The sequence below is a fragment of the Acidobacteriota bacterium genome (assembly GCA_026393755.1).
Taxonomy (GTDB): domain Bacteria; phylum Acidobacteriota; class Vicinamibacteria; order Vicinamibacterales; family JAKQTR01; genus JBAXOX01.
Genome location: JAPKZO010000035.1, coordinates 1 through 48,041, shown reverse-complemented (window position 1 = coordinate 48,041; position 48,041 = coordinate 1). Strand labels below are relative to the sequence as shown.

Below are 48,041 nucleotides of genomic sequence, written 5' to 3'. Positions count from 1 at the left end.
TTGGGCGGCCTGGTCCGCCCGAGCCGGGCCACGGGCCGGCTCATCTTCGGGGGTCGCTCCCTCCCTCGCCCCACCCGTCAGGCGTCAGATTCTGCTTGCCCAATCCACGAACTGCTCCGCTGCGGCGTCCCGGATTCGTGCAAGCAAGTTAGACATCCTCATGCCGCTCATCGCACGGCAACCCAAGCATGCTCGCGAAGCCGTCAACATCCGGCTGGACGCACCCATCTTTTGCTTACAGAAGGGCAAGACGGAATTCATGTCCCAGGCTGCGATGGAGAACTGGATGGGTACGGCACGGTAACGCTGATCCGTCGCGGCGATTCCGAGCAGAGGGCCATCGTCGTTGCTACCGATCGCAGCCCGTGGCGGGGAGCGGGGTCGGTTCCACTCGAAGACGATCGCTGGTCGCGGCGGCGCGGTGCTGAGGGCCACATGATCACGAGCGTCAACGGCCTGTGGAAGCTGCCAGAACTGTGGAAGCCGACAGGAACAGTGGTACTCGGCTCCCACAAGTTCTTTGCAAGGCGCGCGACCCCGAAACGTCTTGCACGAGCTTCCACAGGCCATCATCAACGACTTGTCGACCTGGGTGATTCGGAAGACCCCACCCACCGGCGGAATCGGGTGCGACGATGTCAGAATCGGAACGCACACAGCCACACTCCGGCGTCCGCGATCCTCAGCCGGGGCGCCGCTCACTTTCTGCCCGTGCCTCTCTCATCCGAACCGACCGGAATCTTGGCGGAAACTTGCGGTGCGTCGCTGCCCACGACGGCGGCGGTCGGTCAGAAGCAACGCCCCTGCTCGGGTATGCCGGTCCTGCTGTTTGCGGAACGGCGTTCGGCCGCCTGGACTTCGCTGTGCCACGTCCGTCGCTCGGGCTCGGCGGCGGCTTCACATGAGCCGAGCATCTGCCGGAAGGATCCCAACATGGCCACTCGAGTCGTTCGGTTGGCAAGTCCAGAAGGCGAACGTCGGCGCACGGTGCCGCGAGATGAGCATGCACCGCGCGACGAGGGCGAGCGGATGAAAGCGATCTCAAGAGAAGTGCGTGTGATGTCCTGGCTCAGGGTCGCTCAAGCTGCCGAATACGGCGGCGTCATTCGCGACCTGATGCTGCAGGCGTACGCGTGCTACGAACAGCAGGTGGCCGAGGAGCGCGCGCCGTAGTCGCGCGTCGGCAGATATCCGGACGCCGCCATGGGGCGGCGTCCGGCCTCGTCGAACGCTGCCCGAGTCGCTACAAGCAAGAGGATCGGTCCCATGAAAACGCCATGGCCGGAGGTCACATTATGAGTCTCGTTCCGACCGCCACTGGAGCCACAGCACGCGGGGAGCGTGTGTCCGGCCGCCCGCCCGCACCGATTGGCGGGCTACCCGTCCTTCTCACCGTCGACGAGGCCGCAACGCTTCTCCGCACAACGCGACGTGCCATCTACGCGATGACCGAACGGCGGCAGTTGCCGGGGGTTCTTCACATCCGCCGGCGAGTGCTGCTGCGTGCCGACGACCTGCTAAACTGGCTGGACCAGAAGCGCGCGTCATCGCCAGGGGAGTAATTGGCGATGAGCGTGAAGATCCGACCGTATCGAAGTGGCGGCTGGGAACTGGACATCACCGTCCGGCTGCCGAACGGGTCGCGACGACGAGAGCGGGCCAAGGCCCCGGTCTCGTCAAGGTCGGCGGCCGTCCGATGGGGCGAAGACCGCGAGCGGCATCTGCTGCAACACGGCGTGCCCCAATCGCGGAAGGAGGTGCCCACACTTGATGAATTCGCGCCACGTTTCTTGGACGGATACGCACGCGCGAATCGACAGAAGGCCAGTGGAGTCGCGGCGAAAGAGATGATCGTCAGGGTCCATCTCTCGCCGTCACTCGGTGCGAAGTCGCTGAACACGATTCTCAACGAGGACGTGCAGCGATTGAAACATCGCTTGCTGAAGAAGGCCCCGAAAACGGTCAACAACATTCTGACGGTGCTGAACGTGATGCTGAAGAAGTCGGTGGAGTGGGACGTCATCGAGAGGATGGCGTGCTCCGTCAAATTGCTTCCGGTGTCGAAGGGGTCGACTCGATTCTATGACTTCGATGAATTCGAGCGACTCGTCGCAGCCGCGAAGGTAACGGACCCTCGCGCCTATCTGCTGGTGTTGTTGTCGGGCGAGGCGGGATTGCGACTGGGTGAGATGGTCGCGCTCGAGTGGACCGACATCGACTTCGCCAAGCGGCAGGTGTGCGTGCAGCGGTCAGCCTGGAAGGGGCAAGTCGCGTCACCGAAAGGCGGCCGGCTTCGGTACGTTCCGCTGACCAACCGTCTCGCGACGGCACTGAAGGATAATCGGCACCTTCGCGGATCGTTGGTGCTGTATCAGGACGATGGGACTCCACTGACCGAAGGTCTGGTTCAAGGGTTCGTCCGTCGGGCAGCGCGGAAAGCGGGCCTCGTCAACAATGGTCCGCACATGCTGCGCCACTCGTTCTGTTCGCACCTGGCGATGCTCGGAGCACCCGCCCGGGCGATCCAGGAACTGGCCGGGCACCAGGACTTGATCACGACGCAGCGGTACATGCACCTGAGTCCCGCGGCGCTCGGAACGGCCGTTCAGTTGCTCGATTTCCGCCGAGAACGTGGAGACATGTTGGAGACGGCGAAAGGCGAAGCCGTTAAGTTGCTTCGGTAGAACAGGTTAGTTGGCGGAGAGAGAGGGATTCGAACCCTCGGTAGAGTTTCCCCTACACACGCTTTCCAAGCGTGCTCCTTCAGCCACTCGGACATCTCTCCGTTCGACTCGCTCTGCTCGCTCACGGCAGGCCGCGAGAGGCTGTGAGGCTTTTGATCTTAGCACGAGCGTTCGGCCCCGCCGCGGGCTGCGCGGAGCACGCCCGAGGTTGCGTGTCAGCACCAGCGAGGGCAGTCGCTTACCGGATTGGCGCGGGTTCGCCGATCTTCACGATCTTCAGCCCCCGCCCCTTCTCGCCGGCCTTGAGGCACAGCCTGCCGCCCTCAAGCGCCACGCCATCGGCGCTCACCGCCAGCGACGAGACGCGCGCCTCGGCAATCGATCGGCGGAGCGAGGCATCGAAGATCTGACGGTACCGCGCGAGCAGGTCAGAATCGTTTCTGATCTTGACGGTCTGGCCGTCGGCCCACGCGTCGAGCGGATACTTTATGAGTGAGGCCACCTTCAAGTGGTTCTCCATGGCCAGTGCGTCCTGCAACGTGGCAAGAAACGCCTGGACCCTGGCGGCATCGGTTCCGGCGGCTTCAAACTGGGTGTTCGACGTTGTCTGCGCCGAGGTCGAGGGAACGAATCCGCACAGCAGAATCAGGGCGCCAAGTATAAGGACGGTTGAACGGGAACGCATGATGACCTCGCTATCCGGGGACTGAAGCCCATCGGGAGAGACGTGCTTCCAAAAGGCATTCTATCATACTTACCGAACGTTCGTATGGTTTTGCTTTCGGCGAAATTCCACGAGAATGTCCTCGTTGCCGAATTTCCGGGACTTTGCAGGGGATGTCGTTGTCCGTCGAAATGACCAGCCGAAGAGACTCTTCGGACGCCAGTCGCCCTTAGCAGCCCGTGGTGCAAGTCAGTCTGCATTCGACCGACGCTGCATCCCGCCTCGCCGCGTTGCTCAACGCTCAAATATTCCCGATATTCTCGCGTCTCGCGCCTTGCGATCCGGGCGCATCGTCGGTCTCGGTGCGACGACCGACTTCCACCACGGGCTGTTAGGTCGCCACAGCCCAGAAGCGAAGACGAAGATGAGAGCGCTCGGCGACCCGAAACGACGCGTCGCTGGAAGGTGTCACTCGAGGATCCGCGTCATCCAAGCGAACCCAGATCTTCCCGATGATCAGGATCGTCGTCTGCGTCGAGATTTCCCTCCCGCAGCAGGGACGCCGCGTCGTGCGGGTTGTCCACGGACTCTCCGCTGACCACCTTGGGAGCGCCTCGGTGCCAGTGGAGGCTGGCGACCTTCAGGAGTGCATCGACGACGATCGGATCGAACTGCGTGCCTCGGCAACGCTGAATCTCAAACAGCGCCTCCGGCAATGCGCGGGCGTCTCGGTGGAGCCTCTGGTGCGTCATCGCGTCAAACGCATCCGCGGCGGCAATGATGCGAGCCCCAAGGGGAATCTCTTCGCCCTTGAGCCCCCATGGATAGCCTGTCCCGTCGAAGCGTTCATACGCCGATCGGACGAGATCTGCGGCAGGCTCCAGAAACGGGCAGGTCTTGATGATTTCGTGGACCAGTTTCGGCTGCAGCCGGATCACCGCGTGCTCCTCCTCGGTCAGCGAGGCCGGCTTGCTCAAGATCGTCTTGGGCAGCGACAATCTCCCGACATCGTGCAGCAGCGCAGCCCGCTCGATATCAGCCAGTTCCGGGCTTCTGAGTCCTAGGGCCAGGGAGAGATTGACCGAGATCATCGACACGCGCTGGCTGTGCTCGAGCGTGACGCGGTCCAGGCCGAGCGACTCCAGCATCTGGTTGAGCGCCCCATTCGACGTCACCGGGATCCGGTTCAGGTAGTCCGCCAGCGGTGCCAGCCGCTCTCTCAGCTCGACTTCCAGCGTGGCAGCCCGCTGCCGGGCCCTGATGGCGTTCCGATGCCACTTCATCCCCAGCCGCATCGAATCGCGCAGTTGCTCTCGCGTGAATGGCTTGGCCAGATAATCAACCGCCCCCGCGTGAAGGCTCGTGAGCGCCGCATCGACTTCCTGCGTGCCGGTCACCATGATGACGGCCGTGTCCGGATAGAGCGCTCGCAGACGTTCGGCAAGCCAGAGCCCATCGTGGCCGGGCATCGCGATGTCGCAGAAGGCCACAGCGGCGGGACGCTTCGCCATCACCTCGAGCGCTTCCTCGGCGCTGGCCGCCTCTGCCGGTTCGTAACCCAGAGTCTCGAGCCACCGCCTCATCACGTCGCGAATCAGATGTTCATCATCAACGAGCAGCACTGGCCACATCACCGGATCTCCTGAGGTCCACCGCGTACCCCGCCGTGTGCCTGCTCAGCATACTCACTTCTGGCGCGCCGGCGCCACTACTGCAATCAGGTCATCGCCTCCCGCAAAAATGGCCGCTCCCTGGAACGCTGTCTCAATCTGGCCGTTGGGCCCCGCCGACACGACCACTGTGCGGCTCGCCCCGCTCGAGAGCGCGCTGATGTTGATCGCGTACCGGTGTCCCCACGGATCGGGCCGGATGCCGGCATCGAGGTACGGGCCCCGCCATCCCCGGCTCGATCCGGTTCCAGCCCGAGCGAGCACGCTGTATCCGGCAGCATTGGTCACGAGCTGATCGTCGAATGCCCCGATTCCCGACGCGCCAAGTGGCGCGACCCATGCGGCATCGCCTCCGACACCGACCGATGGGGCCGCACCCGGGCCAGCCAGTACGTCGAACGTCGCCCAGCCGCGCGCCACGTTCGACTGATCCCGCATGTCTCCGTCGAAACGCGACACCGCCGCCGCGATCGCGCGCGTATCGCGAATCGCGCGCTGGTATCTGGTCTCGGAGATGTAGTCCTGGACCGAGGGGGCCACCGCGCCTGCCACAACGGTCGTCACAGTGAGGATTACGGCCATCTCCGCGATCGTGAAGCCTCTTACCGATGCCAGCAGATGCCTTGCCTTCAGCCTCATGGTCGCGTTCCTCTCGTTGGCCTCGTCCCGACAACCGCATCCGGGGCTCCATCGCCTCATCGCCCGAATGCCGGCCCGACGTGCTTTCAATCAGAGAGAACCGGAGAGCGTCGCGCGCATCTGTGTGTGCCGTCATCGCCGCCGGCCTGGTTCTCTATGGCCGAGAGAAGCAAGCACAGGGCCAGGTGGATCAGGTTTGTTAACCCTATTATTGTCAATGAGTTCCAGAAAATGGATGAATTCGGACGGGGTTGGGTGCGAGCGTGCCCGCACCAGTACTGTGCACCCCCCGCACACAATGCGTGCGGCCGGAGCGGTCCGATCGACCGGCGCGGACCCGGGAGGAAGGAATCAAGAATGGCGGCGCGTGGTGCGCCGGCGGCTACAGCAATGCGGAGTCGGTGTGCTGCTGCGCCTTGTGCGGGATGTGCAGGTGGTACTCCTCGAGATAGCGATACAGCTTCCGCCGGCTGATGCCGAGCAGCTCCGCGGCTGCTTTTTTGTTGCCCCGTGAGCGCTCGAGCACGCGGACGATGTGGTCGCGCTCGACTCTCTTGAGACCGAGTTCGTCCCGGTCTTGCCCCTGAGGCTCTCGCGCGATGACCGGAACAGTTTCGGTGGCCGGCGCAGGCGTGGTGGCCGCGCCAACCCTTCCCCATTCCGGCGTCAAGAGACCCTCGGCGAGCAGGCTGGCAGGTTCGGCCCGATTGCGCAGCTCCCGCAGGTGGCCTTCCCAGTGAGCATTGAACAACGTCCGTTCCGCGTCGGTGCTGATGGCCAGCAGGCTCCTGCGGCGGGTGGCCTCCTCACGCACGATGACGAGCAGCCGGCCGAGCCGGTCGAAATCAAGCGGCTTGCTGAGGTAGTCGAGGGCGCCGAGCTGCAGCGCCTCCACGGCTTGCTTGATGGTCGCTTCGCTGCTGGTGAGCACGATCTCGCATGCGGGAACCCGCTCGCGAACCGCCCGCAGGACGTGCAGACCCGGGACACCCGGCATCTGAAGATCGACCAGCACGAGGGCCGGCTGGCGCTGAAGTTGATCGAGCAACTGCGCGCCGCCCACCGACGACACGACGTCATATCCCGCACGAGCCCCGAATCGACCGACCATCTGCCGCACCAGCGGGTCGTCATCGACCAGAACCAATACGGGATTCTGCGGTGTCATCGAGCGGATCCTTTCAAGAAACGGCGGTTCATATCCTCGGCATCGGTTGCGGCACCGAGCTTCCCGTCCTGCTGAAGCCCGGTCAACAGGTCGATCAGTTCCATTCGATGGAGACCGTTGGCCGCTTCTCGTCTCAGCAGGTCGAACGCATCGGGCGAAGCCATAGCCTCCTTGTACGGACGCGAGGTCGTCATCGCGTCGTACACGTCCACGACGCCGGCAATCTGGGCCAGCAGGGGAACTTGATCACCGACCAGACCGTCGGGATAGCCGCTCCCGTTCTGCCGTTCGTGATGATGCCTGACAATGGGACGCACGGGCCGCAGCAGTCTGAAGTCGGCGCAAATCTGATCACCGACGATCGCGTGCCGCTTGACGATCTCGAACTCCTCGGGCGACAGGGCCCCGGGTTTCAGCAGGATCCTGTCGGGCGTGGCGATCTTGCCGATGTCGTGGAGATACCCGCCCCGGTACAGCGCCGCGAGTTCGTCTTCGGGCAGGCCCATCGCCTCGGCCATCCTGACGGCGTACCTCGCCAGCCGTTCGCAATGTCCTTCGGTGTATGGATCGCGTGCCTCGATGGTTCGCGCCATCCCCAGGATCACGGCCTCGGCCGAATCGAGTTCGTCGGTGAACCGCTTCAACCGGAGCAGAGCCCGGACTCTGGCCCGCAGTTCCATGCCGTCGACCGGCTTGGTCAGGAAGTCGTCCGCGCCCGCATCCATCCCCCGTATGCGATCGTCCCGGCCGTCGAGCGTGGTCACCAGGACGACCGGCGTGAGGCGAGTGGCCGGGTCAGACTTGATCCGTCTGCAAACCTCGAACCCGTTGATTCCCGGCATCATCACGTCGAGCAGGACCAGGTCCGGAATCGACCGGCGCACCGCCTCCAGGCCACTCTCCCCGTCGTGTGCCACCTCGACGGTGTGGCCGTCTCGGAGCAGGAGGCGCTTCAGTACCTCCGCACTGACGTCAGTGTCGTCGATGACGATGATGCTTGCCGCCTGCTGGATAGCCTCTGACATCGGAAACCCGCCTTCGCGACGACCCGCCGGACTCGCGCTGTATTCCCGGACAGTGCAAGAAGGCGTCCAGATATCCACACGTGGCCGGCCACCGCCATGTCGGTGCCGCAAACACGTGGCGATTCGCGTGTTCGCGCGAGAATGCCAGCCTATTCACCGGTTCAGATCGCGGCCTGTTGCCGTGCACGACCGCACATCGAGTGTGCATGGGCTGCACACTCGGCTCGCACAGGGTCTGGCCGCGGACGTCCCCGAGTACGGTAGACGGTACACGAAGGACGGAAACAAATGGCAAGAAATAGTTCCTAGTGTCTGCCTGGCTCGGGCTTGAGCACGACGCAGGCGAGCGGCGGGATCGTGAGACTGAGCGAGTGGGGATACCCGTGGGCGGGGATCGGCTCGGTCGTCGCCAGTCCGGCGTTGCCGACATTGGATCCGCCATAGGCGGTCGAATCGGTGTTCAGCAGTTCCCGGTACGTGCCGGCGGCTGGCACGCCCACGCGGTATGCACGACGCGGAACGGGCGTGAAATTCAGGACGAAGGCGGTAAAGTCCTCCGGGGCCCTCGCGCGCCTCAAGAACGACACCACCGAGTTGTCGTGGTCGTTGCAATCGATCCAGCTGAAGCCCTCGGGCGTGACGTCCATCTCGTGCAGCGACGCCTCCTCGCGATAGACGCGGTTCAGATCGGCCACGAGCCGCTGCAGGCCCTGGTGCAGCGGCTGCCTCACGAGATCCCAGTCGAGGCTGACGTCGTGATCCCACTCGCGGGTCTGCCCGAACTCGCCGCCCATAAACAGCAGCTTCTTGCCCGGGTGGCCGAACATGAAGCCGTAGAGGGCCCGCAGGTTGGCGAAGCGCTGCCACTCGTCCCCGGGCATCTTGGCCAGCATCGAGCGCTTGCCGTGCACGACTTCGTCATGGGAGAACGGCAGCACAAAGTTCTCCGTGAAGGCGTACAGCATCGAGAACGTGATGTCGTTGTGCGCCCATTTACGGTGCACCGGGTCCTGCGACATGTAGCCCAGCATGTCGTGCATCCAGCCCATGTTCCACTTGAAGGTGAACCCCAGGCCGCCGGCATACACAGGCCGGCTCACGGCCGGCCACGCGGTGGATTCCTCGGCGATGGTCACGGCCCCCGGATGCCGCTCGTGCACGATCGTGTTCAGTTGCCGCAGAAAATCGATGGCCTCAAGGTTCTCGCGCCCGCCGAATTTGTTGGGCAGCCACTGCCCTTCCTGTCTGGAGTAGTCGAGGTAGAGCATCGAGGCCACCGCGTCGACGCGCAGGCCGTCGACGTGATACTCGTCAAGCCAGAAGAGCGCGTTGGCCAGCAGGAAATTGCGCACTTCGTGGCGACCGTAGTTGAACGCCAGCGTGCCCCACTCCAGGTGCTCGCCAATTCGGGGATCGGCGTGCTCGTAGAGCGCCGTGCCGTCAAACCGGATCAGGCCGTACCCGTCCTTTGGGAAGTGCCCCGGCACCCAGTCGAGGATGACGCCAATTCCGGCCGCGTGACACCGATCGACCAGATACTTGAAGTCCTCTGGCAATCCAAACCGGCTCGAGGGCGCGAAGAACCCGGTGACCTGATATCCCCACGAGCCGGTGAACGGATGCTCCATGACGGGCATCAGCTCCACGTGCGTGAAGCCCATTTCCGTCACGTACGCCACCAGTTGGTCGGCGATGTCGCGGTAGGACAGCAACTGGTTGTCCAATGTCCGGCGCCAGGATCCCAGGTGCACCTCGTAGGCGGATACCGGGCGGCTGAGCAGATGGCCATTTCGAGCGCGGCTTTCCATCCACGCATCGTCATGCCACTGGAAACCCGATAACTCCCACGCGATCGTCGCCGATCGGGGCGGCACTTCGAACCGGGTGGCGTACGGATCGGCCTTCAGCGTGACGGCCCCATCGGACCCGCGCACCTCGAATTTGTACTTCTCACCCATCGACAGCCCTGGCACAAACAGGGCCCAGATCCCCGAGTTGCCCACCGGCTGCATCGCGTGCGCGGCGCTGTGCCATCGGTTGAAATCGCCGACAACCCTCACGCCACGGGCATTCGGCGCCCACACCGCAAAGTGCAGCCCCTGCACGCCGTCGAAGGTCGCCGTGTGCGCGCCGAGCTTCTCGTGAATGCGGTGGTGCGTGCCCTCGTTGAACAGGTGGAGATCGAGGTCAGAGAGCAGCGTCTTCATCAGCGTGTGGCCTGACACGGGTGGCCTCGGGTCATACTGTATCGACATTCCCCATACACGCCACATGCTATACGATTGTTGGAGAAACCATGGACATCGGGACGGGACCACGGCCGGACAGGTCGTCACCGTCAACGGGAGGCTACGTTGAAAACAGGTGTCTCGGCAAAGTTCGTCACCACCGAAGGCCCGTTCACGATTCGGCTGTTCGATGAAGATGCGCCGCTGACGGTCGCGAACTTCATTGGATTGGCGGAAGGGTCCAAGGAGTGGACCGATCCGCGAACAGGCAGGAAATCGAATCAGCCCTACTACGACGGCATCGTCTTCCATCGCGTCATCAGCGGCTTCATGATCCAGGGCGGCGACCCGCTGGGCCGGGGAACCGGCGGCCCGGGCTACACCTTCAAGGACGAGTTCAGCCCGAAGCGCAGGCACAGCAAGCCCGGCATCCTGTCGATGGCCAACTCTGGCCCCAACACGAACGGCGGGCAATTCTTCATTACGCTGGCGCCGACACCGTGGCTCGACGGAAAGCACTCGGTCTTCGGAGAGGTTGTCGACGGCATGGACGTCGTCGAGAAGATCGGCAACGCCAGGACGAAGCCAGGCGACCGGCCGGCCACCGACATTGTCATCACCAGCGTCACCATCGACCGGTCATAGGGGTCGGGACGAATTACAAACAAGGTCTCTCGAACATTACGATTCTGTACTTCGTGAGAGACGATGACAATTGTGTCGCTCAGAACGCCCACTGTCGATAATTCGTCCCGACCCCGGCTTCGGGTGCTTCTCGGTCTTCTGGTTGCGGCAAGCATGGGTGCGTCCGCGGTCGCGGGTCCGTTGCCCGACAAGTCCGATCATGTCGTCCAGTACGCCATCAAGGTCAAGCTGGACGCCTCGTCGAAGCAGCTCGCCGGCACCGAGCGCCTGACGTGGACGAACCCTTCGTCAGACGCCGTCGGCGAGTTGTGGTTCCATCTCTATCTGAACGCCTTCAAGAACACCCGAACCACGTTCGTCAAAGAGTCGGGCGGGCAACTCCGTGGCGATGCGATGGCGCGCGACTCCTGGGGCTGGATCGATGTCACGTCGATTCGGACGGCGTCGGGCACTGATCTGACGACGCGGCTGGCGTTCGCGCAGCCAGACGATGGGAATCGCGACGACCAGACCGTGGCGAGACTGGCGTTGCCGGAACCAGTGCCGCCGGGCGGGTCGATCACGCTGGATATCGGGTTCACCGCCCAGCTTCCGCGTGTGTTCGCGCGCACGGGATTCAAGGGCGACTTTTATCTGGTCGGTCAGTGGTTCCCGAAGCTTGGCGTCTACGAGCCGGCCGGCATGCGCGGCCGAGCGACGGGCGGATGGAACTGCCATCAGTTCCACGCCAATTCCGAGTTCTACGCGGACTACGGCACCTATCGCGTCGAGATCACCGCGCCTTCGACGTTTGTCGTCGGTGCGACAGGCGAGAGAACGCACGAGCACACAAACGGCGACGGCACCACCACCTCCACGTACGAGCAGGCTGATGTTCACGATTTCGCCTGGACCGCCGACCCGAGGTTTGTCGCGGTGGCGGCGACGTTTTCGGCGACCAGGGATGTGACACCGTCGGAGTATCAGCGCGCCGCTCAACTCCTGGGCCGGACCCTCGACGAGGTGCGGCTCTCGGACGTCGCCATCACCGTGTTGATGCAGCCTGAGCACCTGGCACAGTCGGCGCGGCACGTGCAGGCCGCCAAGGACGGCCTGAAGTGGTTCGGCCTGTGGTACGGGCGGTATCCCTATCGAACGTTGACGGTGGTGGATCCCGCGTACGGCGCGGGCGGCGCCGGCGGGATGGAGTATCCGACGTTCATTACGGCGGGCACGTCGATCCTGTTCAACCGATGGCCCTTCGATCGGATTCGCGCCCCTGAAGAAGTGACGGTCCACGAGTTTGGCCATCAGTTCTGGTACGCGATGGTTGGCAACAACGAGTTCGAGGAAGCCTGGCTGGACGAAGGCATCAATTCGTACTCGACCGGCAAGGTGATGGAAGCGGTCTACGGCCCGGTGTCAACGGTGGTCGAGTTTCTTGGACTGCGAATCGGCGAGGTCGACACGCTGCGGATGGGCAACAGCCCCAACGCGAAGTTCAACCGGATCATCGCCAACTCCTGGGACTACACGCCGGCGGACTCCTACGGTTTCTATTCGTACCAGAAGCCGGAGATTGCCCTCCGCACGCTCGAGAACCTCGTCGGCGAGCAGACCATGGCGCGCGTCATGCGCACGTTCCACGAACGGTGGAGATTCAAGCATCCGCAGAGCCAGGATTTCTTCGACGTGGTCAACGAGGTCACCGGCCGCGACTTCGCGTGGTACTTCGACCAGGTGATGCGGGGCACCGATGTCGTCGACTACGAGATCGGGTCGGCCGCGTCGGTGCGAGTCGCCGAGGAGAGGGGCGTTGTCGATGACGCGAAAGGCCGCCGGGTGGTAACCGATGAGGAAGCGGCCAGGCGCGACCAGCGGGCCGAGGATCAGAACGCCGGGCCGTACGAAACGACTGTGGTGGCGCGGCGCCGCGGAGAGGCGTACTTCCCGGTCGAGGTCGCGTTCAAGTTCGCGGGGAAGCCGGTTGAACGTCTCACGTGGGACGGGCGGGACCGGACCAGGACGTTCACGTTCGTGCGAGGAGAGAAACTCGAATGGGTCGATATCGACCCGGAGCGCAAAGTCCTGCTCGACGTGAATTGGCTCAACAACGGCCGGCGTCTCGACGGCGACAGCCGTCCGGCGGCAGGCTGGACTGCGCGCTGGATGTTTCTGGTTCAGGTGCTGATCTCGACGCTGGGATTGCTGTAGGCGCAGGTGGGGACGGGTTGGCGTGAACTGCCACGCGCGGAGATCGCGACATGCTGACCGATGTTCTGTTGGGCCTGAGAGCGACCGTCCGAGACTACCGGCTGGTGCTCTTGATCTGGGCCGGGTACGCGGGGCTCGCCGCCGTGGCGGTCGCCCCGGCGCTGACCTGGTGGCGCCGGGCGTTCGACCACGCCACGGAAGCCTCGACTCTGCTCAGGGGATTCAACTTCGCGGTCCTCGGAGACCTCACGAAGTACGACTATGTGGGCGCCTTCGGACTGTTGAACAGCACCATCGCAGGCGTGGCGCTTCTGGCGATCGCGGCCAGCAGTTTCATGATGGGCGGGATGCTCAACGTGATCTCCGGTACGGGCACGTCTCGGGGCTTGATGCATCGGTTCTTTGGCGGGGGGGCTGCTTCTTCTGGCGGTTCTTCCGGCTGCTGCTCGTCGGTGGTGCGTGTGCGGTGATCGTCGTCGCCGGTCTGATGTCCGCGCTGGCGGCTGTCGAACGGCCGCTTCTCGAGAACGCGTCAGAGGCCGGCTCCTATCTGTGGCTTCTCTTCAACCTGCCCGTAGTGGCGATCACGTGCGGCCTGTTCCTGCTTGCGCTCGACTACGCCCGCATCCATGTGGTCATCGGTGATTCACGCGGTATGGTCAGGACGTACTTCCGCGCACTGCTGTTCGTCCTGAGGCACCCCGTCACCACGTACGGGATGGCCATCCTGGTTCTCATTCCCGCCGCCATGCTGATGCTCGGGTATGTCGCGTACGAAACGATGTCGCCCGTCGCGGCCTCTTGGGGAACTATTGCCCTGCTCTTCGGCATTCAGCAGGCAATCGTGGTGACGCGCGTCGGGCTACGGGTGTCGCTGGTTCATGCCGAGTTCCGCTACGCGGTGCGCCTTGCGTCTCGCCCCGGCGTCGAGGTCGCTCCAATTGCCGTACTAATGGCGCCTGACGCGAACGAACGCGGGGATGCGGGGGCCGGGCCGAATCGTCCCGACCCTACGCCAGCGGCAGAGTGACCTTCACGCGGCAGCCGTGGCCGGGGTCGCTTTCGACCGCGATGCCGGCGCCGTGCTGCTCGGCTATCCACTTCGCGATCGACAGCCCGAGGCCGCCGCCACCCGAATCACGCGAGCGCGCCTTGTCGGCGCGATAAAACCGATCGAACACGCGGGGCAGATCGTCGGCGCTGATGCCGATACCCGTGTCGGCCACCTCGATGATCGCGCCATCGGAGGTGGCCCTCAGCGACACGGTGACCCGGCCCGGCGCGGGCGTGTACTTGACGGCGTTATCCACCAGGATGCGCACGAGGCGGCCGAGCGCCGCCGCGTCGCCGCTGGCGGGAACGGGCTGCTCTGGCAGTTCGACGTTCAGATCGAGGCTGGCATGCGCGCAGAGCGTCGACAGCGAGCCATGCAGGTCGTCGAGCAGCACTCGCAGATCGAGAGGCGTCCGCTGGAGGATGTCCACGCCGGCGTCCGCCCGGGTTAACGTCAGCAGATCCTGCACCAGCACGGAGGTGCGCTCTGATTCGTGCAGGATGCCCGAGAGCGCCTCGCGATATTCCGCGACGGATCGCTCGCGCCGAAGCGCGATCTCGGCCGATGTGCGGATCACGGAGATCGGGCTCCTCAACTCGTGCGACGCGTCTGCGGTGAACCGCGTGGTCTCGCGAAAGGCGGCCTCCAGCCGGTCCAGCATCGCATTGAGCGTTTCGGTGAGCCGCTGCAGTTCGTCTCCGGTGGCTGGCACGTCGAGCCGGCGTCCGAGGTCTTGAGGAGTGATGGAACGGGCCGTGCTGGCAATCCTGTCCACCGGCGCAAGAGCGCGACGGCTGATCCAGTAGCCTCCCAGCGCGGCAGCCAGGATGCCACACGGCACGAGGATCAGGACGGCCCACTTGAACTGATCGAGCGCCTCCTGCAGCTCCCCGAGCGGTAAGGCGACATCAACGGTGTACGTCTGGTGCCGTGCCACCAATCGCGCGGTGATCATCCGAAGCGGGCGCCCTTTCATCTGCACGTCGTGAAAGACCCGTCCGCCTGCCGCCAATTCCGGCCCGGCAGGCGGCAGGGCCGCGTCATCGAAGGCGGGCGACTTGTAGAGTACGGCTATGCCTAGGCCGGTGATGCGAACCAGATTCCAACCCGGATCGAGCGTCACGTACTCGCGCAGATCGTCTTCCATCTCCTGCATCGACGCCGGTCCGGTCTGCTGATCGAGGAATCGCCCAATGGCGGTAACCCTCGCAACCAGCCCCTTGTCGATGGCTTCGGCAAAGCTCTCCTGAAGGGTCCACCACGTCGAGGCCGCCAGGACGACGAGCACGAGGCCGAGCACCGTCGCGACCCACACCGTCAACCGCGCGCGAATCGACCAGCGCGTCATGCGAGCGGCTCCTCGCGCACGCAGTACCCGACGCCGCGAACGGTGTGAATCAGCCGGGGTCGGTCGCCGCCGTCGACCTTCTGGCGCAGCAGTCGCACGAACGCGTCGAGCGTGTTGGCTTCGATCTCCCGGTCGTAGCCCCACACGCCATCGATCAGGGCGTCTCTCGCCACGACGTGGCCGGCGCGCCGCATGAGGAACTCGAGCAGGCTGTACTCCGTGCGCGTCAGCGTCAGGGGTTCGCCCTCGCGGACGACGTCACGCGTGGAAGGATCGAGCGTGAGATCGCCCACGCGGAGGCTGACGCCCTGGACGATCGGGCCGCGCCTGGCAACGGCTCGGACGCGGGCCAGCAGTTCGTCGAACGAGAATGGCTTCGTCAGATAGTCGTCGGCGCCCGCATCAAGCCCTTTCACGACGTCCGAGGTGGCGTCGCGCGCCGTCAACATCAGGATCGGCGTGCGGTTACGGGCGCTGCGCAGCCGTCGCGCGACCTCGTAGCCATCAATCCCCGGCAACATCACGTCCAGAACGATGACGTCGAACGATCCGCTCTCGGCCAGAGCCAGTCCCTCGGGACCCGTCCTGCCGAGGGCCACCGTATGGCCCTCTTCGGTGAGCCCCTTCTGGAGCAGCCCCGCCATGTGCCGGTCGTCTTCGATCGTCAGTATTCGCATGCGCCGCCGTATCTATTCTGCACTGCCGTCCCTGAAAGCCGGCTGAAGAATCCAATTCAGCGGATCTTCAGACTTCTCTGGTCTACTGTCAGGAGCACGACCCATTTCTCAACCCTGGAGGTCAACCGTGAAGATTGTCCGTGTGTCAGCGCTCGCTGTTGCCTGCTCATTCACCATCGCCGCCCTCGCTACGGCGCAGACAGCCACCAAGCCCGTCCCGAACCCGGCGCCGGCCGCCAAAGCCGCGCCCGTCATGAAGGCCGCTCCCGCCGCCAAGGCTGCTCCGGCCGCGAAGGCCCAGGATCCGGCCGCGAAGCTGCCAAAGGTCATTCTCGACGCCTTCAAGAAGGCCTACCCGAAGGCCGTCATCAAGAACGCGGCCGAAGAGAAGGACAACGGAAAGATTACGTGGGAAGTCGAGAGCACCGATAACGGCCTCGCCCGCGATCTTGTATACAATCCTGACGGCACCGTCGTAGATATCGAAGAGGAAGTCGCCGCGGCCAGCCTTCCTCCGGCTGTGACCGCCGCCCTCAAGGCGAAGTTTCCGAAAGCGACGATCACCAAGGCTGAGAAGCTGATGAAGGGGAAGACGCTCACGTTCGAGATGGCGATCGCCGGGGCGGGCTCGGTGAAGGCGATTGAAATCACGCCGGAAGGCAAGATCGTACCGCCCGCCGCGAAGGCCGGCGAAAAGGATGAGAAAGAAGACTGCGCATGAAAATGTTTCGCGTTGCACTTGTTATCTGCCTGCTGGCGATCGGCCTCGTCGGGATACAGGCCCCGCTGTTGGCGGCCGACGGCCCCTACAAGCAGCTTGCTGAGATCAAGATCGGCGGCGAAGGCGGCTGGGATTACCTCTCGGTCGATTCTGCTGCGCGCCGGCTCTATGTCTCGCACGCGATCAAGGTCATCGTCATTGACATGGACAAGAACACGGTCGTCGGCGAGATCGCCCCGGCCAACGGCGTTCATGGCATCGCGCTGGCCCCGGACCTCGGCGTCGGCTTCGTCAGCAACGGCCGCGACAATACGGCCAGCATCGTCGATCTCAAGACGCTGCAGATCAAGTCGACCGTCAAGACCGGCCAGAATCCTGACTGCATTCTCTACGAGCCGGGCCACAAGGAGGTCTACACGTTCAACGGCCGCAGCAATGACGCGACCGTGTTCGACGCCGTGTCGGGCGAGGTGAAGGCCACTATCAAGCTGCCCGGCAAGCCCGAGTTCGCGCAGGTGGACGTAAAGGCCGGACGCATCTACAACAATATCGAGGATGCGAACGTCATTGTCGCCATCGACACGGCCACGCACGCCGTTGTGGCGACGTGGCCGATTAAGCCGGCCGAAGGCGCGTCGGGGCTGGCTCTTGACCTGTCCCACCACCGTCTCTACGCGGTGACCGACACGCTGATGGCCGTGGTGGACAGCACCAGCGGTAAGCTGCTGTCGACGTTCCCGATTGGCGCCGGTCCGGATGCGGCGGCGTACGATCCGTCCACGGGGCTGATCTTCGCGTCCAACAGCGACAGCACGATGACGATCGCGAAATCGGACGCGGCGGGAAAGCTCACGCTCGTGCAGACGCTCGCGACGCCGGCACGGTCACGAACGATGACGCTCGATCCGAAGACGCATCGCGTGTATATTGCGGCTGCCGAGTACGGAGCGCCAGGCCCTCCGGGTGCGAACGGCCAGCCGGGTCGGCCGGCGATCGTGGCCGGATCGTTCAGGGTCATCGTTTACGAGATGTCCGCAGCGCAGGCCAGGTAAGAGGGCGCGCCCCCGTTGATCGACCGAGCCGTGCCGAGCACAGCGACACCGGTCCAGCGGCGTTCTGGCTCGTGATAAAGCCGAGTGAGATCCGATCATGAGCAATGGCCGCGGGTTCCTGGCGTCTGGACTTGGACTTCTGATGGTGGTCGTGGCTGGTTGTGTACACTACCAGCCGAGGCCCATCTCGGCGCTTGTCAATCTGGATTCGATAGAGTCCCGGACGCTGGACAATCCTGATCTCGGGATCTTCCTCCGGACCAATCAACACATTTCCGCGTGGCCGCCGAAGCGATGGGATGTCCAGGCGCTCAGCCTGGTCGGCCTCTACTACAACCCCGATCTTGATGTGGCCCGGGCCGACTGGGCCGTCGCGCGTGCAGCCGGAATCACGGCCGGGGAGCGACCGAACCCGAACGCCAGCCTCGCCCCCGCTTTTAACTCCACGACGCCGGCCAGCCAGGTCCGTCCGTGGATTCTCTCGCTCGATCTGGATTTCACCATCGAGACGGCCGGCAAACGGGGGCATCGCATCGCGCAGGCCCGGCAGTTGTCGCGGGCTGCTCAACTCGCGATTGCGAGCGCGGCGTGGCAGGTGCGCAGCCGCGTGCGGCAGAGCCTGCTCGGCCTGTTCGAAGCCGGCGAGACAGCGGCGCTTCTCGAGACCCAGCAGAAGCTCCAATCGACCGTCGTCGAGCTGCTCGATCGGCAGCTCGCCGCCGGCGCCATCTCTCCGTTCGAGCTGACCCAGGCGCGGATCGCGCTCGATACCATCCGGCTCGCATCGCACGATGCAGCCAGGCAGCGCGCCGAAGCCAGGGGGCAGCTTGCTGACGCGCTGGGCATCAGCGTCCACGCACTCGATGGCGCCGAATTCGACTTCGGCCTGTTCCGGCCCCTGCCGAAGGATCTGCCGGCCCCGGATGTGCGGCGTCAGTCGCTGCTCAACCGGTCGGACATCCTGGGTGCGCTCGAGACCTACGGCGCCAGTCAGGCTGCGCTGCAGTTCGAGATCGCCAGACAGTACCCCGATATTCACCTGGGACCCGGCTACCAGTTGGACCAGACCGACAACAAGTGGACGCTTGGACTCTCGGGCGCGCTGCCGCTCTTCAATCGAAACCGGGGACCGATCGCCGAAGCCGAGGCGCGGCGCACGCAGGCCGCCGCGCGGTTCACCGCGGTGCAGGCGCATGCGATTGGCGAGATCGACGTCGCGCTGGCGACCTACCGGGCGGCGCTCGAGAAGGTCACAACTGCTGAGACCCTCGTCGCGCAGTCGCAGAAGCAGGAACGCCTGACGAAAGCCTCGTTCGACGCTGGCGATCTTTCCCGGCTTGATTTGAGTGTCATCCAACTTCAGCTCGCCGTCATTCAACTGGCGCGGCTCGACGCGCTTGTCAAGACCCATCAAGCGCTGGGGCGGCTGGAAGATGCGATCCAGCGACCGACCGACCTGACTGAATGGGTGTCGACCGTGATGCCAAGAGATCCGGGGCAGGTCAGGCAGTGAGGCAAGAGGAATCATCATGAGACGAGGCGCGGCGTTCACTCTGGTTATCGTGGCCGTGGTGGCTCTCGCGGGCATTGTGGCATGGCGGGCCATGCGTTCGGCCCCGGCGGAAGGCGATCCGGAATCGGGACCGACCGTCGTCGCCGTGCGGGTCGCCCCGCTCGTGAAGACGACGCTGCGAGGCTACGTGCCCGCGTGGGGGACGGTTGAGCCCCAGCAGGCGACCGGCACCGAGCCTCCGGCCAGCGCCCGCATTGCCACGCCCGTCGCCGGGATCGTGGCACAAGCGTCATGCGCCGAAGGGCAGCGTGTGGCAAAGGGGACGGTGCTGTTTCGCCTGGACAGCCGCGTCGCCGATGTTGCCGTCGAAAAGGCGAAGCAAGCGGTGCAATACGCCGAACGGGAATTTGCACGACAGCAGAAACTCGGCGCGGGCGAGGCCACCTCCCAACGGCTCTTCCAGGAAGCCGAACAGAATCTGACGATCGCCAGAAACGAGGTGGCCAACGCCGAAGCCCAGCGTGCGTTGCTTGTCATTTCGTCGCCGCTCGCCGGGACCGTCGTGCACGTGGCGGCGCGGCCGGGTGACGCCGTGGATCTGACAAGCGTACTGGCCGACGTGATCGATCTGGACCGTCTGGTCATCGGGGCCGCCGTTCGGAGCGTGGATGTGGCGAGGCTGAGGATCGGCCAGCCTGTCGAGGTATCACTCGGCGCGCAGGGGTCCGCCGCATTGGCCAGTCAGGTGATCAGCCAACGCAGCACGCTCGTCTTCATCGCGTCGCAGGTCGACAGCAAGACCGATACGGTACTGGTGCGTGCGTCGGTCCCGATGGGCGCGGGACTGCGTGCGGGCCAATTCGTGAATCTCCGAATCGTGTCCGAAGAGCACCGCGACTGCCTGGCTGTGCCCGTCGAGAGCGTCGTCACTGACGCCGACGGCAGCACGATCGCGATCGTCACCGGCGATACGGCCGTGAAGCGCGCGGTGAACACAGGACTGCGCGACGGAGCGCTCGTGGAGGTGGAAGGCGACGGGATCAAGGCTGGCATGACGGTGGTGGCTGCTGGCGCATACGGGCTGCCGAAGGAGACCAAGGTTCGGGTGATTCGCCCATGACCAGCACCTCACGACTGGGTCGGTTTTCCTCTCGCTACAGCGTCGCCATAGCGTTCGTGTGCCTCGCCCTGTGCCTGGGTGGCGGGTACGCCGCGTTTCACATTCCTTCGTCTGTCTTTCCGCAAACGAACTTCCCGCGCGTCGTCATCCTCGTAGACAACGGCGTGATGCCGGCCGACGAAATGATGGCCACCATCACCCGACCCATCGAAGAATCGATGAAGGACATCCCCGGATCCGTGACGGTCCGGTCTGCCACCGGCCGGGGATCTGCCGAGATCAGCGTCTTCTTCACGTGGTCGGTCGACATGACCCAGTCGGAACTCTACGTCTTGAGCCGACTGTCGCAGATTCGCAGCACCCTGCCGCCATCGGCGACCACCGCGGTGTTCCGCCTCACCTTTTCCGCCTTCCCGATCGTCGGCGTCAGCTTGACCAGTCCCACCCGAAGCACGACCGCGCTCTGGGAAACCGCTCGGTACAACCTCAAGCTCCGGTTTCTCCAGATCCCAGGCGTGGCGCGCGTTGATCTGGTCGGTGGCCGCACGCCGGAATTCCACGTGATCGTTGATCCCGTGCGCCTGCAGGCCGCCGGGATCGGCCTGACACAGATCACCGAGGCGCTGACGAAGAACAACCTCGTGGCGCCCACGGGGATGCACGAGGAGAACCACACGCTGTACCTGGCCGTGGTGGACGGCCGCCTGCACGGTGCTGGCGACATCGAAAACCTGGTCGTCGCGGTCGTCAGCGGAACTCCAATCCGCGTCAGGGACGTGGCGCGCGTCGAACGCGGGCCGGAACCTGTGTTCAACGTTGTCACCGCCGACGGCGTCAACGCGGTTCTGCTGAACATCCGCAGTCAGCCGGACGGCAGCACGCTGGACATCGCGAGCCGCCTGCGAGAGGAACTCCAGGCCCTCAAGCGCGAATTGCCCCCCGACATGAAACTGGCGTTCTTCTACGACCAGTCGGTGATCGTCAGCGAGTCGGTGCGCAGCGTGTGGGAAGCGATTGCGTTCGGCTTGATCCTCTCGATCGTCATCATCTACCTCTTTCTGAAGAACTGGGGCACCACCCTGGTGGCCACCCTGGTCATTCCGATCACCGTGCTGATCACGCTGGTGGCGATGAAGATGATGGGGCTCACCTTCAATCTGATGACGCTTGGAGGCATCGCGGCCGCGATTGGTCTGGTCATCGACGATGCGATCGTCGTGGTGGAGGCGATTCACGCAAAGCTGATGAGCGGGCTGAAGACGACCGATGCCGTGCAGGAGGCCATTCGCGAGATTGTCAGGCCCCTGGTCGGGTCGACCCTGACGCCCGTCGTCGTGTTCATCCCGCTGGCCTTTCTGGACGGCATCACGGGAGTGTTCTTCCGCGCGCTCGCCCTCACGATGGTCGTGTCGCTTCTCACGTCGCTGGTGCTGGCCGTCACGCTGACGCCATCGCTGGCGACCTGGCTGGTGCGGCGGCGGCCGCACGCCGTCGAGGGCCATGATGTCGAAGAGGGCGGATTCCTCTTTCGGCGCGTCATCCATGTCTACGAGAAGGCCGTTCGGCTGGCGCTCCGGCATCAATGGCTGACGGCCAGCGTCTGCGCGATCGTGCTCGCCGGCGGGGCTGGTCTGTACTCGCAACTCGAGAGCGAGTTTCTGCCGCCCATGGATGAGGGCGGCTTCGTGATCGACTACTTCACGCCGCCGGGCACGAGCCTGTCAGAGACCCATCGGCAGTTGGTGCAGGCTGAAGCCATCCTGGTGAAGACGCCGGAGGTGGAGAGTTACTCGCGCCGAACCGGCGCGCGGCTGGCGCTGTCGATTGCCGAGCCCAACACCGGCGATTTCCTCGTCAAGCTCAAACCAGATCGTACCCGCAAGACCGACGAGGTCATCTCGGAACTGCGGCAGAAGTTCAACACCGAGCTGCCAGGAGTGAACTGGGAGTTCCCCGGGATCCTGGGCGACCTGATCGGCGACCTGATGTGGGCCCCAAAGCCCATCGAGATCAAACTCTTCTCGACCGACACCGCGTTTCTCAAGCAGCATGCTCCGGAGATCGAAGCGCAGCTCAAGAAGATCCGTGGCGTCGTGGACTCCTTCGATGGCCTCGTCTACGCGGGATCGTCAATCAGCCTCAAGGTCAGACAGGCTGACGCCGCGCGCTTCGGCTTGACCGCCGACGATATCGCGACGTCGGTCAACATCGCCATGCTCGGTGAGACGGCCTCGACCGTCCTCGAAGGCGACCGCGTCGTCGGCGTCCGCGTCAAGATCGATCCGTCGCGCCTCGACCGGCTGGCCGTCCTCAAGGAGTTGCCCATTCGTGCGCCGGACGGGAGCGAGATCCGTCTCTCGCAGGTGGTCGACGTCGTCGAAGAGCCGGGCCAGCTGGAACTGCGGCGGGAGGATCTGCGCCAGAACGTCGCCGTCACGGCGCGGCTGGAAGGACGCGATCTTGGCAGCGCGATGGCGGAGATCCGCGAAACGCTCGGCCGGCAGACCTCGCTGCCGCCAGGAACCATCGAGTACGGCGGGCTGTATCAGCAACAGCAGGAGTCGTTCCGCAACCTGTTGATTGTCCTCGGCATGGCCATCGTGCTGGTCTTTACGGTGTTGCTCGTGGAATTCCGTTCGTTTCTCGAGCCGCTCGCCATCGTCATCGGAGCCGTGCTGGCGATGTTCGGGACCATCCTCGCGCTGTGGCTCACCGGCACATCACTAAACGTCGTCTCGTTTCTTGGCGCGATCATCGGCGTCGGCATCGTCGCCAAGAACGGCATCCTGATGCTCGACTTCGTGGAGCAGCTCGTGGCGAGCGGTCAACCACTGCAGGAGGCCCTTGTGCAGTCGGGCCGGCGCCGGTTGCGGCCCGTCCTGATGACGTCGATGGCGGCGGCGATGGGTATGCTGCCGCTCGCGTACGGCGTCGGTTCTGGCGCCGACATGCTGAAGCCGCTGGCGGTCGCCGTGATCGGCGCGCTCTGCATCTCCGTGCTTCTGTCACTTGTGGCCACGCCCACGGTCTACTACCTGATGCGCCGGCTCGGCGACGGCGAGACACCAGCGGCGTAACGGCGGGATTACACTCACGGAACCGGCAGAGGAGACATCATGAAGCGATTGGTGGCCGTGCTGGTGAGCGCCGCGTTTCTTGGCGCCAGCGCGATGGCATGGGGTCAGGAGCGGCCGGCCGCGCAGGCCGGCGGGAAGCCAAACCCGATCGTCGGCGCGTGGAAACTCAACAAGGACCTGACCGACAAGCCCGTGGCTGAGAACGCCCGGGCTGGGGAAAGTGGCCGGCGCCCGAGCGGAATGGGCGGCGGCATCGGCGGCCCGGGCGGAAGAGGCGGTGGCGGACGACGCGGAGGGATGGGCGGGGGCACGGGCGGGGGCGGCTACCAGGGCGGCCGGGGAGGCGACCCGGAACAGATGAAGCGGATGCGCACCCTGCTTGCTGACCTGATCAGGCCGGCCGACGGATGGACGATCGTCCAGGACGGCCCGCTGATGCTGTTCACGAACGTGGACGGCCGCACGCAGAAGTTCACGGCTGACGGCAAGGAAGAGGAACACCTCACCGGCGATGGCGTCATCAAGAGCAAGACGCGCTGGAACGGCGAGCAACTCATTATCGAGGCCAAGTACCAGGACGGACCCAAGGTGACGAGCACCTATACCGTGTCGTCGGATCTGCGGCAGTTGATGATCCACATCAAAGTCGAAGGCGGCGGATTGCCTCGCGAGTTGACGACCAATCACGTCTTCGATCGGCAGGCCGACCTGCGGTAGCGGGCACCGAGCGCCAGGACGAAGGCCCTGAAAAAAAGACTGAGGTCAGCGAAAGAGCAGCCGCACGCCGAGGAAGACCAGCACTGCGCCGGTCGTGGCCTCGAGCGTCCGCCTGACCGCAGGCCGCGCAAACCGATCGGCGACCGCGCTGGCGGCGATCGCGCAGCTCGATTGCCACGCGAGACTCATCGACACGTGTGTGGCGGCGAGCAGCAGGAAGCGCGCGAAGAGGGGATCGCTGGCGTCGATGAACTGCGGGAGCAGGGTCATATAGAACAGCACAACCGGCGGATTGAGCATGTTGGTCATGATGCCGCGCCCGATGTGGCTGCGCCCCGGCGCGCAGGGTGCCGCGTGCGGTTCACCGCCCGCCTGGCGATCAGGTCCGCGTCCTCTGACGCCGAACCAGAGCCCTCGCAGACCAAGGAAGCTGAGATACACGGCACCGCCGACCTTCACGGCGTCAAGCGCCCACGGCCACCGATGCAGCACGAGCGACATCCCAAGCGCCGACCCGAGCGCCAGCGTCGAGTTGCCGATGCCGACACCCAGTACCGTGAACAGAGCGGCCACACGGCCTTCGGCGATCGCCGTCTCGGTGACCACGGCCAGCGTGGCACCCGGGCTCAACACGAGGAGCGCCGAGATGCCCGCGAAGGCGAGGAAGCGCGAATCGGGCATCATCCGTCGCTGGCCCTCATGCGCGCGGTGATGTCGGATTGCTGGAGCGCGTAGAGCGCATCCAGGAACTGGACCCAGAAACTGCCAGGCCCGGCGGCCCGCTCAGCGGCGATTTCGCCCGCGACCCCCATCACGATCATCGCGTGCAGGGCCGCCTCGAAGGCGGACGGATTGACCGCCGCAAACGCGCCTGTCAGCGCCGTGGCGGCGCAGCCGAGTCCGGTCACGCGCGGCATCATCGGATGGCCGTTGTCGACGCGCGCGGTCGCATCGGCGGAGACGATGATGTCGGTCGCTCCGCTCATCGACACGGCGCAGCGGTACTGGCCGGCCACGCGGCGCGCGTGCTCGATCGACTCTCCGGTTGCATGCATGCTGTCGACGCCCCGGGTTGTCGCATCAGCCTGCACCAGCGCCCGAATCTCAGATGCGTTGCCTCGAATGATGGCCGGCGCCACGTCACGGCCCAGGCGCTGCGCCGTCTCCGTCCTGTAGCGCGTCGCACCCGCGCCGACCGGATCGACGACGATCGGAATCCCGATCCGCGACGCTTCCTTCCCCGCCCTCACCATCGCATCCACCCAGGCCGGGCTCAGCGTCCCGATGTTGATGACGAGCGCCCCCGCCAGGCGCACCATGTCTTCCACTTCGTCGATCGCGTGCGCCATCACGGGCGAAGCTCCGATGGCAAGCAACGCGTTGGCCGTCGTGTTCATGACGACGAAGTTCGTGATGTTGTGGACGAGCGGCGCCGTCTCGCGAATGCAGACCACATCGCTCCAAACCGCCGATGGTGTTGTCATCCAGCTCTCTCCCAGCATCCCAGCGGCGCCGGTGCCGCACACGCTCGAATGATCCAGCTTCGTCAACCGCCTTGTCTCGCGAGCCATATTCTTACGCAGCCGAGGAGGAACAGCGAAGACAGTCCGATCAGGATGAATCCGAGCCAATAGTAGGTTCGTCTCAACGCGCTGACGGGAATGAACCGCTTGAGCCGGCTCAAGACGAATGCCAGGCCGACCAGGTAGCTCATCAGCCCCAGGCCGCCGGCCGCCACGAACATCGCCGACTGTCCGGGCGTGAACACCGTGACAACGCCCAGTTGTTCCGCGATGCCCTTCCCAATCAGCCACGTGATGATCATCTGGGGATTGGAGACGGCCAGAACGAATCCGACGACGTAGGACAGATGCTTCCTGCGCAGCATCGGGTGGCTGACGTCGAGTTGATGAAGCGTCCTGCTCTGCCTGAAGCTGAAGCAGGCCAGCGCCAGCAGCACCACCCCTCCCGCCAGATAGAACCACGCCATGATGCCCGGCCTGGACAGGAAAGGAGCGATTCCGAAGAACGCCACACAGCCGTACATCACGTCTGAACTGGCCGAACCCATGGCGACCGCGACGGCGGCCCACGGATGCCCGCCCAGAGCGCGCCGCGCCACCTCGACCTGAGAACCGCCCAGGGGAATGGCGCTCACAAACCCCAACGTGAACGCCAGGAGGAACAGGAGCATCAGAGTCATGGTGGCGTGACTGCGTTGCCGTTGGTCGATCGTCCGGGCATCAGGCGTGACGTAACGTCGAAATCTCGGCTCGGATCCTCGAGCCGATGGCGTCGATGTCCGTCACCTCGAAGCAGCGGACAGTCTGGCAGGTCTTGTAGAGCTTGTTCAAGCACGTGATGTTCCGGCACGGACTGCCGGCAACGTAGGTGTGCGACGGCGCATCCTGATTGGCGGGCAGAAAACCGGGAAGAGCCGAATCGTATCCCGACATCCGAGCCGGCGTGGCGCCGAAGATACCGTGAATGGCCGTCCGGTTGCGGAACGTGCGGGATCCGGATCTCGACACCTTTCGGGCGGCTCCGAGGTGCAGGGGGCCTGTGTCAGCAGACACGAATGCGTCGGCCCGATCGATCAATGCCGACCAGGCGTCCAGAGGCATCGTTGGCGGGATGATGTGGATGTGGCGCTGCTGCGCGGCCGGGAGGGCGTCCCTGAGCCGGACACCAATATTCGCTTCGGAATGCCCCGCGGCCATCAGAATGGGCACCGCGAGCGCTGACAGTTGTTTCAGCAACCCCACCTGTTCATCAAACGGCACCCGCGTATAGGGGGAGGCAGCGTCCGGATTCAGCATGACCAATGGAGCGTTCCCGGCGATCCCGGCGCCTCGAAGGAAGCCTTCAGCCTGGTCGACTGCGGCATCGGACAGATGGATTGAAACGCCCGTGAATGGCACGTCCCGTTTGGGCCGGAACAACGACGACAGCAGTTCACGAACGAAGCTGTGTGCCTGATAGAGAAAATGATTGGGAGCGACCGGGTGGAACTCGTTGTGAACCAGGACCGAGGCATGGCTCAGAAAATGGATGACGGCCAGATCGGGCGGGAACAGGTCCGAACCATCGAAGAACGGACTGAAATTGAAACAGATGTCGTAGGCTCCTTGAGCAATGCATTCGCGAACGCCCTGGCGGTCACGGTCCGACGGCAGCGGAGAGCCGGTGTAGAGGGGCACGACGCGCGTGATGTCAGGATTGCCCTCGATGAGGCTGAAGATGCCCTTCATCGTGACATAGTCGATTTCGGCGTCCGGAAGAAAGTCGCGCAGAGCCGACACCGGGGCCTGCATCATCACGGCATCGCCGATGTGGATGTCGGCGAGGACGAGGATGCGCCTGAATTCACGCACGTTCTTCAGAAGCCTCAGATTGTGTCGACGGGCATGCCAGGTCAGCAGGGGGCTTCCGATCAAAGGAACCAGGGTCGAATCGAGAATCGTGGCGCCCAGACGAGGGAAACGGGTCGTGAGCACGCTGGAAAGGCCGAAGAACCTCTTCTGAAACCGTTCCCCGAACAGCGGGTTGTCCATCGTGTTTGCTCAGGCGCGATCGCGCGCACAAAGAACCGGCCGTCGCAGCACGTCCTCGCGCTGCCGCACGGGATGAATCGGGGCCCGGGTCCGAGGTTCGTCCGTCAAGCGCACCAATGTACATGATCTGTCTGGAGTCATGCCACGGGAAAGGGACAGCTGGACAGAGAGCGCCGCGGGGCGCATTGCAGATGCGCTCGACGTTCGGAATCCGCGGAGGCTGAGAGACTCGGACTTCAGTCGGCTGGTGATAGGATCGCCGCGGCCCGACTGGTGGCCCGCGCCGGCTCTCGCCAGGACCCTGCGGATGATCGAAACCCGGCCGGATCAGGTGCGCACAACGGCCTCGTTGGCACAAGCGACGGTCACGACTCGGAGGAGGCAACATGAAAGAGAGCGGCCGGATTCTCGCCATTCTTGTCGGCATGACTCTGCTGTGCTCCTGCGGCTCGCCGGAAAAGAACGTCGAGCAGCAGCCTGTTGTTCCGGCGGCCACCGCTCAGTCGACGGCGCCGCCCGCAGCGACAGCCGTCGTGGCGACCCTCGCGCAGACGCCTGTGCGGCCCCGGGGCGCGACGGGGCCGCTGGCGCACACCTTCTCGATCGTGGCTCGCGACCCCGCGACGGGCGATCTTGGTGTAGCCGTCCAGTCACACTGGTTCTCGGTCGGCTCCATCGTCACGTGGGCCGAAGCGGGAGTCGGGGCCGTCGCCACGCAGTCGTTTGTCGAGCCCGCCTACGGGCCGCGGGGACTCGATTTGATCCGCAAGGGCGCACCGGCGCCCGATGCGCTGAAGCGGCTGGTGGCCGAAGACGCGCAGCGTGAGGTGCGGCAGGTGGCGATGATCGACACGCAGGGGCGCGTGGCGGCGCACACCGGCAAGCTGGCCATTGCGGCCGCCGGCCACAAGGTCGGCGCGCAGTACTCGGTGCAGGCCAACCTGATGGCCAACGACAAGGTGTGGCCAGCCATGTCGGCGGCGTACGAAAGCGCGAAGGGCGATCTCGCCGATCGGCTGCTGGCTGCGCTGGAGGCGGGTCAGCGAGTCGGCGGCGACATCCGCGGCAGGCAGTCGGCCGCCATCCTGGTGGTGAAGGCAAAGTCATCCGGCAAGCCGTGGGCGGGCGCCGACCGGCTGTTCGATCTCCGCGTGGAGGATCATCCCGATCCGATTACCGAACTGCGAAGGCTGGTGCGGCTGCAGCGCGCGTATGCCCACGCGAACCGCGGCGACGAGCTCGTGGCTGACAAGAAGATCGAGGCCGCGCTCAAGGAGTACGCCGAGGCCGGGCGCCTCGCGCCGGAGATCCTCGAGTTGCCGTTCTGGCAGGCGGTCACCATGGCGTCGATCGGGCGGATCGCCGAGGCCGAGCCGATCTTCCGCCGCGTCTTTGCGAAGGAGCCCTACTGGGCGGATCTGGTGCCGCGGCTTCCGGCGGCCGGGCAGTTGCCAGACGACAAGGCCCTCATCGCGCGCATCGTCGCGTTGAGGCCGACGCGCTGACGAGCCTGAGTCCGAACGAGAGTGGCGGCGCGTCCCGTCCGACCGCCGTCGCTCCCACGTCGGGGCGTCTACCACAACACCATCGACTCTTCGAACAACTTCGCGAGATCGTCGGCTGCAGCGGGGCGTGGCGACAACCCGAGCAGTCGCTGCTGTGCGAGTGTCCCGTCGACCAACGCTGGCAGGTCAGACAGTGAGTAACCGACCGCCTTCAAGCCGCGCGGCATCCTCAACGTCTGCATGAAGTGCATGACACGATCTGACAGAACAGGCCCTGCGTCAGCCGGACTCGCGTGAGAAATGTCGGCTCCCAGTGCTTTCGCCGCGAGTAAGTGACGCTGCGGCGACGTTGGGGCTGTGAATCGAGCCACCGCCGGCGTCTGCAGGATCACGGACATTCCATGCGGCACAAGCGGATGTCTCGTCGCGTACCCATCCGGCCGGAATCCACGGACCATTCCGGCCACCGGATACGCCATCGCGTGGGGCAGGTGCACTCCGGCGTTTCCAAATCCGATGCCGGCCATCGACGCCGCGAGGATCATCTGCATTCGAGCGTCAACGTCATTCGCGTCTGCCACCGCTCGAGGAAGAAATTCGGCAACGATCTCCAGCGCTCGCATGGCCCAGACGTCGCTCATCGGATTCGCGCCTTGATACGCCGCCCGCATCGAAGGCCGCGGCGGACGCAGGCGTTGGTCGTACGGCAACGCCGTGACACTCTCCAGAGCATGACTGAGCACATCCAATCCTGCACTGGCTGCCACTGCCGCGGGTTGAGTGTGCGTGTTGTCCCAGTCGACAATCCCCATGGTGGGCCGCATGAACTTCGACGCAATGCCGGTCTTCACCCGCAGTGGCGTGTAGTCGAAGACCGCCACGCCGGTCGTCTCGCTGCCTGTTCCGGCGGTCGTTGGAATGGCAATCAGCGGCTTCAGGGGGCCCGGCACCGCCCGCTGCCTGCCGATCGACGGATTCACGTAGTCGAGGAAGTCCGCCGGATACGTCGCATATACGTTCGCCGCTTTGGCTGTATCGATGGTGCTGCCCCCACCGACGGCCACGATGGCATCGAACCGACCTTCCGTCGCGAACGCCGACGCCGCCATGAAGCTCGCGTCAGTCGGCTCCACTTCCACGCCGTCAAACACGTCGAACTCCAACCGGCTGTCCTCCAGCGACTGCTGCACGATCGCGCCAGTCGGCAGTGACCTCAGCGCCGGGTCAATCACGACCAACACGCGCTCGGCCCCGAGATCGACCAGGTCCATGCCGACCTCGTGCGTGATCCCGCGTCCGAAGCGGCAGTTCGAGGCCATGATGTGAAATGCGGTGTCGTTTGCAGATTGACTCATGACGGCTCCGATGGCCTGGTGCGTCGGGGCAGCGGTTCCCCGGTCCTGGCAAATCTACAGGATCTGGCGGACTTCGCGACGAAAACGGTCTTGAGTCGGCGCTGGCTCGCCCTCACCACACGTGGCTCTACGAACCAACGACCGATCTGGCGGCGCTCGGTGCCGCCTGCGCATTCGGCCTCGCACGAAATCACCCGTACAACGACGGGAACAGACGCGTCGCGCTCGTGGTCATGCTGACGTTCCTGGCGATTAATGGTCAAGACATTGAAGCCGACGAGGATGATGTCCTGACCAACATGCTCGATCTTGCTGCCGGTCGACTCACGGAGCCGGAGGTTGCCGCCTGGCTTCGCTCCAGAATCGTCCCGATGAAATGGCCGCCTTCGAGCGGACCGCCCAAGGTCTGGCGCTCACCCGCGGCGGCTCTCGTCTCGCGCGGCCGTCTCGTGTGGAAACCGAACCGACGTGCCCAAGAGTCCAAGAAGACGTACTTATCGCGTACGCGAGAGCGCGCGCTTCAGGCCCACGAATCCAGTCCAGGGTAAACGGCGCCCGCCATGCGGTAACCCTGTACGCGCACGCAACGCAGCTCTCGAACGGGCGGGCCTCAGAGTTCGCCACGACCCGCCTGGCCTTTCCCACGTGACGACCGATCCGATTCGTGGTTCCGTCGTTCGTCGTCTCTGTCTTTGATCTCACTCAACGTTACGAATGAGCCGCGCGCCTTTGCGACCCTGGGCGCGTCGACCCCATTCGATTGTTGGACCGCCGTCGAAGATTTCCGTCGCTCACAGCTTTGCGGCCCCGTCGACCTTGCTGAGATTCCGATCGAACGTGCCAAGCGGCAGATGTCCCGCCTTTCGCGCGAGTTCGACGAGGAGACAGTCGGAAAACCCCAGCGCGGGTCGCCGCCGAAATGTCTCAAGTGCCGCCGCCACCGCCTCCGGCTCCTGCAGCGTGAGGCACTGATGGTTCAGCAGCATGTCGACCGCCCGAGCGACGTGGTCCGCGTCGCGGTCGTAGACGGTGGCCAGCACCCACGTGGCTTCGGCCAGGGCCAGCACCGATACCCAGGCGCCGGGTTGTACGAACGCGTCGGCAACCGCCACTTGCTTCGGCTTGTCCCGCGTCAGCAGCCGCACGAGAACGTTCGTATCAACCGCGCGCATGGCGTACCCGGGCGTGCTGCCGGATGCCTTCCTTCAGTTCGCTCAGCGCTCGTGGTGGCGGGATCTGTTGCCCGAAGAGCGCCCGGTGAATTTCCACCGAAGTGTACCGCCCAGACCGCCGGACCACGACCGCGTTCCCCTCTTCGTTCCATTCCAACAGGGAACCCGGCCCGACACCAAGTTTGCGGCGCACCTCGGCAGGTACCGACACCTGACCTTGAGCCGTCACTCGTGATCGTGCGATTGGCATAGGCGATACATTACCACGGTAATGCGTTGATTGACAAGTGGCCGGGCGGCGTTTCTTGTCTGTCCCTTCCAGAAACTCCACCGCCAGCAACGACTCCGGAGTCGGTTTGCCATCGCTGCTGAACTTGATTCGGGCCGAGAGCGCCATCGTGTTCACCACGGGCTGTTAGCGATGAGGTCGACCCAGTCCACCCCGACGCCACTCGGCGCGTTCAGGTCGATCCCCCAACGCGCCACCAAGACACGCTTCGCGTAGCCACGTGCCGGTGTCACTTCTTCCGTCGACGACTCCGACCAAGTAGTCCCAGCAGCGTCCAAGCGACAACTCCGGTGTCGCCACCTCGCGAGCCACCAGCGCCGACCCGCGCAACTCGGCTGTCTCAGAACCCTCCCGCGGCGCGAAGGTGATGTACGTGGTGATCGTTCCCTCCTTCTACTTGCCGCAGACTGTCGCCTTGATAGTCGCCACGACCCGGTCCGAGGCCACGCCTTCCTGAAGGGCCTTGACGGCGTCAGGCCCAATGGCGCGGGCAATGGGGTCAGCCGAGAGGAGGTCGAGGCTCCACCGGGTGGACCGCTGAACCGTCAATCCGAAACTCCCCTCGGTCTGGTCTGCGAAGATGATGTAGCGGCTGCCTTCCTCGAGCGCGGGGAAGCGGCTGTGCCTGGCCGTGACCAGCTTTCCCTTCACCATGACGGCGCCGCCGGGCCGTACATAGCTTGTCGTGCCTCCGGACGCCTTGGGGTCACCTCTGAGCACCGCGTCGACTCGAATCGTGTAGTCGCTCAGGATGAACTGAGCGTTCTGCGTCAAGAATGACTGCCGGTCGATCGCGGTTCCCACTGAGACGACCTGCGCCGCACAGGTCGATTGTCGAACCTGCTCCTCCCAGGTGCCGGGACCGCCGGCCTCAATTACAGAACTGCGCTCGTCCTGAATTGCGCGATCCCACTGTGCCGTGAGGATGTCCGGCCTACCAGCCGCGCGGGCTCGACCGACGCTGGCCAGCGTGTGAGCCAGCGACCGTTCCTGCGCCTGCCTCTTCAGTGCAACGTTCTGGCGCTCATCCGCGCCCTGCTGGTCCGCCCTCACCGAGGCGAGCGGGAGGACGGGCCCGACGCCCAGGACCAGGAGTGCGACTGCGACTGCAAGACGATGGTGCATTCGTTCCTCCTTCCTTGTAGTTGCTGACCAGATACGCCTGCAGACAGCAGCCCACGGGGGCCACGCGCCCTGGCGCAGGCGCGATGCAAAGACCCCGTACAGCCGATGGCGGAAGCCGGCATCCGGCGTGCGGTCCGACGGTCAACCGGGGTGTTCGATGGGCGTGCATGGCGGACGAATCGCGCGTGGCGTTCGCCCACGATGCGAACAGATGAGAACCCGCACTCAGGGCCGACACGCACCGCCGAATCTTGGGGAGTCAATCTCTCCCGACGCCGGGCGTCAACTGGAGACATCGCTGTGACTGGACCAACAAGGCGCCTGCACCGCCTGTTGTTCTCAAGGGCATTCTCACTGCGGCTGGAACGGGAGTCAAACGTTTGTGGCTGCCGATGGAAGAATGTGTGCAAAGCGCGCGCTTCAGGCCCGCAAGTCCAAGCCCAGGGTGAACAGCGCACGCCATGCGCCAACCCAGGGCGCACAGGCAGCGCATGTCTCGAACGGGCGGGCCTCAGCGTTCGCTACTGCCCGCTTCACCTTGCCCGGGTGACGACCGATCCGATCCGTGATTCGATCGTTCGTCGTCTTTGTCGTTGTCCTTGATCTCGCCCAACGATCAGCACTGAACCGCAGTGCAAACACTCAGGAACACATTCGCGCTGTCGACTCCAGCCCGTGGTTAGGCCTTGAGGATGGATGCTAACTGGTTCCGCAATTCGGGGACGCGCGTCTGAACCACGTCCCATACCAATTCGAAGTCGACGCCGAAGTAGTCGTGAATCAGTCTGTCCCGCATACCGGCCATGGCGCGCCACTCAACTGTTGGGTGCGTCGCCCGAAAGTCCTCCGGAACCTTCTTCGCGGCCTCGCCGAAGATCTCAAGACTCCGAACAAACGCCCGACGCAGAGTCTCGTCGACCACGAAGGCCTCGAATGACAAGTTTGCGCTCCGGTCGATCAGGTATTCGGCTTCGACGAGAATGTGCCGAAGATAATCAAGCGGCTCGAAGGACATCTTGCGCTTCCGTCAAGATTCGAGGGCCGAGAAACGGGGAGAGCGCCTCGGTTGTCACAAGCTCGACGGGCCGCCCCAGATGCGCCTCAAGGAGTTCGGCAAGGGCCAGAAACCGGTTGTACGATTTCGCCCCCGGTGCGAACTGGACCAGGAGATCCACGTCGCTTTGAGCGTGAGTCTGGCCCCGCAGGACGGATCCAAACAGCGCGAGCCTGGCCACGCCCAAGGCGCGAATCTCCCGCTCGCATGCCGCTAGCCGTTCAAGTGCCTGCTCGCGGTTGAGAACCGGCGATTGCATGGCTACAGCCTATCCGCAGTCGGCACTTGGATCCAAATGACTGAGAGACGCAGACAGGGTGACTTCCGCACCGTGCGAACAATGAGGCGTACCTCCGGCAGCGACGCGGCGCGGAGGGGGGATTTGTCCGCCTTCGCGCCGTTGCGCTTTGGCGGGACAGCCTTCGCCTGTCCTGGGCTTGCCCAGCCGAAGCTCGCTCAAGGTGGATGGCAAGCCGAGGGCGAGCGAAGGCTGGCGGAGAGGGGGGGATTCGAACTCTCGCCGCAATTGCCGCAACTCATTGAAATATAACGACATAAACGACTTAGCCCGGATCCGCCAGAACCGCTAGAACGGCTCAAACCGCTCAAATACCACCGGACGAGTACGTATCGAGTACGCGAGAATCGGCGCTTCAGGCCCACGTGAGCGGCGACAATTAGCTGCCGACAAGTAATTGACGCCGCGCACCACGAATCCAGTCCAGGGCGTACCGCCGGCGGAATACGAGGCGCGCTATTATGAGCACGCCAAGGTGGCCTGACTCACATAACTCGCTCTCCCAGATTCCCGGTACGATTCACACCCTATCGTCGTTCACAAGCCATTCAAGAACGCAAGAACGCGTCGGAGCGCGAGAGACGCCAGCCAACGTTCGCGTCGGCCCCTGGGCGTATCCGTCCAACATTCTCTCAATATTGTGCGCCGGGCCTCGACCGCGCTTTGGAGCTGCTCGACCGCTCGCCCCGACAACTTGAATCGCGTGCCCCGACGTTCATCGACCAGGTACATTCCCGTATGGTCCTCCTGGTCGGTCTCTCGGCGTCTCAACACCAGCACACCGCTCAGCGGCTGCCGCTCCTGACTGCGATCCGCCGAAACGTGCCCGGTGGTGGCACATGTCGCGTCTAGCTCGTCGTTCATTCCAGCACAGGCATGCGAAATGTGGGCCAAGCAGGGATGATAATTACTGCGCCGGTTTCAAGGACTGTGCTCTGTGCCGTGCGCAGTTTCTGCCATTCGTAGGGGTTGCGAAGTTGGCAGTTCCTGCCTCAGGAGCACGCTGTGCGCGACGGAAGCCCGTTCACCACTCACGACAATCGCTGAGAGCGATCCTGAAAGCCTCCGAACTCAAATCGACCAGCCACGTTGCGCAGAATCCCGACTGAAGCCCGGACCAGATCGGTCAGCGCCAGAAGCAGCTCGCCGGTCTCCCGCTCATCCTATGGCCGATCAACGGGTAGCTCGATAGCGCTATTACGGGATCGGTAGGAACTCCTTGAGCCGTGTGTGTTGAATCAACTGGTCCAAGGTCGCGAGCGTGAACACTTTGCCCTGAGTCTTCATTAGCATGCGGCGCATATCTTCACGACGCACGCCAAAACCTCGTCCGTCGATGCAGGCCACAACCTCGAAGCCCGGTTGACCGGCCCGGATTCGTTCGTCTCGAATGGTGGCGAGCTTTTCGATCCGTGTCACCTTATCGCGAGCCGTGCCGTCGTCCCCGGTGATCTTCGCTTCAATCACGACGGTCGGATCGAACTCGGTAGGGATTAGGAAGTCCGGCGTTTGTTCGAACCCAGGGATCCGCTCCGCGCGTTTGGTCTTCCGAGTGGTGATCTTCGCGCGGTGCAACCGTTCTTCGATAGCGCTCTCCATCACGTCGCCGACCAATTCAGACACTGAGTCTCGATGGCTCGCAAACGGTCGGCCGAGGTAGCGCTCGTACAAGAGCACCGCATACGGCACGTGCTCCATCGCCGCGTGGCGCAGGGAAATCAAACCCTCCATCGTGTCCATCTTCGCGAGGCGATGAACCGTGTCGGCCGCCCCTGCTGGGGCGCCGCGCCCGACGTAGTCGACGGCGACAGATACCAGGGCTTCCGCGCGAGTCAACGCGAGATTATTTCGCGGGCGGGCCAGACACGCGAAATAGTCACGTTCATGCCGACACCGGACGTCCAGATCGCGAACCGCTCCCTGGGGCACGGCTACGTCGCGTTCGGTGCGGGCGAGGTCCGCCCACTCCGGTGAAGAGAGCCCAAGCATGGTCCGGAGCACCAGGAATGCCACGGCATCGACTCGTAAGGCCGCCCATATTGTCTCGACAGTGAACGTGTCGAACGCGTTCGTCTGCTGCTTCAGCGTCTCGTACGCCGCCTGGAAGTCGCGATATTCGACGAAGTGCGGTCCTCGTGGCAGGACAAGGAACTGCGATTGCAGGTCGGCAAACGTTGCATCGACCAATTCGTCGAGGTGGCTCAGGAGTTCATCGGGGTTGAGCTCAAACGGCCTTGGCAATCCGGGCCTCTTTTCCGTGGGGCTGGGATGTCGCGAGTTGGCCAACCAACCGCAGAATGTGATGTTCGATGCTCTGATCGCGCGTGAGCAAGAGAAGGGTCTCTCGGGCCCGGGCGAGCCGTTCGACGAGTGGAGCGTCCGGATTCCAAACCGGGTGGAGGCGATTCACCGCGACCCTCGCCAGATGGCCGGCGGCTAGGCACCGCAAGTCACCTTCACTGAGACGTGGCATCTCCGGTTGGAGCAGTTCGAGATCATGGGCCAAGCATACTGCCACGTTGGCGCTTGAGCGGCGGCTGCCGTTATCCCGGCACACGAAGACCGAGTCCAGCACGGACGAGCCGGTGCCGGCGATATGCAATGAGGCGCTCATCTCGGCGGCGGCGGGGAGCGTGGCCGTGCAGTCGAGGCCGGCGTCGAGGATGGCGACGACAAGCGGGGCGTAGACAGCTGGCACGTTGTGGTGATAGGTGAACACAAACGGGGCGCCGGGTTTCAGCGCAGCCGCGTAGTGGCGGAAAACCGCGGAGAGCCCGACGGTAAAGTGATCGAGCCCTCGGCCCAGAGTCGTGTTGCCCGTCAACTCCTCGGACGTCCGGGTCGTGGTCTTCCGGAACGCGGCGAAGTCATCTTGCAGGCCGAGCCGGAGCCAGACATAGCAGAAGTCCATCAGTTCTGCGTACTGGACGTTGTCGAAGTAGGGCGGATCCGTGAATACCCCATCGAGCGAATTGGGGGCGAGCACCGGCTGCGTCGCCGGTCCGGCGACCAACCAGGCTTCCCGGCGATCGGGCGCAGGCGGTTGGTCGACCAGATCAGCGCCGATTCGCTCACCCTCGATCCGTACGGTTTCCTTCCGGCCGCCGTTCTGCCGTGTCTCGAACGGCGTCGTGCAATATCGCTTCGCGCGAAGGTACTTCTCAACGAAGTGGCGGAAGGAGCCGGATCCGACGGCGGGAATTCCCAGCAAGTTGTTCTCGCATTGCACCAAGCCGACGGGGAAGCCATGCACGCTAAAAATGTCCTGGCACTTCAAGGCGTACGTGTCGTAACGGCAAAGCATGTTCTGGTAGCGCAAGCAATCGGAGAAGACCGTGAGGAGGGCGTGTCTCACGGACGCGTCCGGCACTTGCCGAACCCGATCCAATAGCGTTCCCAAGCCTAGCAGTTGCCGCGCGTTGAACATGTCGCGGTAGAAGCGATAGCCCCAGCGGTGCAGCCGCGCCGTCTCATCCCCGTTCGGGATGGCATCGGTCGGAATGGTGAGCGAAGGGCTAGCGGCCAGCAGCTTGGACGCCTTCCGTACCCGAGCCAAATCGCGCGGATCGGGTGCCTTGAAGAAGCGGCCCTGGTGGTTGGGCTTGCACCGCTCGCAGAAATACTCCAGTGCCCAGAGGCGGTGGGCAGGAGGCTGCGACAGCAGTCGAGGCTGAGGATACCTGTACCCTTGGCCGCATTGCCGACATTCGATCTGCTGGCGCTGCGCTGGCCCCTCCACCGAGACCGACGCCCGGCAGGAGCTACACCGGGCAGGGCGCTTCTGGGTTGGTTGCTCGTCGTACTCGTTCAACGCCCCACATTCGGCGCAGACGACGACGTGCCGAGGATGACGTTCTGCCTCCGCGAGCAGGTAGCCCGGGAAGAGATCGTTCGCCGTTCCGCAAGCAGGGCAACTCTCCGTCTTTACCCAAAGGAAGTACTTGACGTCCGCGCTCTTACCGCAATCGAGGCACCGCGTGCGGTAGAGGTCTGCCAGTTGCCGCTCCGTGTCAACGACCACAATCGCAGCGGCGGCCTCGAAGGCCTCGAGGTCAAGCGGCGACAGCGACTGGCGCACGATCCAGTGCGCCATCGGATTCACATCCGCGCCGATCACGCTGAAGCCCAGGCGATTCGCTTCGACAACCGGTGTACCACCGCCCATGAAGGGATCGGCGATCACGCCCTGCAGTTGGTGTGTCCGCCAATAGCTCGTGTCGAGGGGCTCGCGTCCGTTGAATTCGGCGAGGAGGAGGTTGCGGAAGATCGTGCCAGGGCGCCGCGCAAACCACTTGTGGATACCGATGATCGGTCGGTAGTTCTGTTGGATCTGCTTCTCTTTGAGCGCCAACGCGGTGGCGAACGCCGCGTCGAAGTGCTGTTCCAGACTCACGTGTCCGCCTGCTCTCAGTGATCTGAGGTTCGGAAGTTCGTGACTATAGCATACGGCTCCGAGCCCGCTTCCCGCCAGGACACCGTCAAGATGTTGACATTCCCCCGTGGCGGCGTAAAATAAGGGACATGTATGTGACAGAATCCTAACACAATTATGGGACGCAAACGTCAATTCACGACAGAGCAGGTCCTCGGCGCGATCCAGCGCTGGGTGGTAGAGCACGGCATGTCCCCCACGGTGGAAGAGTTGCGCGTACGGCTCAAAGTCGGTTCGGCCCGGACCGTGCTGCGCTATTTGGAATGGCTGGAAGCGGACGGTGCCATCGAGCGGCGCTCCGGGGCCCGCGGCGTCCGGCTACTGAGGACGTCCCCCGCCGGCATCGAGACCAAGGCCGTGCCGCTGGTGGGCCAAGTGCCTGCCGGCCCGCTCATGGCAGCGGAGGAAAACCTCGAGGGCTGGATCCGCCTGCCGAAATCGTTTCTCCGGCCGGAAAGCAGCCGGTTCTTTCTGCTGCGCGTGCGTGGCGACTCCATGAACCGCGCCAAGGTCGGCCGGGACACGATCGAGAACGGCGACCTTGTGCTGGTCCGTCAGCAGGCGACGGCCGCGCCACGCGACATTGTGGTGGGCCTCATTGATGGCGAGGCAACCGTCAAACGGTTCTCTCCCGCGGATGGATACGGCGTCCTGAAACCTGAGAGTTCCAATCCCATCCACCGGCCGATCGTTGTCGGAGACGACTTCCGCGTGCTGGGCGTGGTAGATCGTGTGCTGAAGAAAGGGTCGGAAATCCTAGATCTGATCGAGGAATAAATGACTAACAACAAAGACGACTTCGAGATGCCGGCGAAGGGATTTGTGTTCTGGCCGGTCGGAACTGGTGACAGCACCACGATCGTGGTGAAGGACGACATCGACATGCAGGTGGATCTGCATCATTTGACCTGCGCAGAAGATGACGATGACCCCCATGCACCGATTCTCGATCCGTTGGTAGAACATCTGCCACGTCGAAACGACAAGCCGTATCTCTCGGTGTTTGTGCTGACCCATCCGGACGAAGACCACTGTCTGGGATTCACTGACCTCCTCAAGCGTGCCCAGATCGGTGAACTGTGGTTCTCCCCCCGAGTGTTTCGCGAGTTCAAGACAGACCTCTGCGACGATGCCAAAGCGTTTCAGAAGGAGGCGAAGCGGCGCGTCAAGAAGATGATCGATGCTGATGGACAGGTCGCGTCCGGCGATCGCCTACAACTCATCGGATACGACGATTTGTTGCAAGAAGACGAGTACAAGGGGTTTCCCCTGAAACACTTGACGGTCCCCGGTAACACGATCACCGAACTCGACGGCGAGGAATGCGCAGATGTGTTTCGTGCATTCGTCCATGCGCCCTTCAAGGACGACTCGGATGGCGAACGTAACGACACGAGCATCGCTCTCCAGGTGGTTCTGCGCAGCGGGAAGACAGAATGCTCGGCGTTGCTCCTCGGAGATCATCGCTATCCGACCATCAGGCGCATCTTCAAACGGAGCAAGTCAGTCGACCTCGCATGGAACGTGATGCTGGCTGCCCATCACTGCTCGAAATCGGTCATGTACTGGCAGGATGAAGGCGAGAAGGAGGAATCGCTGAAGCAGGCGCTCCTCGATGACCTGGAGAAAGCCGAGTTGAGCCCCGGCTACATCGTGGCCAGTTCAGAACCAATTCCATCGAGCAACGAGGATGGCGACAACCCACCGCACGGGAAGGCCAAGGCCCGCTACGAAGAAATCGTCAAGGATGCCTTTATCTGCACACAAGAACACCCAGACACCAGGAAACCAGTCCCAGTAGTCTTCCAGTTCGCGAAGGACGGTCTGTCCCTGCCCGAATCTGGAGCGGCCAAGAGCGCCGACATCCAGAAACCGATTGCCGCAGCTGTTACAGTCGCTCGAGGCACGCAGGAGCCCCCAAAAGAAAGAGTGGGCTTCGGCCGACGACATGACTGAAGGGCAGGAACTGGCTCTCGAGCAATTGCGAGAGGTCGCGAGGTTCGGCGCCCGAGATCTGGAGGTTGTCGAACTCAAGCCTGATGAGCCAACCACCAACGTATTACGTGTCGATTTGTCTCTCCGAACCGGCCACTTGGCCCGCGCAGAGGACGGTCTGCCGCTTCGCGACCGCGAACGAGTTCTGATCGACATTCCCCCAGATTTTCCGTTCGAGCGCCCAACCGTCGAGACGAGACATTCGAGATTCGCGGGCTTTCCGCACGTGCAGTTCAGCCGACACCTCTGCCTGTACCAGGCACCTGGCGTCGAATGGAATCCGTCCGACGGGTTCTTCGGCTTTTTGACTCGGCTCGAGGAGTGGTTGGCACAGGGGGCCGCGAATCAGCTTGATCCAGTGGGGGGGCCACTTCACCCGCCGGCAATCTACCCGACGCATCCCCAACTAGTAATCCCGAGGATGGACGCGCCTGCCGTAGGCGCTGATCATTGGTATGGTCTTGCACGGCTGTCGGTCGTATCCGACCGCCGCCTCGATATCGTCGGCTGGCTGCCAGCATTTGGGCAAGAAGTGGTGCCACCGGTCGGCGCAGCGGTTCTATTGGCATCGACGATGCCCTGGGAGTTCCCGCGATCGGTGAGGGAGCTGGTCACGCATCTCGAGGCACTAGGCGTGGAGCGCGGTCGCCTTCTTTTCGCGCTGCAAGTCGCTGTGATTCGGAACCCTGAAGACGCGCCGTTGTACGTCGTAATCGGTGCGCCCATGCGTGGCATTCGTGGAGGCGAGCTACGCCAGCACTTGAGCGTCTGGTTCATCGAGCCGATGATGGCGAAGGCTCTCCGTCTTGCCGTCGAGAAGTACTCTCAACATGAACGGCTTCAAGAGATCGGGGCGGAAGTTGAGGCCATTATTTGGGACTGGGCCGAGCGTGTGAAGGTGAGTTGGTGCAATGTTCGAGAGGACCGACCAGAGATCGTGACGAGACGGGACCATAGTTCACCGATGGCGTTCTTTCGGAACAAGACCGTCGCATTGTGGGGATGCGGTGCTCTGGGCAGCCACGTCGCCGAGCATCTTGTTCGGGCTGGTGTTCGCAGGCTAGTGTTGCGGGACAGCGGAGTTGTCGCGCCGGGGTTGCTGGTCAGGCAGCAGTTCGACGATGCCGACGTTGGCAAGAGCAAGGCCGGGTCGCTCGCTCTTCGACTCAAACGAATTCGCGGGGAAGTTGACGTCGAGGTGGAACTGGACGACCTGGTGACTGGATTGCTGTCGGCGGAGAGCTGGGACGATGACGTTGATGTCATCATCGAATCGACTGGCTCACAGTCGGTCCTCAAGAAGCTTGAGCGGCGATGGGCATCGGCGTCCGATAAACGACCTGCTGTCGCTTCCTTGGTAGTCGGTCCCGCCGCCGAGCGGGCACTCGCAGTAGTCGCGCGCGCCGGGCAGCACTCGGGTGGCCCTCTGGATGTAACTCGACGGGCGAAGTTGGCCGCCTGTGCGGACGAATCGCTCCTGCGTTTTCGGCGAGAATTCTGGCCAGACACCGGGAAGTCGAAGGGGCTGTTTCAACCGGAGCCCGGCTGCTCTGACCCCACATTCGTCGGTTCGTCGGCCGATCTCGCGGAACTCGCCGGAGCCATGACGAATCTGGTGGCCCGCGATGCGTCCTCCACGGACCCGGCACACGCGCACTTCATTCTCCGTCACGACCTCGACACTGAACCGAGTGAGCGAGTCGCCGCGCACTTCACTTGGACGGCAGAGAGAACCGTGCAGGATGGCCTACGGGGCTACCACGTTCGCATCAGCGACAATGCTTGGGCCAGCATCCTCTCCGTCATAGAAGAAGGTCGTCGGAGGAGAGGTCCGCGCGTTGAGACTGGCGGGTTACTGTTGGGGGAGCGAGATGACGCGTCGCGCGTTGTATGGATCACAGACGCCACGGAGCCCCCGCCGGACAGTCGGGCTACCCGATCTGGATTCGTGTGCGGGACGAAGGGTTGCCACGAAACGGACGCCAAACGGAGAGCCGAGACGCTGAACGGAGTCCACTTTGTTGGCATGTGGCACACGCACCCTGGCGCTCCACCAGAGCCGAGCAGTATCGATCTGGAGGGCATGGCACGTCTCGTGTCGTCTTTCGATCCGCCGATCGCCCAAGCACTGCTGGTGATCGTCGGCCACACGCCGGCCAACCCGACTCCCGCTGCGTACCTCTTCAGGCGTGACGACTTCTGGGGAACGCCTTCGGCTTCTTACTTGACACGACGAGCTACGAGCCGCTCCTGGGACTGGCTGGTACAGACCCTGCGTGCCTTGCTGTCCGGTTCACGTTCACGAACGAATCACTCATGAAAACCAATTCACTGCTAGACCCATACGTCAGACGAGCGCGGCTGCAGCCAGCGTTATTGGTGGCCCTGCCCGTTGCACTAGCTGTCTTGGCTTGGTTTCCGACCGACGCGCTTGTTGCCGGCGCTTTGTGGAGTTTCATCGTATGGTCAGGTGGAACGGCTCTGATTGCACAGGTGGCGCGCGACCGGGGGAAGGCGAAGGAGCCGGAACTCTTCGCCAAATGGGGTGGAAGACCGACGGCACGGCTCCTGCGTCACAACGATTCTGCCAACCCCGTAATGGTCGAACACCGGCACCGAAAGCTGGCCCTCGTCCTGCCGAATGTTCACATGCCATCTCGAGACGAGGAGATGGCTAATCCGAAAGCGGCGGACGCCGTCTACGACGCCTGCACGGTCTACTTGCTCGAGAAGACCAGATCTCGGGATGCCTTTCCGCTTGTGTTCGAAGCTAACTGCGACTATGGATTCCGTCGGAACTTCTGGGGGATGAAACCGCTTGGGCTGACGCTTGCCTTCTTGGCTGCTGCAGCAATCGGCCTACTCCTCTATCGTGACGTCGCTACCGACGATTCCATAAGGCCCGTGCCAGTTGCTTCGGCGGTCGTTGCTGCAGCTCTCGTCGTTGGCTGGCTTGGCCTTTTCAAGCCCAACTGGGTCAAGACTACTGCTGATGCGTTTGCCGAACGGCTGCTTGCAGCTCTTGAGAATCTATAGATCGGCATAGTGCACCCACCTGGAGCCGCTGGCCGGCGCCGCAGATGCTGGCACCTTTCTGGCAGTAGCCTTCGTGCGTAAACTAGTCTCCGCACTAATGGGCCATCGACGCCCGTGCCACCCGTCGGCGGTCCTGCGCGGGCTGATCCTTGCGCGGCGACAATTAGATCTGCCGCCGGCAATAGTAATTGACGCCGCGCAATCCTCGTCAACCCGGCATTCGTACCCGAGGCGCTAGGTCTCCTCTCCTTGAAAGGATCTTTCCGTTCGGACTGTTCCAGAACGTAAAGAATCCGTGATCTCCGCCGGCGTGAACGCTGGCGTTGCGTAGCTCCGGAGCGTTGGCCCACGCATACTTCGGCCGTGAATTGTTCGGGTTTCACGGTGCTTGGGCATGCCGAACCGGCGTCGGCAGGCGTACCTGTCACGGTTCTTGCCTGATGTTCTGGGCAGGAGCCGACACCCGATGAGACCTCGCAGGCACGCCACTGATCACCTTCCGCAGACCTCGCGATCGGGTTGGGTGAGCGGCGGCCCGCACGCCACCACGTCGTTCGACGCGGAGATGGAGATAGACATCGGCCTAGACAGCGATCCTGGATCCACCCTTCTACCTGGATGTCTATCCATCCGGCCCGGTCGGCAGAGCGCCCCGTCGTCGCAAGTCCCATTCCGCCACGTGTTTCCAGGGAGGCGGCGTTCGTCTGCCGCCGTGGCTCCGACCGACGCCAGGATGGGGGCGAGGGAGGGAGCGACCCCCCTGTTGGGCGGCCTGATCCGCCCGGGCTGCGCCACGGGCCGGCTCTCTTTCGGGGGTCGCTCCCTCCCTCGCCCCACCCGTCAGGCGTCAGATTCTGCTTGCCCAATCCACGAACTGGTCCGCCGCGGCATCCGGGTTTTCTGCAAGCAAGAAGGACATCACCATGCCGGTCATCGCATGGCAACACAAGCACGCTCGCGAAGCCGCCAACGTCCGGCTGGACGTCCGGATCTTCTGCTTGCTGAAGGGCAACACAAAATTCGTGGCCCGGCCTGCGATGAAGAGCGGGATTGGTACCGCACGGTGGCACTGATCGGTCGCGCCGGACCCGATCGGAGGGCCATCGTCGTTGCTACCGATCGCAGGCCGTGGCGTGGAGCGGGATCGGTACCGCACGGTGACGTTGATCGATCGCGGCGGCTCCGTGCTGACGGCTCACGACCACGAGCATCAACGGCCTGTGGAAGCTGCCAGAACTGTGGAAGCCGACGAACAATCCGGCTGTCGGCTCCCACAAGTTCTTTGCAAAACGTCCGACAGTGGAACGTTTTGCACAAGCTCCCACAGGCCATCACCCTAGACTGGTAATCTCCGGACGCAGTGTCCCATGCCGATTGTGACGACTGATCCCGCGCAGTGCACTGAGCGAGTCGATCGCGACCTGATCGGCCGAGCGCGCCCAGAGCGCTCTGCTCGGCCGCTTCTGGATTTCCGAGAACCGACCGGCTTTGTCCGCTATCCCTACTACACAATCCGCGAGGTCACGCGCATCCTGTGCATCAGTGACGATCTGGTTCGGAGCCTGTTCCGGAACGGCAAGCACGGGCAAGTCCTGGAGATCTGCAATGCCAAGCCTGGGCGGCGGACGTATCGCACCCTCTTGATCCCGTACTCGACGCTGATCGTGTTCATTCGCCGCTTCAGTAAAGAGAGGTAGCTGGTCTTCAAGAAATCTGTGGCCTTTCAGATGATTCCAAGACGGCTCCGTCCGCGGCGATGCTTGAGAAAGCGGGGACTTCCCGCTTGCGCAAGTGTCGACGCGAGTCGGTTGGCGCGTCTCTTGGCCACACTCATAGACGCCGTCTGCGGCGCTATCGGAAGGTGGGCCAGGCGCGGCCATGGCCGACGCGTTACGGCTGTATGGCTGGCAGGGCAATCACGCGGAAGATGCCGCCGATCGCCACGCCTTTCGCACCGCAACTTCAAGCTGGTGTTGTCGCGCCTTGACCCATGGGGCGTAGTGCCGCTCGGTAATCCTCATGGAACTATGGCCAAGGAGCATCGAGACCTGCTCAATCGGGACACCGGCGAGAAGCAGTTCCACGGCGAACGTGTCGCGGAAGCGATGAGAATGAGCGCCGGGCACCCCGCTCAGATCGAAAACACTGGACAGGTACCGCTCCCAGTTCGACGTGATGGTACGAACCGTGCCCCGTCCTGTCTGCCAGAAGAAATATTCACTGCCATTCTTCAGCTTTTCCAGCGCATCGACCACGAGCTTTGGGATGGGCACGTAGACTGGTGTTCCCGTCTTCGCCTGGTAGAGCAGAATCTTGTTCGCCTGTAATCGGTCTCTCTTGAGCGTCGCCGTGTCACCGATTCGTAGTCCTGAGTAGCGCATCGTGAGCACAAAGGCCCGCATGCGGTCCTTGTCGCCGCGGTACTTGCCACAGGCCCCCAAGATCTTCTTCATCTCGCCTGCGGTAAACGGCAGTGTGGGAACATCCGCCACCTTCGGCAGTTTGAGGGCGAGCGCAGGATTATCGTTGATCCAACGACTGTCACGGCAGAAGCGAAGGAAGGCGCGGAGGCGTTCGAGGTTCTTCGATGCGTAAACGGGACCGTCCTTCCAGGTGTTTCGGAATGCGCGGACGTTGTCGATATCGAGTCGCTTCAAGAGACGCAGTCCGCGCGTGTCGCACCACGCCAGAAGGCGGCGTTGCAGGAAGCTCTCGTATTTCCGAATCGATTCCCAACCGAGATGCCGAGCTCTCGCATCGGCGAGGAACTTGTCCACGGCTTCGGCGATCGGCGGCGCCTCCACCTTCACCATGCCGATTTCGCCCGCGGCGGTCCATCCCGCGACCAGGTCCGAGGCCGCTTCCCAAGAAGTCAGGTCCAGCGACCGCCGGATCTTCTCGCCGCGGAGACTCCCACTGATCCAAATCGGACACTGGCAGCGGCGGTATCTTCTGGAGCGGTATGGGCACTCGATCAGGTGGCGGCGATAGAGATTGAGCACAAGGAGAGTATAGCCGAAGGGTACGTATTGAGTACGCGGCCCTGCGCAGGAATTATAAATGCTTTATTTACAGTAGTTTAAGGATGGCGGAGAGGGGGGGATTCGAACCCCCGTGCCGCTTACGCGACAAGACGCTTTCGAGGCGCCCCCGTTACGACCACTTCGGTACCTCTCCGATTGAGAACGACCCAGTATTATACCTTGTGGCGGCGGAGCTTGAAGAACGCCTGGATGATCGCGCGGCAGTCGGCCTCGAGCACGCCATCAATCACGGTCAGTCGGTGATTGAGCGCCGGGTGCTCGTGCGCCCGCATCGTCGACACCACGGCGCCGGCCTTCGGCTCGGCCGCTCCGAACACGAGCGTCCCGACGCGCGCATGCACGATGGCGCCCACGCACATCAGGCACGGCTCAATGGTGACGTAGAGCGTTGTGTCGATCAGGCGGTAATTGCCCGTGGTGGCTGCGGCGTCCCGCAGCGCGATGATCTCGGCATGGGCCGTCGGATCGATCCGGCCGATGGGCTGGTTGAAACCGCGCCCGATGATCTGGTCGCCAAGCGTGACAACCGCCCCGATTGGCACCTCTCCGGCATCGAAGCCCCTCCTGGCTTCCTCGAGCGCCGCCCGCATGAAGACATCCTGATCAACCATGTCCCAGCGGACCATTCTACCCTTCGACCCGAGCCGGGTTGGGTACGATTCGATCGATTGCGACGCTCTGAGGCAAGCGCCAGGCAGAATGCGTTGTCCAGCGCCTGATGCGAGCTCATGATCGGTGACAGATGACAGTGGCCGCGAGGCGATATCAGCCGAATGAGCCCGGATCACGCCGGAAATTGAGATGGCCAGCTGGCACGGGAACTGCAAAGAAACAGCGCAGACAGGCGCAGCCGTTTCGGAACCCATAGTAAGTGATCCCTGAGAAACAGCAGGCGGGGTCGACGCCGGTGCGCTGACGGGGCAGCTGGCCCGGGCGGCGCTATTGTCGCATTCGGAAGAAAGGGCTTGACTTTATGGGAGTCTGTGT

The 48,041-nt window shown here is 63.6% G+C and carries 42 protein-coding genes and 2 tRNA genes; 20 read left to right on the top strand and 24 right to left on the bottom strand.

What is annotated here, in order from left to right:
• The first annotated feature begins 1,029 nt into the window (after positions 1-1,029).
• The 3 genes from NTV05_15355 (at position 1,030) to NTV05_15345 (ending at position 2,684) form a co-directional block, all read left to right on the top strand.
• The gene (locus NTV05_15355; protein MCX6545776.1) at positions 1,030-1,173 is read left to right on the top strand and encodes a hypothetical protein; all 144 of its coding nucleotides are present in this window, start codon (positions 1,030-1,032) and stop codon (positions 1,171-1,173) included.
• Positions 1,174-1,295: 122 nt separating this feature from the next.
• Complete coding sequence (locus NTV05_15350) at positions 1,296-1,562, top strand: helix-turn-helix domain-containing protein (GenBank protein ID MCX6545775.1); 267 nt, start codon at positions 1,296-1,298, stop codon at positions 1,560-1,562.
• 6 nt (positions 1,563-1,568) lie between these two features.
• Entirely contained in the window at positions 1,569-2,684 is a 1,116-nt protein-coding gene (locus tag NTV05_15345; GenBank protein ID MCX6545774.1) for a tyrosine-type recombinase/integrase, read from the top strand.
• An 11-nt stretch (positions 2,685-2,695) separates the two neighbouring features.
• On the opposite strand, the gene NTV05_15340 is transcribed toward NTV05_15345, so the two are convergent.
• The 7 genes from NTV05_15340 to glgB form a co-directional block, all read right to left on the bottom strand.
• Positions 2,696-2,785, bottom strand: a tRNA-Ser gene (locus NTV05_15340).
• Between the two features lie 137 nt (positions 2,786-2,922).
• Positions 2,923-3,369: a hypothetical protein gene (locus tag NTV05_15335; GenBank protein ID MCX6545773.1), complete on the bottom strand. Its 447-nt coding sequence runs from the start codon at positions 3,367-3,369 to the stop codon at positions 2,923-2,925.
• Between the two features lie 464 nt (positions 3,370-3,833).
• Positions 3,834-4,979 (bottom strand): response regulator, encoded by a 1,146-nt coding sequence (locus NTV05_15330; GenBank protein MCX6545772.1) that lies wholly within the window; start codon positions 4,977-4,979, stop codon positions 3,834-3,836.
• Between the two features lie 54 nt (positions 4,980-5,033).
• The gene (locus tag NTV05_15325) at positions 5,034-5,657 is read right to left on the bottom strand and encodes a type II secretion system protein GspG (protein ID MCX6545771.1); all 624 of its coding nucleotides are present in this window, start codon (positions 5,655-5,657) and stop codon (positions 5,034-5,036) included.
• A 382-nt stretch (positions 5,658-6,039) separates the two neighbouring features.
• Positions 6,040-6,825 carry a response regulator gene (locus NTV05_15320; GenBank protein MCX6545770.1) on the bottom strand — a complete coding sequence of 262 codons (786 nt, stop codon included), beginning with the start codon at positions 6,823-6,825 and terminating at the stop codon, positions 6,040-6,042.
• Positions 6,822-7,850, bottom strand: coding sequence for a response regulator (locus NTV05_15315; GenBank protein MCX6545769.1), 1,029 nt, complete (start codon positions 7,848-7,850; stop codon positions 6,822-6,824). The genes NTV05_15320 and NTV05_15315 overlap by 4 nt, the downstream gene beginning before the upstream one ends.
• A 305-nt stretch (positions 7,851-8,155) precedes the next feature.
• Positions 8,156-10,057 carry a 1,4-alpha-glucan branching protein GlgB gene (gene glgB, locus NTV05_15310; GenBank protein ID MCX6545768.1) on the bottom strand — a complete coding sequence of 634 codons (1,902 nt, stop codon included), beginning with the start codon at positions 10,055-10,057 and terminating at the stop codon, positions 8,156-8,158.
• 147 nt (positions 10,058-10,204) lie between these two features.
• Between glgB and NTV05_15305 the strand changes: the two genes are divergently transcribed.
• The 4 genes from NTV05_15305 to NTV05_15290 all read left to right on the top strand — a co-directional run bounded on the left by NTV05_15305 (position 10,205) and on the right by NTV05_15290 (position 13,946).
• Positions 10,205-10,723 (top strand): peptidylprolyl isomerase, encoded by a 519-nt coding sequence (locus tag NTV05_15305; protein MCX6545767.1) that lies wholly within the window; start codon positions 10,205-10,207, stop codon positions 10,721-10,723.
• A 153-nt stretch (positions 10,724-10,876) separates the two neighbouring features.
• On the top strand, positions 10,877-12,916 hold the full coding sequence (locus NTV05_15300; GenBank protein MCX6545766.1) for a M1 family metallopeptidase: 2,040 nt from the start codon (positions 10,877-10,879) through the stop codon (positions 12,914-12,916).
• 50 nt (positions 12,917-12,966) lie between these two features.
• Complete coding sequence (locus tag NTV05_15295; protein ID MCX6545765.1) at positions 12,967-13,386, top strand: hypothetical protein; 420 nt, start codon at positions 12,967-12,969, stop codon at positions 13,384-13,386.
• Entirely contained in the window at positions 13,383-13,946 is a 564-nt protein-coding gene (locus tag NTV05_15290; protein ID MCX6545764.1) for a hypothetical protein, read from the top strand. The genes NTV05_15295 and NTV05_15290 overlap by 4 nt, the downstream gene beginning before the upstream one ends.
• Here the strand turns inward: NTV05_15290 and NTV05_15285 are convergent.
• Together NTV05_15285 and NTV05_15280 are read right to left on the bottom strand one after the other, a co-directional pair.
• Positions 13,927-15,318 carry an ATP-binding protein gene (locus NTV05_15285; protein MCX6545763.1) on the bottom strand — a complete coding sequence of 464 codons (1,392 nt, stop codon included), beginning with the start codon at positions 15,316-15,318 and terminating at the stop codon, positions 13,927-13,929. The two genes, NTV05_15290 and NTV05_15285, sit on opposite strands and share 20 nt — an antisense overlap.
• On the bottom strand, positions 15,315-15,995 hold the full coding sequence (locus tag NTV05_15280; GenBank protein ID MCX6545762.1) for a response regulator transcription factor: 681 nt from the start codon (positions 15,993-15,995) through the stop codon (positions 15,315-15,317). Before NTV05_15280 ends, NTV05_15285 begins: the two co-directional genes overlap by 4 nt.
• Before the next feature lie 127 nt (positions 15,996-16,122).
• Between NTV05_15280 and NTV05_15275 the strand changes: the two genes are divergently transcribed.
• From NTV05_15275 to NTV05_15250, 6 genes are all read left to right on the top strand, one after another.
• Positions 16,123-16,716, top strand: coding sequence for a hypothetical protein (locus NTV05_15275; GenBank protein MCX6545761.1), 594 nt, complete (start codon positions 16,123-16,125; stop codon positions 16,714-16,716).
• On the top strand, positions 16,713-17,768 hold the full coding sequence (locus NTV05_15270; protein ID MCX6545760.1) for a YncE family protein: 1,056 nt from the start codon (positions 16,713-16,715) through the stop codon (positions 17,766-17,768). Before NTV05_15275 ends, NTV05_15270 begins: the two co-directional genes overlap by 4 nt.
• A 97-nt stretch (positions 17,769-17,865) precedes the next feature.
• Positions 17,866-19,281: a TolC family protein gene (locus NTV05_15265; protein MCX6545759.1), complete on the top strand. Its 1,416-nt coding sequence runs from the start codon at positions 17,866-17,868 to the stop codon at positions 19,279-19,281.
• Positions 19,282-19,297: 16 nt separating this feature from the next.
• Positions 19,298-20,401 carry an efflux RND transporter periplasmic adaptor subunit gene (locus NTV05_15260; GenBank protein ID MCX6545758.1) on the top strand — a complete coding sequence of 368 codons (1,104 nt, stop codon included), beginning with the start codon at positions 19,298-19,300 and terminating at the stop codon, positions 20,399-20,401.
• Positions 20,398-23,478: an efflux RND transporter permease subunit gene (locus NTV05_15255; protein ID MCX6545757.1), complete on the top strand. Its 3,081-nt coding sequence runs from the start codon at positions 20,398-20,400 to the stop codon at positions 23,476-23,478. The genes NTV05_15260 and NTV05_15255 overlap by 4 nt, the downstream gene beginning before the upstream one ends.
• Before the next feature lie 39 nt (positions 23,479-23,517).
• Entirely contained in the window at positions 23,518-24,195 is a 678-nt protein-coding gene (locus NTV05_15250) for a hypothetical protein (GenBank protein ID MCX6545756.1), read from the top strand.
• Between the two features lie 45 nt (positions 24,196-24,240).
• Here the strand turns inward: NTV05_15250 and NTV05_15245 are convergent, their stop codons facing one another.
• The 4 genes from NTV05_15245 to NTV05_15230 form a co-directional block, all read right to left on the bottom strand.
• Entirely contained in the window at positions 24,241-24,879 is a 639-nt protein-coding gene (locus NTV05_15245) for a LysE family translocator (GenBank protein MCX6545755.1), read from the bottom strand.
• The gene (gene thiM, locus NTV05_15240) at positions 24,876-25,679 is read right to left on the bottom strand and encodes a hydroxyethylthiazole kinase (protein ID MCX6545754.1); all 804 of its coding nucleotides are present in this window, start codon (positions 25,677-25,679) and stop codon (positions 24,876-24,878) included. The genes NTV05_15245 and thiM overlap by 4 nt, the downstream gene beginning before the upstream one ends.
• 62 nt (positions 25,680-25,741) lie before the next feature.
• Positions 25,742-26,398, bottom strand: coding sequence for a LysE family transporter (locus NTV05_15235; GenBank protein ID MCX6545753.1), 657 nt, complete (start codon positions 26,396-26,398; stop codon positions 25,742-25,744).
• Positions 26,399-26,438: 40 nt separating this feature from the next.
• Entirely contained in the window at positions 26,439-27,749 is a 1,311-nt protein-coding gene (locus NTV05_15230) for a glycosyltransferase family 9 protein (protein ID MCX6545752.1), read from the bottom strand.
• A 386-nt stretch (positions 27,750-28,135) separates the two neighbouring features.
• On the opposite strand from NTV05_15230, the gene NTV05_15225 reads away from it, so the two are divergent.
• Positions 28,136-29,254 (top strand): DUF1028 domain-containing protein, encoded by a 1,119-nt coding sequence (locus NTV05_15225; GenBank protein ID MCX6545751.1) that lies wholly within the window; start codon positions 28,136-28,138, stop codon positions 29,252-29,254.
• Between the two features lie 68 nt (positions 29,255-29,322).
• Here the strand turns inward: NTV05_15225 and NTV05_15220 are convergent, their stop codons facing one another.
• The 8 genes from NTV05_15220 to NTV05_15185 all read right to left on the bottom strand — a co-directional run bounded on the left by NTV05_15220 (position 29,323) and on the right by NTV05_15185 (position 38,940).
• Positions 29,323-30,609 (bottom strand): iron-containing alcohol dehydrogenase, encoded by a 1,287-nt coding sequence (locus NTV05_15220; GenBank protein ID MCX6545750.1) that lies wholly within the window; start codon positions 30,607-30,609, stop codon positions 29,323-29,325.
• A gap of 791 nt (positions 30,610-31,400) precedes the next feature.
• Positions 31,401-31,781 carry a PIN domain-containing protein gene (locus NTV05_15215; protein MCX6545749.1) on the bottom strand — a complete coding sequence of 127 codons (381 nt, stop codon included), beginning with the start codon at positions 31,779-31,781 and terminating at the stop codon, positions 31,401-31,403.
• Positions 31,768-32,031, bottom strand: a complete 264-nt coding sequence (locus tag NTV05_15210) for an AbrB/MazE/SpoVT family DNA-binding domain-containing protein (GenBank protein MCX6545748.1) — start codon at positions 32,029-32,031, stop codon at positions 31,768-31,770. Before NTV05_15210 ends, NTV05_15215 begins: the two co-directional genes overlap by 14 nt.
• A gap of 432 nt (positions 32,032-32,463) precedes the next feature.
• On the bottom strand, positions 32,464-33,195 hold the full coding sequence (locus NTV05_15205) for a hypothetical protein (GenBank protein ID MCX6545747.1): 732 nt from the start codon (positions 33,193-33,195) through the stop codon (positions 32,464-32,466).
• Positions 33,196-33,874: 679 nt separating this feature from the next.
• Positions 33,875-34,210, bottom strand: a complete 336-nt coding sequence (locus tag NTV05_15200) for a DUF86 domain-containing protein (GenBank protein MCX6545746.1) — start codon at positions 34,208-34,210, stop codon at positions 33,875-33,877.
• Positions 34,191-34,508, bottom strand: a complete 318-nt coding sequence (locus tag NTV05_15195; protein MCX6545745.1) for a nucleotidyltransferase family protein — start codon at positions 34,506-34,508, stop codon at positions 34,191-34,193. The genes NTV05_15200 and NTV05_15195 overlap by 20 nt, the downstream gene beginning before the upstream one ends.
• 1,236 nt (positions 34,509-35,744) lie before the next feature.
• Entirely contained in the window at positions 35,745-36,788 is a 1,044-nt protein-coding gene (locus NTV05_15190; GenBank protein MCX6545744.1) for a hypothetical protein, read from the bottom strand.
• Positions 36,772-38,940, bottom strand: coding sequence for a DNA methylase (locus NTV05_15185; protein MCX6545743.1), 2,169 nt, complete (start codon positions 38,938-38,940; stop codon positions 36,772-36,774). The genes NTV05_15190 and NTV05_15185 overlap by 17 nt, the downstream gene beginning before the upstream one ends.
• 156 nt (positions 38,941-39,096) lie before the next feature.
• Between NTV05_15185 and lexA the strand changes: the two genes are divergently transcribed.
• The 6 genes from lexA (at position 39,097) to NTV05_15155 (ending at position 45,707) form a co-directional block, all read left to right on the top strand.
• Entirely contained in the window at positions 39,097-39,756 is a 660-nt protein-coding gene (lexA, locus tag NTV05_15180; GenBank protein ID MCX6545742.1) for a transcriptional repressor LexA, read from the top strand.
• Positions 39,757-40,935: a hypothetical protein gene (locus NTV05_15175; protein ID MCX6545741.1), complete on the top strand. Its 1,179-nt coding sequence runs from the start codon at positions 39,757-39,759 to the stop codon at positions 40,933-40,935.
• Complete coding sequence (locus NTV05_15170; GenBank protein MCX6545740.1) at positions 40,856-43,294, top strand: Mov34/MPN/PAD-1 family protein; 2,439 nt, start codon at positions 40,856-40,858, stop codon at positions 43,292-43,294. The genes NTV05_15175 and NTV05_15170 overlap by 80 nt, the downstream gene beginning before the upstream one ends.
• Positions 43,291-44,010: a hypothetical protein gene (locus NTV05_15165; protein ID MCX6545739.1), complete on the top strand. Its 720-nt coding sequence runs from the start codon at positions 43,291-43,293 to the stop codon at positions 44,008-44,010. The genes NTV05_15170 and NTV05_15165 overlap by 4 nt, the downstream gene beginning before the upstream one ends.
• Positions 44,011-44,933: 923 nt before the next feature.
• Positions 44,934-45,083, top strand: coding sequence for a hypothetical protein (locus NTV05_15160; protein MCX6545738.1), 150 nt, complete (start codon positions 44,934-44,936; stop codon positions 45,081-45,083).
• Positions 45,084-45,377: 294 nt separating this feature from the next.
• The gene (locus NTV05_15155) at positions 45,378-45,707 is read left to right on the top strand and encodes a hypothetical protein (protein MCX6545737.1); all 330 of its coding nucleotides are present in this window, start codon (positions 45,378-45,380) and stop codon (positions 45,705-45,707) included.
• 219 nt (positions 45,708-45,926) lie between these two features.
• Here NTV05_15155 and NTV05_15150 read toward each other — a convergent pair whose 3' ends face one another.
• From NTV05_15150 to tadA, 3 genes are all read right to left on the bottom strand, one after another.
• A complete protein-coding gene (locus NTV05_15150; protein ID MCX6545736.1) occupies positions 45,927-46,823 on the bottom strand; it encodes a site-specific integrase in 897 nt (298 codons plus the stop codon).
• Positions 46,824-47,096: 273 nt separating this feature from the next.
• A tRNA-Ser gene (locus tag NTV05_15145) sits at positions 47,097-47,187 on the bottom strand.
• A gap of 19 nt (positions 47,188-47,206) precedes the next feature.
• Positions 47,207-47,680, bottom strand: a complete 474-nt coding sequence (gene tadA / locus NTV05_15140; protein MCX6545735.1) for a tRNA adenosine(34) deaminase TadA — start codon at positions 47,678-47,680, stop codon at positions 47,207-47,209.
• Between the last annotated feature and the right edge of the window lie 361 nt (positions 47,681-48,041).

Bases quoted from the DNA above. Each gene is read 5' to 3' on its own strand.
- NTV05_15355 (MCX6545776.1), top strand. From the start codon at position 1,030: ATGAAAGCGATCTCAAGAGAAGTGCGTGTGATGTCCTGGCTCAGGGTC.
- NTV05_15350 (MCX6545775.1), top strand. From the start codon at position 1,296: ATGAGTCTCGTTCCGACCGCCACTGGAGCCACAGCACGCGGGGAGCGT.
- NTV05_15345 (MCX6545774.1), top strand. From the start codon at position 1,569: ATGAGCGTGAAGATCCGACCGTATCGAAGTGGCGGCTGGGAACTGGAC.
- NTV05_15335 (MCX6545773.1), bottom strand. From the start codon at position 3,369: ATGCGTTCCCGTTCAACCGTCCTTATACTTGGCGCCCTGATTCTGCTG.
- NTV05_15330 (MCX6545772.1), bottom strand. From the start codon at position 4,979: ATGTGGCCAGTGCTGCTCGTTGATGATGAACATCTGATTCGCGACGTG.
- NTV05_15325 (MCX6545771.1), bottom strand. From the start codon at position 5,657: ATGAGGCTGAAGGCAAGGCATCTGCTGGCATCGGTAAGAGGCTTCACG.
- NTV05_15320 (MCX6545770.1), bottom strand. From the start codon at position 6,825: ATGACACCGCAGAATCCCGTATTGGTTCTGGTCGATGACGACCCGCTG.
- NTV05_15315 (MCX6545769.1), bottom strand. From the start codon at position 7,850: ATGTCAGAGGCTATCCAGCAGGCGGCAAGCATCATCGTCATCGACGAC.
- glgB (MCX6545768.1), bottom strand. From the start codon at position 10,057: ATGAAGACGCTGCTCTCTGACCTCGATCTCCACCTGTTCAACGAGGGC.
- NTV05_15300 (MCX6545766.1), top strand. From the start codon at position 10,877: ATGGGTGCGTCCGCGGTCGCGGGTCCGTTGCCCGACAAGTCCGATCAT.
- NTV05_15295 (MCX6545765.1), top strand. From the start codon at position 12,967: ATGCTGACCGATGTTCTGTTGGGCCTGAGAGCGACCGTCCGAGACTAC.
- NTV05_15285 (MCX6545763.1), bottom strand. From the start codon at position 15,318: ATGACGCGCTGGTCGATTCGCGCGCGGTTGACGGTGTGGGTCGCGACG.
- NTV05_15280 (MCX6545762.1), bottom strand. From the start codon at position 15,995: ATGCGAATACTGACGATCGAAGACGACCGGCACATGGCGGGGCTGCTC.
- NTV05_15270 (MCX6545760.1), top strand. From the start codon at position 16,713: ATGAAAATGTTTCGCGTTGCACTTGTTATCTGCCTGCTGGCGATCGGC.
- NTV05_15265 (MCX6545759.1), top strand. From the start codon at position 17,866: ATGAGCAATGGCCGCGGGTTCCTGGCGTCTGGACTTGGACTTCTGATG.
- NTV05_15260 (MCX6545758.1), top strand. From the start codon at position 19,298: ATGAGACGAGGCGCGGCGTTCACTCTGGTTATCGTGGCCGTGGTGGCT.
- NTV05_15255 (MCX6545757.1), top strand. From the start codon at position 20,398: ATGACCAGCACCTCACGACTGGGTCGGTTTTCCTCTCGCTACAGCGTC.
- NTV05_15250 (MCX6545756.1), top strand. From the start codon at position 23,518: ATGAAGCGATTGGTGGCCGTGCTGGTGAGCGCCGCGTTTCTTGGCGCC.
- NTV05_15245 (MCX6545755.1), bottom strand. From the start codon at position 24,879: ATGATGCCCGATTCGCGCTTCCTCGCCTTCGCGGGCATCTCGGCGCTC.
- thiM (MCX6545754.1), bottom strand. From the start codon at position 25,679: ATGACAACACCATCGGCGGTTTGGAGCGATGTGGTCTGCATTCGCGAG.
- NTV05_15235 (MCX6545753.1), bottom strand. From the start codon at position 26,398: ATGACTCTGATGCTCCTGTTCCTCCTGGCGTTCACGTTGGGGTTTGTG.
- NTV05_15230 (MCX6545752.1), bottom strand. From the start codon at position 27,749: ATGGACAACCCGCTGTTCGGGGAACGGTTTCAGAAGAGGTTCTTCGGC.
- NTV05_15225 (MCX6545751.1), top strand. From the start codon at position 28,136: ATGAAAGAGAGCGGCCGGATTCTCGCCATTCTTGTCGGCATGACTCTG.
- NTV05_15220 (MCX6545750.1), bottom strand. From the start codon at position 30,609: ATGAGTCAATCTGCAAACGACACCGCATTTCACATCATGGCCTCGAAC.
- NTV05_15215 (MCX6545749.1), bottom strand. From the start codon at position 31,781: ATGCGCGCGGTTGATACGAACGTTCTCGTGCGGCTGCTGACGCGGGAC.
- NTV05_15210 (MCX6545748.1), bottom strand. From the start codon at position 32,031: ATGCCAATCGCACGATCACGAGTGACGGCTCAAGGTCAGGTGTCGGTA.
- NTV05_15205 (MCX6545747.1), bottom strand. From the start codon at position 33,195: ATGCACCATCGTCTTGCAGTCGCAGTCGCACTCCTGGTCCTGGGCGTC.
- NTV05_15200 (MCX6545746.1), bottom strand. From the start codon at position 34,210: ATGTCCTTCGAGCCGCTTGATTATCTTCGGCACATTCTCGTCGAAGCC.
- NTV05_15195 (MCX6545745.1), bottom strand. From the start codon at position 34,508: ATGCAATCGCCGGTTCTCAACCGCGAGCAGGCACTTGAACGGCTAGCG.
- lexA (MCX6545742.1), top strand. From the start codon at position 39,097: ATGGGACGCAAACGTCAATTCACGACAGAGCAGGTCCTCGGCGCGATC.
- NTV05_15175 (MCX6545741.1), top strand. From the start codon at position 39,757: ATGACTAACAACAAAGACGACTTCGAGATGCCGGCGAAGGGATTTGTG.
- NTV05_15165 (MCX6545739.1), top strand. From the start codon at position 43,291: ATGAAAACCAATTCACTGCTAGACCCATACGTCAGACGAGCGCGGCTG.
- NTV05_15160 (MCX6545738.1), top strand. From the start codon at position 44,934: ATGCCGGTCATCGCATGGCAACACAAGCACGCTCGCGAAGCCGCCAAC.
- NTV05_15155 (MCX6545737.1), top strand. From the start codon at position 45,378: ATGCCGATTGTGACGACTGATCCCGCGCAGTGCACTGAGCGAGTCGAT.
- NTV05_15150 (MCX6545736.1), bottom strand. From the start codon at position 46,823: ATGGTGAAGGTGGAGGCGCCGCCGATCGCCGAAGCCGTGGACAAGTTC.
- tadA (MCX6545735.1), bottom strand. From the start codon at position 47,680: ATGGTCCGCTGGGACATGGTTGATCAGGATGTCTTCATGCGGGCGGCG.